The organism is Flavobacterium sp. UBA7682 (genome assembly GCF_002482945.1).
Taxonomy (GTDB): domain Bacteria; phylum Bacteroidota; class Bacteroidia; order Flavobacteriales; family Flavobacteriaceae; genus Flavobacterium.
On the sequence record NZ_DLGY01000046.1, the window covers coordinates 115344 to 173014 of the forward strand.

A 57671-nucleotide genomic window follows, 5' to 3' on the forward strand; every position below is an offset into this window, starting at 1 on the left:
GACGTTACTTGATTGATACTTTTGACAAAATAATAATCTATCCCGAAGAATATTATTCAAATAATACGGAACAATACCATAAAGGAGAATTCAATCCGAGAATGAAGGCGGTGGTTTTTTCATGGAAAGATTTTATTGCAGGATACGAAATCGATAATGACAATTTAAACTTAGGAATCCATGAGTTCTCTCATGTTATTCATCACCATAGTTTGCGAAGCGACGATGGTAGCTCGTTGGCTTTTCGAAAACAGCATAGTCGACTTCATAAAGAAGTAAATCATCCGCCTAACCGACAAAAATTAATAGATTCCGAGTACTTTCGAATTTATGCTTACACCAATCATTTTGAATTCATTTCAGTGATTATTGAGCATTATTTTGAAACACCTAATGAATTTAAGATGCAATTTCCGGAATTATTCCAACATGTCAGTAAAATGCTGAATCATAAACATTAATGGTTACCAAAACTTAGCATATAAAAACACCAAAATCAACATAATGGCAAAAGCACTAATATTAAAAGAAGCACTTGTTTTAAAAGTGTTTTTGTGCAATATGAAACCTTTCGAGTCATCCTCGCCTTTGTTTTGTATCCAACTTATAGCCATAATAATGAGTATAGTAATTAATGTGGTGTAACCCATTTGGTCTAAGAATGGAATGTTGGGAAATACCGATTCTAATGAAGTGCCATTAGCCCAACCTTTTGGCCCGACTTTGAAAAACATTGCCACCGGAATCGATAGTAGAGCACCCCAAATAGCTGCTTGGTTAGTGGTTCTCTTCCAAAATAATCCCAAAAGGAAAATGGCTAAGATGCCCGGACTGACTACTCCGGTATATTCTTGGATGAATTGAAATGCTTGGTTGATTCCGCCTAAAAGTGGCGCTACAATCGCTCCAATCGCCAAAGCTACCGCAGAAGTTATCCGCCCAACTTTAACCGTGTTCTTGTCATCAGAATTTTTGTTGATGTATTGTTTGTAAATATCCATGGTAAAAATAGTGGAAGTGGAATTCAACATAGAAGCAAGTGAAGAAACTATCGCCGCTGTTAAAGCTACAAAAGCCAATCCTTTTAAACCGGCAGGCAAAAATTGAATTAACCAAGGGTAAGCCTTGTCAGCAGCGCCATCACTCGGAATGTTTAACAAACCTTCGGTTCCCAATCGGGCTAACATCTCAGGATCATTAACAATCACAAAGGCGGCAATCCCCGGAATTACTACGATAAATGGGATGATTAACTTTAAGAAGGCGGCTAACACAATTCCTTTTTGTGCTTCTTTTAAAGATTTTGCTGCCAAAGCTCTCTGAATAATATATTGGTTAAAACCCCAATAATAAAGATTGGCAACCCAAAGTCCGCCAACTAAAACTCCAATTCCCGGAAGATTGATATATTGTGGATTTGATTCGTCCAATATCATGGAAAATTTTTGTGGTGCTTTGTCGTAGATGATGCCCAATCCATCTAACATTCCGTTTCCGTTAGAAACAGTATCTAAGGCTAAATAGGTGGTTGCCAATCCGCCAAAAATTAGAAAAATCACTTGTATGGCATCGGTCCAAGCAATGGAGGCCAAACCTCCGTAAATAGAATAAGCTGCCGCAAACAAGGATAATCCTAAAATCGCATAAAACATATCAACACCCATGATGGTATTCATAGCCAAAGCACCTAAATACAATACCGAAGTGATATTTACAAAGACATACAAAGCCACCCAAAATACGGCTAAAATGGTTTTTAAATTAGTGGAAAATCGCTTTTCAACAAACTCCGGAATGGTATACAATCCTTTCTCAATAAAAATAGGTAAAAAGAATTTTCCAACTATGATTAAAGTGATTGCAGCCATCCATTCGTAAGAAGCAATTGCCAAACCAACAGCATAACCAGAACCAGACATACCAATAAATTGTTCAGCCGATATGTTTGCAGCAATCAAAGAAGTTCCGATTGCCCACCATGGAAGAGATTTACTGGCTAAAAAATAATCCTCCGCATTTTTTTGATGTCCTTTTTTATCTCTCGACATCCAAAGACCAACGCCTAGGATTAAAAGTGCATAAGCGATAAATACGATATAGTCAATGGTTTCAAATCCTGTGTTCATATCTGGTTTTTTAGTGGTTTTGTTTGTAGTGAATGTTTGGTAAGTCTCTTAAAATTTTTGCACTTTGTTCCGGTGAAATATCGCGTTGTGCTTCGCCGAGCATTTCGTAGCCCACCATAAATTTCTTTACAGTCGCACTGCGTAATAATGGCGGATAAAAATGCATGTGAAAATGCCATTCGGGATGCGAAACCCTGTCGGTTGGCGCTTGGTGAATACCGGAAGAATAAGGAAAAGACATTTCAAAAAGATTGTCGTATTTCACCGTAATCCCTTTGATGATTTCGGCAAAAGCTCTAGTTTCTTCATTACTCATCGCGATGATATTGCCAAAATGCCTTTTGCTGATAATAATCGTTTCATACGGCCAAGTTGCCCAAAAAGGAATCAAAACTACAAAGTGCTCGTTCTCTAAAACGATGCGTTCCTGTTTTTTTAATTCTTGTTCTAAATAATCTTTAAGTAAACTAGTTCTGTTTTTTTCGTGATAGATACGAAGGTTTTTTTGTGTTTTTTCTACTTGTGTCGGTAAAGAAGATTGCGCCCAAATTTGTCCATGCGGATGCGGATTACTGCAACCCATAACGCTTCCTTTGTTTTCGAAAATTTGAACATAATTGATAAAATCGTGGCTGCCCAACTCGATGTATTGTGCTGCCCAGGTTTGGACTACTTTTTCAATAGCTTCGACTTCCATCTCGGGTAATGTCAGGTTGTGTTTGGGGGAAAAACAAACGACTTTATTAATGCCGCGTTCCGGTTTTAATTGGAACAAAGATTGATTTTTACTTTCAAAAATTACTTCTTCTTTTAACAAAGCTGAAAAGTCATTTTCAAAAACATAACAATCGGCGTAATCTGGATTTTGTACGCCATTGGCACGAACATTTCCGGCGCATAAATAGCAAGCTGCGTCGTGTTCAGGTCGATTGTCTTCATGAACGGTTTCTTTTTGGCCTTGCCAAGGACGCTTGGCGCGATGTGGTGAAACCAATATCCATTCGTCTAGCAAAGGATTGTATCTTCGGTGTGGATGTTCGTTATGGCTGAATTGTGTCATTTTCGGTTTTGTAAAGCGAGGTACCTTTTGATATTTTTACTTTGTAAGCTTTTAATTCGATGCCAAAAGCGTTGCGGTATTCGGCTGAAATTTTTTCGATGAGTTCTTTTTCTGAACCTTTTTCAATTAAATTAATAGAACAACCACCAAATCCGCCGCCCATCATTCTTGATCCTAAGACTGATTTTTTATGCTGAACCGCATCGACTAAAAAGTCAATTTCGTCACAACTTACTTCATAGTCTTTGGACAAACCTTCGTGGGTTTCCGACATTAATTGGCCTAATTTTTTAAAATCTGAATTCGCTAATGAATCTGCTGCATCTAAAACACGTTGGATTTCTTTGACCACAAAATGACAACGTCTGAAAATAACTTCTCCCAAAGTTGCTTTCAGTCTTAAAACCATGTCTTCCGTACAATCTCTGAAGGTGTTTACTTGTGGAAAATGTTGTTTTATAATCGCTAATCCTTGTTCCACTTCTTGTCTTCTGACATTGTAGCCCGAAGTCAAATGGGTGTGTTTTACATTGCTGTCCAATAAAAGTAACGAATATTTCTTGAAATCAGCTTTGTAATATTGATATTCCAAAGTATTGCAATCGAGTTTGATGACGCTGTTTTTTTTGCCAAAAACCGAGGCGAATTGGTCCATAATACCACAATTCACACCGACAAAAGTGTGTTCCGATTTTTGACCGATAAGTGCGATTTCTTCTTTGGTTAAACCCAAATTGAACAGTTTGTTCATTGCGTAACCAATACCACATTCTAAAGCGGCTGAGGAAGAAAGTCCCGCGCCCATTGGGATTGTGCTGCTGAATACGATGTTGAAACCTTTGGTCAAGCCTTTGCCTTTCAATTGGTGCAATACGCCTAAAATGTAGTTGACCCACATTTTGTCAATAGGTTTTAATAGGTCGTTTAAATCAAATTGGTAAGCTTCGTTTAAATCTTTGGCTACCAGTGTACATTCTGAATTGTTATTTTTTGAAATCGCAAAACAGATGTATTTATTGATAGCGGCGGGCATTACAAAACCATCATTGTAATCAACGTGTTCGCCAATGATATTGATTCTTCCCGGTGACAGGAAGATGGTTTCGGGTGTTTTTTGAAAGATCTTTTCAAAATGTTCCGTTGTATGTTGGATTAATTTCTTCTTCATGAATATTGAAACGAATTTTTTATTTAAGTGTGATTGTGACTGAAGCTGATTTTAAGCCGTTGGCTTTTGCTTCTAAAGTTACTTTCCCTGATGTTTTTCCAGCTAAAATGATTACTTGACATTTTCCGTTGAACGTACTTCTTTGCCAAGCGCCATCTCGGCATTTATCCGGTTCGTGAGAACTTGGATCACCATTGCCCACGCCAATGATTTTCGCATCTCCGGTAAGGTAAAATTTTACCATATTATCGGCAATAGGCACTTCGCGTCCTTTGTCATCCGTAATAGAAATGTTGACTACTGTAGCATCTTTTCCATCGGCGGTTAAAATGGTTTTGTCTGGTGTCAACACTACATTGTAGGCAGTTCCGGTGGTTTCTACTTTTGATGTTATTTTTTTACCTTTTTTGTAGCCAATGGCTTCCAGTGTTCCAGGTTCGTAATTGACTTGCCATTTCAAGTGGCTGTTTCTTGGCATTGTTTTTTTGCCTAAAGTTTTTCCGTTAAGAAATAATTCAACTTCCTCTGCATTTGAATTTACCCAAACATCGATTGGTTTACCCATTTTTTCCGGCCAGTTCCAATGAGGAGAAATGTGTAAAACATCTTCTTTTGTCCACCAACTTTTATAGTAGTAATAAATGTTTTTCGGGAAACCACAAACATCCATAATTCCGAAATGCGAACTGATATTTGGCCATTTATAAGGTGTTGGTTCCCCACGATAATCGAATCCTGTCCATACATAACCGCCAAGCCAAAAATCGTTTTCGGCGGCTAATTTCCACCAGGTTTCGGCTTTACTTGCCCACCATGGATGGGTAATGTCTTGATCGGGTACATAAGCTCTAATGCTGTCTTTTTCATAAATGCCACGAGTCGTTACCGTGCTTCCCATTTCGGTTCCGAGTAAAGGTTGGTTGGGATGATCACGATGGTAATCAGCTACAGCATATTCACGATAATTGAAACCGCGAATTGGAATTACTTCGTTTACTCCTTTGTAATCATTGGCCATATCAGCGGCATAAGTACTGGTTCTTGTTGGGTCTAAATCTTGTTGAATGGCTAAAAGGGTTTGTGCAATTTTTTTACCGTAGTCGTTGCCTTGAATGTTTTGTTCTTCATTTCCTATGGACCATAAAAATACGGAGGGATGATTTCTATCGCGTTTGATTAATCGTTTGAATTGGTCTACATATTCCGGACTACTATTTAACAAACGTTGCTCATCTATAACCAACATTCCTAAGCTATCACAAGCGTCCAAAAGTTCGGGAGTTGGTGCATTGTGGCTTGCTCTATAACTGTTTGAACCCATTTCTTTCAATAACTTTATGCGATAATATTGCATGTAATCGGGTAATGCGCTCCCAATTCCGGCGTGGTCTTGGTGGTTGTTGGTGCCTTGAATTTTGAGGTGTTTTCCGTTCAAGAAAAACCCTTTATTGGCATCGAATTTTACGGTTTTGATTCCGAAACGCGTTTTGGTTTGGTGTATAATTTGGTTTCCTGATTTTACCACTGAAATCACTCGGTACAAATAGGGATCTTCTAACGACCAAAGGCGAGCATTATTCAAATTTAATTTTTGTTTAACGGTTGTGTTTTTATGAATGCCCAAAGCAATTTTTTGCTCTGAAGTTTTGGCTAAAACTTTTCCGTTTCTATCAGTAATATAGGCGTAAACCGAACCGTTTAAAGTTTTTAAATTGTTGTTTTGAACGGTAGTTTCAATGTTTACTATTGCATTTTTTCCTTTTACTTCGGAATGTACAAAAATACCGTCTTCCGGGATAAAAACTTTATCGGTTATGTTTAACCAAACATGTCTGTAAATTCCGGCGCCTTCGTAGAACCAGCCTTCATATTGTGTGGCATCAACTCGAACAACCAATACATTATCGCCTTCAAAATTGATATAATCAGTTACATCATAAGAATTGCCAACGTAACCGCTAAAATTGGTGCCGACATAAAATCCGTTAATCCAAATTTCGGCATTTCTGTAAATTCCATCAAATTGAACTTCGAAGCGTTTGTTGCTTTTTGATTTATCTACTGTGAAATGTTTGCGATACCAACCAATACTAGTTTCTGTATAGATTCCGCCAACTGGTTTGTAACCATGACTGTCCATTTCTACTTGAGGAGAATTTACAAAAGGAAGTTCCACAACCCAATCGTGAGGAACGTTTACTGAAGTCCATGTAGTATCAACAAATTTGGGATTGACCACTGTGGTAGCAAAGACATTTGATTTATGCAACAAAGCAGTTTTACTGTAATCAAAATCTTTTTCCGGATTAGCGGAATGACCAAAATGGAACTTCCAATCTTCGTCAAGACTTATTTTTTCTTGTGCTTTTACAGTTGAAAAATTTAATATCAAACAAGAAATCGATAAGAATACTTTTCCTAAAGTAGGGGATAAAATATTTTTCATATTTTTAATTTTCTTTAAAAGCATCCAAAGCTGGTGAAGGTTTGCCATCCGCTTGCCAAGCACTTAAGGCGTAATGACTCCAGCTTCTGGCACCTTGTGGTTCCCAATATAGAACGCCAATTCCTTTGTTGTTTGGTACATTTTTTACGGCTTTAATGGTAGCTGCTAAAAGTTCGTAGGTGTTTTGCACTTTGTCATCTTCGCCACCAACTTCTACAATCATTACTTCTTTTCCGTAGCGTTTGGCCATATCGTTTAGGTTGAATTGTAAATCGGCTATGGTTTCACTATAATCTTTTTTAATCCAATACGGATAGTAAGACAATCCAATTACGTCATATCGCACTTTTTGTTCCGTAGCATTGTCGAAAAATTTTCTGAATTTGGCGTTGTTGTTTCCTTCATCGACATGCACAATTACTTTGATGTTTTTGTCAACGGCTTTGACAGCATCGTAGCCTTTGTTTAATAACTGTCCGAGTTGTTTCCAATTGTCTGTGCTGCCTTCCGGCCACATCATACCGCCGGGAATTTCGTTTCCGACTTGTACCCATTCCGGGGTAACACCGGCGACTTTTAGCGCATTGATAACGTCAAAAGTATGATTGTAAACATCGTTTAATAATTCAGGGAAAGAATGTTTTTCCCAAGCTTTTGGTTTGAATTGTTTCGCCGGATCAGCCCAAGAATCAGAGTAGTGGAAGTTAATCATAATTCGGAAGCCCATTTTTTGGGCGCGTAATGCCATAACTACCGTTTCTGCTGCACTGCAATGACCGCTGGCTTTGTCATCATTTGGATTCACCCAAACACGTAAGCGAATGGAGTTCATCCCACGGTCTTTTAGTAATTGAAGACAATCTTTTTCGCTGCCGTCGGAATCGTAGAATTTATAGCCTGTAGCTTCCATTTGCGGTAACCAACCTACATCGGCGCCTTTAGCAAAATTGTTGTCTTGAGAATTCACAGTCACTGTAAATAGTAATGTTACAGCTATGATTTGAAATATCATTTTCATAATTAATTGGCATTAAACACCTCCATAACCGGAAGTGAATTGTTGTTGAAATCCCATAAGGCTTGGTTTTCCCATGAAGAACCATTGGTTGATGTTGGTCCTCTGAAAGCTATCCATTCGCTTCCCCAATAGCAAAACCCAATGCCGTGAGTACTTTGATTTACTGTATTTTTTATAGTGGAAAGGAATCCTTTTTGGCCAGTTTCTGTTGCCGGAAAAGCAGGTAGAATTTGACTTGGTAATCCGATAATGTTGTTGGTATAATCATTGTATCCGAAAGTAAACGGGTAAGCGGTCTCGGCTATTATTACTTTTTTATCATACAATTGACCCAAAGTATTCATGGTATTTTGTAAAGTAACCAAACTGGTTCCGTGCCAAATAGGATAATAAGAAAGACCAATATAGTCATAATCAATGTTGGCTACTTTACTGAAATACCAATCTGAACCTGAAATTCCGGCGTGGTGTAACATGATTTTTGTGGTTGTAGATTTGCTTCTTATGGCTGAACTTGCGCTTGAAACGAGTTCTAAATATTGACTTTCGTTAGTTGATAATCTGCCTTCCGGCCAAAGCATACCGTCATTGGTTTCGTTTCCGATTTGGATTATGTCGGGATTAATTTCGGTCATCACCAAATTGGTGTAATCCGTAACGGCTGTTTTAAGATTGGTAAATGTCATGCTTTGCCAAGCCACTGGTTTGGTTTGATTTCCCGGATCAGCCCAAGTGTCAGAGTAATGAACGGTTAGCCAAACTTTTAAACCTGCGGCTTTTACTCTTAGAGCAAAGGCTTTTACTTCTGCCATGCCACAATGAGCATCTGACGGGTTTTGCCAAAGGCGCATTCGGATTGCATTACAGCCTGCATTTTTTAAAGTGGTAATTGCATCTTCGTTTACTCCGTTGTGTTTGTAAACGGTGCCTTCGCTTTCGATTAAGGGTAAATAAGACATATCGGCACCACGAATAAATTCGTCTTCCACAACAGGCGGTTCCTGTTCTGAGTTGCTGTCAGAGGAACAAGAAAATAACGAGATGGAGAATAAAATAAAAAGTAACTTTTTCATAATTATAGATTTTGAAATTTGAATGTCGTTTGGTGTAAATATTCTTCGTTCTTTCTCAAGACTGAGTTTGGAAAATGATTATGATTTGGTGCGTCGGGAAAATTTTGTGTTTCAAAACAAATAGCACTGGTTGGATGATAATCGGTGTTTTCTTTTCCTTTTATTTGGCCAAAACAATTGCCGCCAACATAAATGTGAACTCCGGGTTGATTGGTGGAAACTATCATTTTTATGTTAGAGTTTTCGCTGTAAAGTGTAGCCGCTTCTTTGCTTTCTAGAACAAAAGTGTTGTCAATGGATGTTGGACAATTTTTAAGACTTGAGAAGTCGAAAGCGTGATTTTTTAAATTAATATAATTTCCGGTTGGGATTAATTCTTTTGTGGTTTCCAGTATGTTTTTGGCATTGATAAAAAGCTTTTGATTGGCTATGTCCTTTGAATGTCCGTCAAGGTTGAAATAACTGTGTTGGGTTAAGTTGATTATAGTGTCTTCGGTTGATTTGGCCTGAAAAGTCACTTTTAGTTCGTTGTTTTCGGTTAAAGTACAAGTAACTTTTACATTTAATTCTCCCGGAAAATTCTCTTCGTTATCAGCACTTGTATATTCTAATGTGATTGAAGGGTTTAATTCTGTTTTAATTGAGCTTATTTCCCAAAGTTTTTGGCTAAAGCCATTTAATCCACCATGAATTTGATGCGAATTGTGATTCTTGGTTAGCTGTATTTTTTCTCCATTCAATTTAAAAGCAGCATTGTTAATCCTGCCGGCATATCTTCCCACAACGCTTCCCAGATATGGAGCACTAGGTAAATCAAATGAATCGATATATTTTTCCAAGGTGTCAAAGCCCAAAACGACATCGATTTTTTCTCCGTTTAAAGTAGGAATTTTTAATGACGTAATCGTTGCGCCATAATTGATTACCGAACATTCCATGCCTTTTTTGTTGACCAAAGTATAGCAAAGAACCTCTTTATTGTCAGGAGTTAATCCAAACAATTTCGCATTTTTATTATTGTAAATTTGTGAATAACGATTTTTTATCATAATTTTTTTATCAATCCGATAACGAAATTATTGTTTTATCTTTTTCGTCCATACCACTACCTACCAGTTTTTTTGTAACTTACCACCAGTTAATTGTATTTAGATGAAAATCATTAATATAAACAGTCAATCAGCCCAGCCAAAATACAAACAGATAGTTTTGTCTGTTGAAATGGCTATTGCCGAAACACGATTGAAACGCGATGACAAATTGCCTTCTGTGAATAAAGTAAGTTTAGAGTTTTCTATTTCTCGTGACACGGTTTTATTGGCCTATGACGAACTGAAAAAAAGAGGTATTATTTATGCGGTTTTAGGTAAAGGTTATTATGTGAAAAGTGTTGAGTTTACTCTAGAACAAAGGATTTTTTTGCTATTTGATGAGTTAAATGCGTTTAAGGAAGATTTGTATACTTCCTTTATTTATCATGTGAATAAGAACTTTCAGATTGACATTTTCTTTCATCATTTCAATTTGGAGATGTTTAAAAAATTGGTCAATGATAGTAAAGGCAATTATTCGAAATACATCATAATGCCATCCAATCTTGAAATTCCGAATGATGTTATTAAGGCATTGCCTTTGAACGATACATACATTTTAGACCAAACCAATGAGGCTTTGAGTGAATATCCTACAGTTTATCAGGATTTTGTAACGGATATGTATGATGGACTAATGGATGGATTAGAGAAAATAAAAAACTATGACGAGTTGATATTGATCTTTCCCGGAAATAAAGAACCAGTTGGAATGGTTGCCGGTTTTTACAAGTTTTGTTCTGAAAATAAATTCCAAAATTCAGTTGTGTCGACTTTTGAAAATGACGAGATTAAAAAAGGTAGTTTGTTTATTATTCCAAGTGACAGGCATTTGGTGAATGTCATTGAGCAAGCTAAAACTCAGAGTTTGGTTTTAGGGATTGATTACGGAATTATATCCTACAATGATACTTCGTTGAAAAAGGTAGTAGAAAATGGCATTACTACCATTTCAACTGATTTTAATGAAATGGGAAAAATTTTGGCCGAAATGATTAATACTAATTTGAAGTCGCACATAAAGAACAACTCCAAATTAATATTGCGGCATTCTATTTAAGAAATTTTATAACGTTGTGATTTTTTTCAAATCGGCTATGGTTTGAATAGGATGTTCTGCTTTGAAAACAAAGTTTCCAGCGACTAAAACATCGGCTCCGGCTTGCACCAATTGTTTCGCATTTTTATCAGTAACACCACCATCAATTTCAATGATGGTTGACGCATTTTTGCGGATGATAAGTTCTTTCAACTTCTCAATTTTAGAGTAAGTGTTTTCAATAAAAGATTGTCCGCCAAAACCCGGATTTACACTCATGAGGCAAACCATATCAATGTCTTTGATGATATCTTCCAAAAGCGCCACATTCGTATGCGGATTCAAAGCAACACCGGCTTTCATGCCTTCGGCTTTGATGGCTTGTAAAGTTCGGTGTAGATGCGGGCAAGCTTCGTAGTGAACGGTTAAAATATTAGCGCCTATACCAGCGAAAGTTTTGATATATCGGTCAGGATCAACAATCATTAAGTGGACATCTATTGTTTTTTTTGCGTGTTTAGAAATGGCTTCCAAAACAGGCATTCCAAAAGAGATGTTCGGAACAAAAACACCATCCATAATATCGATGTGGAACCAATCGGCTTCACTGGCATTGATCATTTCGATATCACGTTGCAGGTTGGCAAAATCGGCTGCGAGCACTGATGGTGCAATAATTGTGTTTTTACTCATAGTAGTTATTTTTTTATTAGCATTCGTGAATCGCATAAAAGCGATTTCATTTTAAGAATGATGTTGTGTTGTTGATGCAAAATTAGTTTTTTAACCGCAAAGTTCGCAAGGTTTTTTCGCGAATCCCTAAGTTTCGGGACACAAAGAAAGTTTGGGTTGAATTTTAGCAGGGTTTGCGTGAAGGATTGAGCCTTTGTTTGAGCTCTTTTTAGTTATGGAATAACTAAAAAAGCGAGTGGTGAAAGCCTGACCTGAAAGGGCACGCCATAAAAAATAAAACTCCGGAAACCCGAGCGTAGCGAACAGACTGGAGTTTTATTTGCCACGCAAAAAATAAAACTCCGGAAACCCGAGCGTAGCGAACAGACTGGAGTTTTATTTGCCACGCAAAAAATAAAACTCCGGTAATCAGCCGGAGTTTCAATCATCAATCAAAAAACGAACAGTTAATCAGACTGTTGTTGTCGTTATTAGGATTATCCTAAATATGTTTTTAAAATTTTACTTCTTGAAGTATGTTTTAATCTTCTAATGGCTTTTTCTTTAATTTGACGCACACGCTCACGAGTTAAATCGAAAGTTTCTCCAATCTCTTCTAGAGTCATAGGATGTTGATCGCCTAAACCAAAGTACAAACGTACAACGTCTGCTTCTCTTGGCGTTAAGGTTTCTAGAGAACGTTCAATTTCAGTACGCAATGATTCGTGAATTAATTCTCTGTCCGGATTTGGCGATTCGCCTGAACGTAAAACGTCGTAAAGGTTAGAATCTTCTCCTTCTACAAGTGGTGCATCCATAGATAAGTGACGGCCGGAGTTTTTCATAGACTCTTTTACATCATTTACGGTCATGTCTAATTCTTTGGCAATTTCCTCAGCAGAAGGTGCGCGTTCGTTAGATTGCTCTAATAAGGCGTACATTTTGTTGATTTTATTGATAGAACCAATTTTATTCAAAGGCAAACGTACAATACGAGATTGTTCCGCTAAAGCTTGAAGTATAGATTGACGAATCCACCATACGGCATATGAAATGAATTTAAAACCACGCGTTTCATCAAAACGTTGCGCTGCTTTTATCAAGCCTAAGTTACCTTCATTAATCAAATCGGGAAGAGTCAAACCTTGATTTTGGTATTGTTTTGCTACAGAAACCACAAAACGCAAATTAGCTTTGGTCAATTTTTCCAAGGCTCTTTGATCTCCGGCTTTAATTTTCTGTGCTAATTCAACTTCTTCATCGGCAGTAATTAAATCTACTTTTCCAATTTCTTGTAGGTACTTGTCTAAGGAAGCAGTTTCACGATTGGTTACCTGCTTGGTGATTTTGAGTTGTCTCATTTAATGTATCTCCTTTACTTTAAAGTGTTCAAGTGGTTGTACGTGTAAAAAAACAAAAAAGTTACAAAACCATAATGTTTTTTTAATCAAACCGGTCTTTGTACTTCTTGAACAGACTGTTCATTACCAATAATACGACCCCGACACCCAATAAAACCAAGGCTCTAATCAAAAAATCAGTGTTAGATAAATCAAAGAACATTAATCTTACAATACAAAGGCCAACTAAGGATAAAGAAACATAACGGAAATATTTTTCCTTGAGCATGATGCCCAAAATCAACAATCCTAAGGCTTCTAAAATCCAGAAGAAAGTCAGTATGCCTTTGTCGAATGAAAGATATAAGAAACAACCAATACTTAACGTTGCCGGATAGATCATCAGGCTGTTTTTGAGATTGAAATTTTCCATCCATTTGTAAGCTAAATAAATATAAATGCCCAAAAGCACGAATATTAAAAGATAAACCGGCAAGAAGTTAGGTTCGTAAAAATGGAAACTGATGATGCCCAAATGTACATTGGCCAATAAATAATACACAATGCTGATGTTCTTTTGCGGACTGATTTTTCGAAAATGCAAATACAGATTTAAGATAGCAGTTGTTGCCCAAAATACAGGAAGCCATTTGTGCTCCAATTGAGAGAACATGATAATCGACAACCAAACATTCAGTACAATTTGGTAATTGGATTTTAAGGTTTCAATAGCTTCTTTTTTACTTAAAAGAATAACAAACAAGATTCCCATGACAACACTTCCTAATTGAAGCGTCCAATCGATTACTTCAAAATTGTTGAGTTTGTTAATGCTAAAGAATACGGAAGTTATGATTCCTAATAAACCAATTCCGGTAGCGAAATGAAGTTCTGTTTTGATTTTATTAGAAGTGATTAACCAGAAATTCAGTAACGCCAATCCCATAAATAAGACCGGAAGATATTTGAATTCGACTTGGATGAATAATAAAACTATTATCCAAAGGTTTTGCAGGTAAGGCAATAGTTTTGTGAAAAGTTTGCTTTCTTCTTTTTCGGTTTTTAATAATAAATAGTAATAGCCAATTGATATCAAAATACTAGCGGCTTGAGTGATATAAAGAATAGTTTTGTCAGTCGAATCAATATGGTCAATCGCTTGATGAATAGAGAATGCAACACCTACAATCATTAGTATAAAAGCATAGTTGTTATAGCGTTTAAACTCAATGAATTTTTGGAACGAAAGGAAGCTAATTATAGCTAAAACTGATAAAAGCACCGAACTGTATTCGATTTGTAAACAACAAAAACCAAATAACAGCGAATTGAAAAGTAATAATTCTGAATTCAAAAGATTAAAATGGTTCCAATTGGTAAGCGTTTGCTTCGCCTGTTCGCTAACGCTCGAGTCAGCCGATTTGTTTTTGATTCTTTTGGCAAACAAAACATAAACTTCGACAATGGAAATTCCTAAACAGGTTAAACCGATTTCAGTATTGGTGAGTTTCCAAGAATGCCACAGCAATGTAAAGCTTCCTAAAAAGGCCAAGAAATAATAGAAAAGATAGAGTAATGTTTCATTTTCGACTACCAAATACTTCTTTTTGAAATTGAACCACAAAAATTCATGATTGAGTAAAGCAATGCCAAACAAACTAAAAATATGCAGTAGGTAATAATCTGATAAATATTTGAAAGACAACACCACCAAAACCGCATTGGAACCCAAAATACACAAGAACGGAATGAGAAAGACATTGTTGTAAAAGCGTTTTAGCGACCAGTTGAAACCAACAACAGCGAACAAACCTAAAGCAAACACTAAATCTGTGTATGATTGCTCTTGAGTGTTTAGTAAAAGTATTCCCGTGAATAAGCTCAATCCTAAAAAGAAGAGTCGTCCAATGTCAAATGTTTTGGAATCATAGGTTCGTTTCAGCAAACACCAAAGGAATCCCAAACCAATTACAATATAATAGAAGGAATTGCCAAATGCATCATCCATTTTCAGAATGACAAACATCGAAAACACTATTGAAAGCAATCCGTTTAAACTCAAACTCTTTTCGCCAAAAAATGAATCGACCGTTAAATATTCTTTCTTAATTACCGAGAAAATCGGTACAGCAAGTGAAATGATGGTCAGGGCAATTAAACTGGCTAAAGCACTCGTGATTTGGGTTTGTTCCAATGAACTACTGTATAGTAAGGCGGAAAAAATGATTAAAGCAAACGCCATAAAATGATTAATGCCGAGGAATATTTTATACAGCAAAGCTTCTTTTTGTTGGTAAACCGCAAACAAGCAAGCAATCGTAATTAGATATAAAATACAAGCAATAATATCAACACCAACATTCCAATCATTCAGCATGATAATACTTAGCGAAAAAAGGATAAAAGCGACCATTCCGTCTAAGTTATAAAGCCAAAATATCTTTTTCTTACGCGCTTTAATCGCCATAAAGAAACAAATAATCGCTCCGGCAAACAAAATAAAAGTTTTAAAATGACTTCCCGTAGAATGTAGAATTAAGCCAATGGCGAATAAAATCCAATTGGTTAAATGTGTAATAAAAGCAGCTTTGTCAAAATGCGTGTTTTCGTAAACACTTCTATATTGCATAAACATGCAACTAGCCGAGACCATTACGATTCCCAGAATAGCAAAGATGTTTTGTGTTGTGGTTAAAGTTGTTCCTTCGGCATTGAACCAAATATCGAAAATGATGAAAGCAATAATCACAATCAGCAAATGATATTCCCATTTTTCTTTATAAGACAACACAATTCCGATGGTTGATGTAATGGCTGCTAAGATAAAAGTGACCAATAATTTTTCGGGAATGACGCATAAAATCAGTAAGCTCAAAACCACATGAAGTGACAAAAATGTTTGCTGCTTGATGATGTAACCAACGTATAAATTGAGCGCAATTCCGAGTCCGATTAAAGAATAACCAAAGCCATTGTTATCAATAAATGTCAAGGCTTCTATTTGTGAAGCACCAAAACAACCAAACAAAAACAAACTCGCGCCGGCACTTCGCAACCAAAGTCCGGTTTTGTTCCATTTTTCTTTTTTGGCCAAAATGTAATACGAACCAATGAGTAAACCGGCGTACAACCACAAGATTAAAACCCTAAAAATCGGCTCGACTTTTAATGCCGTATAAATACTCAAATAGCCAATGCCAAGCACCATAATGGCGGTTCCGAGAATTCCGGTCCAATTGTCGGCAAATTGCTTTTCCGCTTTTTTTAACAATAGAGAAAAAGTACTTTCTTGATAGATTTTCTCTTCAATAACTTTTTCAGGATAAACTTCTTCAACAATTGCTTTTGGCTTTTCAAATTTTGGTAATGGATGGCTTTCGTAGTTTAGTACCGGTAATTCAGGAATTTTTATTTCCTCAATTATCGGTTGTGGTTTGGGAACGGGAATGTCAATTGGAGTAATGGTTGTTATTACTTCTTCAGTTACAATTTCCGCTATTGGCTGAATAATAGTGTTAGTGGAAAGGGTTTGGCTTTCAATTGGGTTTTTAAGTGCTGAGACTTCTTTTTTTAAATCAGCGAGGTCTACAGAATATTTCTCCAGAATTGATTTTAAAAACTTATGGTCTCTTCTTAAATTATAGAAATTATTGAATAAGAAAAAAATACAGATTACTAAAATGAAAATGATAAACCCCATAATTCACAAAATTTAGGTTAGTTTTTAGAATAACAAATCGATTTGATTGTTTAAGCGTTGCAAATAATAGTCAACTTTTTGATTTGCTTTATTGAAAAAGAGCTTTCGGTCACGCGTTCCGGAAAGATTGAGTGACTTTGAGTTTTTCATTTGGTATTTAAAATATTCGGAAGCATTTTTGGTGGTATCCAAATCCTCCGTAATGAAATAGCCTAACAACGTATAAGGAATGAAAAGCTTACTTTTGACCTCGTTTTTGACCAATACGCTATTGTTTAAAATCAATAAATCATTTTGGTACAAATGGTATTGAATGTCATTTTGACTCGATTTTTCTTCAATATTGAGCAACATTCTTTTAACATCCTGATAGAGTTCGGTCGCGTTGTTAATGCTAAGTAAACCCGATTCAAAAAAGTATAATATTTGTTGAATCGTACTGTTAATCGTGGTTTCATTCCAAATTTCATGAACTGTAGCTTTGGCAAAAACGTTTTGAATTAGAGAGGAATGTTCTTGAAGTTGGCTGGAAATGGTAAAGCTTTCAAAAGAAGGAATGTTCTCTTTTCCGATTAAAAGATTAAGCCATACATACAATTTAAATTTGGAAAGCAAGCTTCCGCCAATAGTGTAAAAAAGCGGAATGTCTTTGGCAGAATAAAAAATGGAGAGATTTTCGGTATTGTTAAACTCACTCAAATGCGCCGCAGAATCTCGGAAGTACTGAACCAAATCGGCTTCCGAATTGACTTCTTTGGTTTTTTCAACGACCATTTTCTTTTCATTGTTGAAAATTGTGTCTAGCGACAAGTTATAATGTTGGCAAAGTAAAATAGTTTCGTCAATAGAAAACTTACTTTTTCCCGAAACCCTTCTGTGTGCCGCATCATAACTAATGTCTAATGCAACAGCAACAGCATCGTTTAAAGAACTCGATGTGGAAATCTGTTTTCGAATCTCGTTAAGAAGTGTTTCTTGGTTGTTCATATTTGCGATAATCACAAATGTAAAAATTATTTTAATTGCTTTTCGTTAAAATTATTGTAAATATCACAATAGTTTTGATTTGAATTTTAAAAATCAAATTATCATGAAAACAAGAATTTTATTGCTTTTGATTTTAACAACTAAAATCATTTATGCTCAAGACACCATTGTTCAACAAAACAGCATTTACCAACAACGATTTACTCCGGTCGAACAACACGCGCAATTTTTTGGCTTTACGCCAATGTCAAAAAAAATAAACAAAGTAAATTTTGCCTTCGGATTTGGCCATGTAGAAAACAGACGAATTGCCAATCAAACAATTAATGGCTTAAATTTAGAAGTAAATCCGGCACCAATTGCCGGTGTTTTTGTGGCTTTTTTGGCAATTTTGCATTTACCGGATGTCATCGGAAATGCGGATTTGTCATCCCGTGGCGGCGGAGAAGGATTAAGAATAAAAAATTGGGAGCATACGCCACATGTAAAAGTCAACGGTTTAAATCTGAGTACAGGTTGCTTTTTTACGACGGCTAGTATGAATGGTTTGAATATTTCATTAGCCAATAAATTTAATGATTTTAATGGTTTATCTGTAACTGTTCTTGGCACAATGATAGACCATCAAAACGGTGTTTCTGTTGGGGTATATAATGCTAACAATTCTTTAAAAGGAGCAACTGTTGGTCTTTTCAATCAATCCTACGAATTAAAAGGTGTTCATGTAGGTTTAATAAATGCAACCAAATACAATCGAGGTTTGCAAGTTGGTGTTTATAACCGTTCGTATTCCAAAGGATTTCAAATTGGTGTTTGGAATAAAAATGCCAAGCGTTCGTTTCCGATATTGAACTGGTAAAAATCAAAAACCCCGATTTCAAATTAGAATCGGGGTTTTATCAAATTAACTAACTACCACAATCATTTATTTAAAATGGTATACCGAATGCCCGTATGAATTCCGAAGAAATAAGGTTTCGGATTGCTGTTGTCAAAGGACATGATTTGATAATTGAACATAGGTTCGGCAAAAATCTTAGCGTTTTTGAAGATTTCATAGTCAAGTCCAAATCCGATGTTGGTTGAAGCAGAAGTGTCCATAATGTTATTCATTTTACCAATCTGTTGGCTGTAACCGTTATTTGTTTTGATGGAAACGGAATTTTTATCAAGTATTAAATAACTGAAACCCGCAATACCATACAGTCCTATTTTTTTGTCCCAAAACTTATATTTCAGTTCCAATGGGATTTCGGTATAACTTATTTCTTGTGTGATATCCATTTTCTCGGCATTATTTGAAGCGATGTAGATGGTTTGATTCGTTAAGGTTGGATGGTATTTTATACCGGAATAATTTTGAGTATTAACCGCAACGTTTTTGGTGGTTGACTCCAAAGCAATTTTGCTGTAACCAATACGAATACTCAGTTTTTCGCCTATTTGATAAGTCAATCCCAAACCATAGCTCATCGTAATTGTAGAACTTTTAGAAATACCATCTAATCGACGGTCTAATGTTGATTTTTTGGCAAAATGACCATAAATAGTTGGCGATACAAAAGCATCTATGTCAAACTTTCGAAATGTTTTTGCACTGTCCGTTTCCTTTTTGTCTTCAGGATACATGTTGATGTTTTTCGTTTTTTCTTTGTCTTTTTTGGATGCAAGTGAATCCGTTTTTTTAAGATTTATTTCCTGAGTTTGATCTACTGAACTTTTGTTTTGTAATAATGTTGGGTCAAAAAGGGCAGTGGAGTTTGGTTCAGTATTGACTTCGTTTGGGTTTAAGGTTTCTTGGGTGGTTTTAGATGCTGCTTTTGTTTTTTTAATAGGTTTTTTACTTTTTACATTTGAAAACTGATTTGACTTTTGTTTAGATAATTTTGAATTTTTTGACACCGAATGGCTATTTTGGCTGTTTTTTACAGAACCTTTTTTGCTTTTGGCACTAGTCGAATTGCTGTTTTTAGGATTGTTTTTATTCCCGACAGTATGAATGTTATTTTCGTCTTCAACGACATTTCGATTGTTTAAATTGGAGTTTAAATTGTCATTATCTGCATTTCTTTCATTAGAATTGTTGGTATTTGTTTCTCTGTTATTGCCATTTACAATGATAGGTTCGTTTGAATCTTCTGGAGATAAAGTATTAAAATCTACATTTTGATTATAGACATATAAAGCCGCAATCGCTCCAACAAGAAGTAATCCGATGGTTTTTGTCCAAAAGAAAAAGAAACCCATTCTTCGCTTTTTTTTCTTTTGAAGTTCGTAACTAATGCCATTCCAAACATTTTCTCTTGGCGTTTTTTCCAGAGAATTCAGTTTATCGCTAATGGCTTTTCCGATATCTTTTCTATTTTCCATATTTCATATTCATATTATGGATTGGGGCAATTGCCTTAATTTGTTCTTTTAAAATCATTTTGGCTCTGTGCAAATTTGATTTTGAAGTACCAACCGTGATGTTTAGCATTTCGGCTATCTCGTTGTGCGAATAGTTATCCAATTCATACAAGTTAAAAACCAGACGATATTGATTAGGTAAGTTTTGAATCATAGAAAGAATTTGGTCTAACGTAAATTCTTCTAACTCATTTTCTGTTACATCAGTATCTTGAAAGTCAGTTTCTTTAATCGGTGATAGTTGATATGATTTTTTGTAACTGTCAATGGCTTTGTTGATGGTGATTCGTTTGACCCAACCTTCAAAAGTGCCTTTGCCTTTATATTGTTTGATGTTGGTGAAAATCTCAATAAATGCATTGTGCAGATTGTCTTCCGCTTCCGCTTCGTTTTGGCAATACTTTAAACATAGTGCAAAAAGAGTGTTCTTATACAAATGGTATAATTCTTCTTGCGCTTTGCTGTTTTGCTTTTGGCAGGCCTTTATTAAATCTTCTAAATTCAAAAGTGTTTTTTTAAAATAACGAATGCATCTTACTTTATACAGTTTTTGGAGTCGAAACTTTTGAACTCACTACATTTTGCCCATTTGAAAAATCAATAGTTTTTATTGGGATGACATCAATCTCGGTTGAATCCCAATATACAACATTTGTAAAGTTGCCAGGGTTTTGTTGGTGTAAATTGGTATAAAGCAAAGCTAGTTCATTTTCGCTGGGCAAAAACCAATCTTTTTTACCGTTTAATTGATAGCCTAGCGCTTCTTTGGCTATTCGTTCAATCAAGCAGAACAACTTATCGTCTTTATGAATTAAATCTTTAGCATTTGGAATGACAATACTGTCATCGAGGTCTTTGTAACTATTGATGATAAGCATTATAAATAGCAAAGTGGCTATTTTTGAGAGTTGTATTATTTTTTTCATAATAATAGGTTTTTATCTAAAGTCATTAAAAAATGAAAAGGTTGCGTTAGCTACTAAAAATAAAAAACCCAACTCATTACTGAGCTGGGTTTTAGTATGAATTAATATATTCTGAATTAACCTTGTGGAGCGTCTTTTTTCTCTTCTCTTGGAGGTCTTGGTAAAAGTGCTTTTTTCGACACTTTTTCTTTTCTGGTTTTTGGGTCAACACCTAAGTATTTCACCATAAACACATCGCCCATTTTTACAACGTCGGCAACGTTTTCTGTTCTTTCCCAAGCCAATTCTGAAACGTGTAATAACACTTCGTTTCCAGGTGCTGCAGTATATTCTACTACGGCTCCAAAGTCGAGCATCTTAATTACTTTCACTTCGTAGGATTCGCCCATGGTTGGTTTGAAAATGATAGAATCAATTTTCGCCAATACTGCTGCAATTCCGTCCGGATCAGTTCCTAAGATTTCAACAACACCTTGTTCGTCTACTTCATTAATAACGATTGTAGTTCCCGTAGCTTTTTGTAATTCTTGAATCACTTTTCCACCAGGTCCAATCAAAGCACCGATGAAAGCACCAGGAATAGTTCTCATGATAATTTTCGGAGCGTGAACTTTAACTTCAGTTCTTGGTTGTGCTAACGTTTCAGTCAATTTTCCTAAGATATGCAAACGACCATCACGAGCTTGTGCCAATGCTTGCTCCATGATTTCGTATTTCAATCCGTCAATTTTGATGTCCATTTGACAAGCCGTAATTCCTTCAGAAGTTCCGGTTACTTTGAAATCCATATCGCCTAAGTGATCTTCGTCACCTAAGATGTCAGATAAAACCGCGAAACGATCACCATCTGTAATCAATCCCATAGCAATTCCTGAAACAGGACGAATCATTTGAACTCCGGCATCCATTAAGGCTAATGTTCCGGCACAAACAGTTGCCATAGAAGACGAACCGTTTGATTCTAATACTTCAGAAACTATTCTGATGGTATATGGATTTTCAGCAGGGATCATGTTTTTCAAAGCTCTTTGAGCCAAGTTTCCGTGACCAACTTCTCTTCTTGAAGTTCCTCTTAACGGACGAGCTTCTCCGGTTGAAAATGGCGGGAAATTATAGTGTAAATAGAATTTTTCTTCTCCTTGTTCTGATGGTGAATCAATTTGGTTGGCTTCTCTGGAAGTTCCTAGAGTAGCTGTTGCCAATGCTTGAGTTTCTCCACGGGTAAATAAAGCCGAACCGTGAACAGATGGTAAATAATCTACTTCACACCAGATTGGTCTGATTTCAGTAGTTTTTCTTCCGTCTAAACGAGTTCCTAAATCTAAAGTTACATTACGAACTGCTTCTTTATTGGTTTTGTAGAAATATTTAGAAACTAAATCTCCATTTTCAGCCAATTCTTCTTCTGTAAATAATGCTTTTACTTCTTCTTTTACCGCGTCAAAAGCTGCTGAACGTTCGTGTTTAGCCGAACCTTTGCTTGCAATAGCGTAAATCTTATCATAAGCCGCTGCTTTTACTTTAGCGTAAATAGCTTCGTCTTCTTTTTCTTGTTCATACGTACGCACTTCTTTTTTTCCAAAAGCTGTAGCCAATCTTTCTTGAGCGGCAATTTGTACTTTAATATGTTCGTGAGCAAATTTGATAGCTTCTACCATTTCGGCTTCTGAAATCTCTTTCATTTCTCCTTCTACCATTGCGATAGAATCAGTAGAAGCACCAATCATCATGTCGATATCAGACAATTCTAATTGGGCACGAGATGGATTGATGATAAATTTACCGTCAATTCTTCCTACTCTGGCTTCAGAAATTAAAGTTTCAAACGGAATGTCAGACAGAGCTAACGCTGCCGAAGCGGCCAAACCTGCTAAAGCATCCGGCATAACATCGTCATCATGAGACATTAACTGAATCATCACTTGAACTTCTGCATGGTAATCACTTGGGAAAAGCGGACGCAAAACACGGTCAACTAATCTCATGGTTAATACTTCGTTGTCGCTTGGACGTGCTTCTCTTTTAAAGAAACCACCAGGAAAACGACCTGCTGCGGCAAATTTTTCACGATAATCTACCGTTAACGGTAAAAAGTCGATACCCGGACTTGCTTTTCTTGCGGATACTACTGTTCCTAAAATAACAGTTTTTCCAATTCTTACTACTACAGAACCGTCAGCTTGTTTGGCCAAACGCCCTGTCTCGATTGTGATGCTTCTGCCATCACCTAAATCGATAGTTTCTACAAATAATTGTGGAATCATAAATTTTCCTTTTTTAATTTTACATTGGTCTCCGCCTGTCGACAGAATTAGTTGTGTTGTTGTAGTTGTTGTGTGTAACCCAATGAAAAACCAAAACTTTCTTCGTTGTTTATAAAACAAAAAGAGGCGCGCAAGCACCTCTTTAGATATGTATTATTTTCTAATACCTAATTCTTTGATAATCTCACGATATCTGTTAATCTCTTTTTTCTTCAAGTAGTCAAGAAGACTTCTTCTTTTACCTACTAAAAGAACTAACGAACGCTCAGTGTTGTAATCGTGACGATTTTTTTTCAAGTGCTCAGTTAAGTGAGAGATTCTGAAAGTGAACAAAGCGATTTGCCCTTCAGCAGATCCAGTGTTTTCAGCTTTTCCTCCGTGTTTAGCGAAGATTTCAGCTTTTGTTTCTTTACTTAAATACATTCCAATATTATTTTAAATGATTATTATGTATGAAATGAGGTTTTCTCAATTCGTGTGCAAAGGTAAAAATAATTATTAATTATGAGTTATGAGTTATGAATTATTTTGAAAATAATTTTGCAACTTCTTCATTTACAGACTCTAAAAATCTTTCGTCTGCTTCGGTAAAAGGATCAATCACATGACTGTCGATGTCGATTTGACCTATGTTTAGGCCATTAACAAAAAGCGGCACAACGATTTCCGATTTCACCGTAAAGCTGCAAGCAATATAATTGTCTTGCGCCGATACATCAGGAACGACAAAGTTTGCATTAGATTCAGCCACTTGTCCGCAAATGCCTTTTCCAAACGGAATTACCGTATGGTCTGTTTCGGCGCCAACGTATGGTCCGAGGTGTAAAGTTTTGTTTTCATGATTGGCAAAATAAAATCCAACCCAATTGTAGTAATCTACATTATCTGATAGGAATTGACAAAGGTTTTTTAATTTCACCTCTCTTTCCGAATTGGCATCCGAGAGAATCGTTATTACCCGAGGTTTCAAATTTTCGAAATTCATTTTCAATTTTTTATGCAAAAGTAACGACTGCGCTTTTTTTATTTTATATAAATTTGTTAAAAATTCCATTTTGAAAAATCTGCTACAGCAATACAAACCGTTTTTACTTTTTTTGGGAAAATTTTTGCTGACGTATTTGGTTTTGACCATCATTTATCAATCATATTTAAATCGATTCGATGTTTCAAAAAATGAAGTGGATTCTTTTACTCAACTTGTGGCTAATCAAACGAAATCAGTCTTGACTTTATTTGATGCAACAGCTTATAATGAACAACATCCAACAGAACCAAGTATAAAAATCATTTACAAAGGACAATACATTTCCCGAATTATTGAAGGTTGTAATGCTTTGAGTGTGATTGTTTTGTTTGTTTCATTTGTGATTGCGTTTACCGGTAAATGGAAACAAACGCTTGTTTTTATTCTCTTGGGAAGTATTTTAATTCACATTCTTAATATCGCTCGAATCGCTTTATTGTGTATGGCTTTGTATAGTTTTCCGCAGTATGAACATGTTTTGCACGGTGTCATTTTTCCGTTAATCATTTACGGAGTGGTGTTTTTATTATGGGTTATTTGGGTCAATAAATTTTCTTTACATGCTACAACTACTGCTAAAAAATAAGTCAAAGGTATTTTGGTCATTGTTTCTAATTGGATTATTAATCTGTATTAGACTTTTTGAAGACCATTTGTTTTATGATCCGTTTTTAAACTATTTTAAAAGCGAATACGCTCATGCGAAATTGCCGCAATTCAATGTGTTTAAACTGTTTTTTAGTTTAGGGATGAGATTTTATATCAACTCAGTGATTTCTTTGTTTTTGCTGTATGTGATTTTCAAAGACACCAAAATTGTTAAGTTTTCGATGTTGTTGTATATGATATTAGGCTCAATTCTAATGATAAGCTTCATTTTTGTGCTGACATTCTTTGGCGAAGAAAACAAGATGACACTTTTTTATATCAGGAGATTTTTAATCCAACCGATTTTTATATTGCTATTTATTCCGGCGTTTTATTACCAAAAACAAGTCAAAAAGTAAGCGATTTTTCGTAACTTTACTATTGTGTTGCAAGCTGAAATTTAATTTCGTTTATCATGAAAATAATAAAGCATTCGGGAAATATTGTCGATTTCAATCGGGACAAACTTAAAAGTTCTCTACTTAAATCAGGCGCCAACAAACATGTTGTAGAAGATATTCTGCAAGAGATTGATAAACAAATTTACGAAGGCATTTCTACCAAGAAAATCTACAAGTTGGCTTTTGGGTTGTTGAAAAAGGTTTCTAATTCCAATGCGGCAAGATACAATCTCAGAACCGCCATTCAAATGCTTGGTCCGGCGGGTTTTTTCTTCGAAAAATATATTGCTCGATTATTTCGTTCCGAAGGTTATTTGGCACAAACTAACTTACTGTTGTCGGGAAAATGCGTTGGACATGAAGTAGATGTTGCGGTTAAGAAAAATGAACAGGTAGAAATGATTGAATGTAAGTTTCACCCCAAAAGCGAGACCAATTCGGATGTGAAAGTGCCTATGTATATACTTTCTCGTTTCAATGATTTGAAGGATCGAAACCATATTATTTTTACCAAAAAAGATAAAATTTCAGGTTGTTGGATAGCGACCAATAACCGATTTACAGGTGATGCTATGGCTTTTGCCCATTGTTCCGGATTGCAATTGCTGAGTTGGGATTATCCTGAAAAATCCAGTTTAAGAAAAAGAATTGATGAAGGACAATTGTATCCAATTACTTGCTTGACTACTTTGACTTTGGCTGAAAAAGACAAATTATTGGTGCAAGATGTTATTTTGGCCAAAGAAATCATCAATAATATGGGTGCACTTGAAGAAATTGGATTAAGCCCAATCCGAATAAAAAATGTGATTAAAGAAGCTTCTGAGCTTTGTAAATATATTTAAAATGAAAATCAAATTCTTAGGCGGCGCAGGAACAGTAACCGGTTCCAAGACATTAATCGAAAGCAACGGAATCCGAATTCTGATTGATTGCGGATTGTTTCAAGGCATTAAACCTTTGCGAGAACTCAATTGGGAACCATTGCCAATTTTGCCCAACACAATTGATTATGTACTATTGACTCATGGTCATTTAGACCATTGTGGTTGGTTACCAAGATTGGTCAATCAAGGTTTTGATGGCAAAATTTATTGTACGAGTCCAACTAAAGATATCACCAAATTGATTTTGTTAGACAGCGCTAAAATTCAAGAAGAAGAAGCTGAGCGCGCCAATAAAGAACATTTTTCCAAACACGAAAAAGCCGAACCTTTATACGATTTAGCCCAAGCCGAAAAGGTATTTCCAATGTTTCGAGTTATCAAACCGAATGAAGATGTGGCTTTGGATGCAGAAATTTCAGCGAAGTTTACTAATGCCGGACATATAATTGGCGCTTGTTCTGTCGAATTAACTTTAGAAAATAAAACGTTAGTATTCTCAGGGGATATTGGTCAAGATGACGATGTGTTGATGTACGCGCCGACGAAACCAAAGAAAGCCGATTATGTGTTTTTAGAAAGTACTTACGGCAATCGAATTCATCCTGAGGAAGATGTGAAACTGTTATTGGAAACCTACATCAACAATACGGTTCAAGCAAACGGAACAGTGATTATTCCGAGTTTTGCGGTGGAACGCGTGCAGACTTTGATGTATTTGTTGTGGCAATTAAAAAATGAAGAAAGAATCCCCGACATTCCTTATGTGATTGACACACCAATGGGTATTAGTGTCTTAGATGTGTTTATGGATAATCGAAATTGGCACAAATTATCCGAACAGGAATGTATCGACATGTGTAAAATGTTTACGATGAATTCGGAATACCAAGAAACCATTGCCACAATTTTTGATCAACAATCCAAAGTAATTATCGCCGCCAGCGGAATGATTACCGGTGGAAGAGTATTGAGTTATTTGGAACGATACATTGGCTTACCGGAAACCACAGTAATCATTGTTGGTTATCAAGCCGAAGGAACAAGAGGCAGAAAACTACTCGAAGGCGCAACAGATATTAAAATCTATGGCAAATATTATCCGGTTTTGGCCAAAATTTTAGAAATCGAAGGATTATCAGCACATGGTGACCAAAATGATTTGCTGAATTGGCTTTCGGAATTAAAAGACAAACCGAAAAAAGTGTTTTTAGTCCACGGCGAAAATGAACCGGCAGATGAATTGCGAATTAAAATTCAAGAAAAATATGGGGTTGATTGCTCAGTTCCTTTGATGGGGCAAGAGTTTGAGTTGTAAGTTTTAAGACCATTTTAAGTTTTTTAGAACTGAATATTATTAACTTTGTAACATGAATTTTAAAAAGCACATTAGTATTTTAACCGCTTTGCTGATATTGGTTTCCAATTCGGGTTTGGCGTTTAGTGTGCACTATTGTGAGGGAAAAATTGCTTCCATTTCTTCTGTTTTTTCTAAAGAAGAAGTTTGTGAGATGCCGGTTGTGGTTGAAAAAACCTGCTGCGCCAAAGTTGAAACCACGCACAAAGACTGTTGTTCCGATAAGAAAGTCGACTTAAAAAACAAGACCGAAAAAATAATCATCAAAACGATTTCACTCGATTTTGAACCGGCTTTTTTCTCCGAATATAAAAATCACTTTTTTGCGGTAGCTGATGCGCCAAAATTTGTGGATGATAAAGTGGCTTTCTATTGCGATTCTAATGCGCCGCCGCTTTATAAACTTTATTGCCAATACACTTTTTACGCCTGATTTAATCTGAATTCCGTTCAGGTTCTCATTATTTCTACTGAGGATCATTTGAAATCGAATTAATTTTAAATCAACAACAATGAAAAATATACCGTTATTCCTGACGTTGTTATTTTCTGCTTTGGGATTTTCACAAGAAACTTTGAAACAAGACACTTTGAAAACCGTAACAGTAGAAGGCAGCCGAAAGGGAATAAAAAAATCAATAAAAGGCGCTGCCAATACTACTTTGGTCACGAGCAAAGAATTACTAAAAGCAGCTTGCTGTAATTTGGCCGAAAGTTTCGAAACCAATCCGTCTATCGACGTTAATTTTTCGGATGCTTTAACCGGAACCAAACAAATCAAAATGCTTGGGCTCACGAGTCCATATATCATGATTACCGAGGAGAATATTCCTTCTGTTCGAGGAGCTTCTCAAGCTTACGGTTTGTCATTTACACCCGGAACTTGGGTAGAAAGTATCCAAATTACCAAAGGCGCCGGAAGTGTTGTTAATGGTTACGAAAGTATTTCGGGCCAAATTAATACCGAACTAATCAAACCATTGGGCGACATTCCGTTCTTTTTGAATACTTATGGCGATACCGGAAGTCGTTTCGAAATCAATACCCATTTCAATAAAAAAATCTCGGATAAATGGTCGACAAGTTTGTTCGTTCATGGCAATGCCCGCGTTTCCAAAAACGATATGAATGACGATGGCTTTATGGACAATCCTTTGGGAAAACAATTAAACATCGCCAATCGTTGGCAGTATTACAATCCGGAATCTGGTTGGGTTTCGTTTTTAAATGTTCGTTATATGAACGATAAAAAACAAACCGGAGAATTAGATTTTGATCCCGACAGAGATCAATTGACCACCAATTATTGGGGTTCTGAAATCAATACCGAACGTTTGGATTTTTCCTCTAAAATCGGTTATGTTTTCAAAGATATGCCTTACCAAAGTATTGGTTTTCAAAATGCCTTTACGACACACAATCAAGAATCATATTTTGGTTTGAACCAATATGATATCAAACAGCAAAGTTATTATTCGAACCTGATCTTCAATTCGATTATCAGCAATACGATGCACAAGTTTGCTACAGGTTTAAACTTTTCATATGACAAGTATGCTGAATTCGTAAACTTGTCTGATGTGAGTCGAATTGACAATTCTGTTGGTGCTTTCTTCGAATATACTTTTGATAATAACGACAAGTTCAGTTATATTTTGGGTGGGCGACTGGATTATCACAATAGGTTAGGAGCATTTTTTACTCCAAGATTACACGTGAAATATAATCCTTGGGATAAATCTGTAATTCGTTTTTCTGCCGGAAGAGGAAAGCGCGCCGCGAATATTTTTGCGGAAAATCAAAATCTTTTTGCGAGTTCCAGAACGTTTTCAGTTTTGGATACCAATGGAAAAATTTATGGTTTAGATCCTGAAATTGCTTGGAATTATGGATTAAGTTTTACGCAAAACTTTATGCTTTTCGGGTTGAAAGCCGATACGACCATTGACTTCTACAGAACTGATTTTCAAAACCAAGCGGTAGTTGACGTAATGAATTCACCGCAACAAGTTTTGTTTTACAATTTGGATGGAAAGTCATACGCCAATAGTTTGCAATTGGATTTCAACTTAGAAATTATTAAGCACTTGAATTTGAGAACGGCTTATAAATATTATGATATTTCTACCGATTATCTTTCGGGCAGTTATCAAAGACCTTTGCAAGCGAAGCATCGTTTCTTTGGCAATCTCGAATTTGAAACCCATATCAAAGAAAAAGGACAGCAATGGAAATTTGATTACACTTGGAATTGGTTAGGCAAGCAACAATTGCCCAACACGTCAAGCAATCCGCATCACGACCAATTGCCGGAGTTTTCTCCTTCGTTCTCGACTATGAATGCCCAAATTACCAGAACATTCTCAAGTACTTTTGAAATATATATTGGTGGCGAAAACATTGGGAATTATACTCAGCATAAAGCAGTTTTGGGAGCTGAAAATCCTTTTGGATCTACTTTTGATACGTCAATTGTTTATGCGCCGGTTTTTGGTGCCATGTATTACGCAGGTTTAAGATTCAAAATAAAATAAATAATTGTCAGCATCGAAAGATGTTGAACTAAATTCAACATAAATGAAAAATATAGTTTTAGGAATGATGTTGCTTTTTGTTGGCTTTACAACACAAGCACAAGACACCCGAGGCGGAGCCGAACTGAGCGGAGCTAAAAAGAGCAAGAATGCCAAATACGATATTGAAGTCAACGGTAATTGCGAAATGTGTAAAAAGCGAATAGAGAAAGCGGCTTTTTCCGTTTCGGGAGTAAAAAGTGCAGAATGGCATATTGATGACCATACTTTACATTTGATTATTAATGAAGAGAAATGTTCTCTTATGGATGTAAAAAAAGCCATTGCAAAAGTTGGTCACGACACTGATGAGGTAAAGGCAACAGAGGAAGATTATCAAAAACTTCACGGTTGTTGTCTGTATGAAAGAAAATAATTTTAAAAACTCCTTAACTTTTTAAGGAGTTTTTAATTTCTATTTTTGCCAAAAAACATTTGCTTTGAAAATAATATTCACTTTTATCTGCCTCACTTTTTTTTCTATTGGATTTTCACAACAAATCAAGCAAGATCAGAGAGTTTGGTTTGCTTACACCGGTCAATATAAAGTTTCCAGCCATTGGGGTTATCATCTTGAAGCGCAATTTCGGATGGATAACCAATTGGAACAAAATCAGCAGAATTTATTCAGATTAGGAGCCATTTATTATCTCTCAGATTCTAAGAGTTTAGCCGGAGGTTATGCCTTGGTTAATACTTTTAGTGCTTCTGCGGATGATTTTTTTAAAGAGAATCGAATTTGGGAACAATACCAAGTCAACAAAAAATGGCACAATAAGAAAAACACTATGACAAATAGGTTCCGTTTAGAACAACGTTGGGTTGAGAAAATTACATTAGTCGATAATAATGTTATTTCGTTGGGTTCTGATTATCAAAATAGATTGCGTTATTTGAATCGTAATTTGTTTCATATAACAGACTTGAAATCTACCAATGACGAACTTTATTTGGTATTGCAAAATGAATTTTTTTTTAATTTGGGAAGCAATAAGGTAAATGATAAAATATTTGACCAAAACCGCTTTTTAATTGGGCTCGGACTCAATTACAACAATAATACCCGATTGGAATTAGGTTATCTAAACCACTATATTACTTCTTCATTTTCTGATGATGTGATGAACCATACCGTGTCGATTTCTTTAATTCAAAATCTAGTGTTGCAAAAACCTTAAAATTGGATGTTATCCCAAAAAAAAGCACTAATTTCACGCTCGAATTTTTTACCCATTTTAATTTTATAATCCATGAGTGATTTTGATTGGATGCAATTATTGAATCCTGAGTTTTACATAACCATGACAGTTGGTGGTGTAAAAATTGGGCTTTGGATTGTATTATTTATTGTATTTGCCGAAACCGGTTTATTCGCAGGTTTCTTTTTACCCGGAGACAGTTTGTTGTTTTTAGCCGGAATTTACAGCCGTGATTTAGTTGAGAATTTCACTATTATTGAAAGTGATTTGATTAATGTAAGCTTATTGGCGTTTTTAGTAGCTGTTGCCGGAATTTTGGGAAATATGATTGGTTATTGGTTTGGTTCCAAAAGTGGTTATTATTTATATAAAAAAGAAGACAGTTTTTTTTGGAAGAAAAAATACTTAATCCAATCGAAAGACTTCTTTGAAAGATATGGTGGTAAAGCTATCATCTTTGCTCGTTTTTTACCTGTAGTAAGAACTTTTGCGCCAATTGTGGCCGGAATCGTTACGATGGATAAGAAGAAATTTATGTTCTACAACGTGTTAAGTTCTTTCCTTTGGTCGTTTATCTTAATTTTTGCCGGACATTATTTATATGGTTTGTTTTTAGAGAAGTTTGATATTGATTTGAAACACCACATTGAGAAAATTATAATCATTATTATATTGGTTTCTACTTTACCGGTAGTACTTAAAATGATAAAAAAACATCCAAAAGAGGAATCGGAAAACTAACCAAACGTAGTTTTAAAATTAATCAATTGCCATTTTGAATTCTTTATGAATTAGTTCACCATCAATGGTAAAGCCTTGAATGATGATTTTGTAATTTTTGATATTGGCGTCTTGAAATTCAAATAGAAAATTTCCTTTTTCGTCAGTTAAGATGGTTTGATACCAGTCTACAATTCCGTAATTTTCAAATCCTTTATTGGCAAAACTTTGATACTCATTATTCATAAAACTCGAATTACTTTCGAAACCTTCTTTAATTAAAAATGGAACCGACTTTATAATTGATTTTGAAGTAAAGTTTTTTCTCCTGTAAATTTTGATAATTCCTTGTTTGTTTCTGGTTGAAGGCACAATGGCATTCGCATTGATGTAAATTTCATCAATCTCGACCATGTCCATCATGTCAAGTTCTGCAAATGAAAACAAGACTCTGTCATCAATAAATACTTCGGGTGTTGGTCTTGCGCCTAAAAGAGAAGATATTTGTCTAGAGGTGATGGAAACTTCTCCAGTAGCTGTTCTGTTTACATTAAAACCATTTTGCTCAATAAAAACCAACAAACTTGTGGTGTCATTTTCATCTATTTTGTATCCACGTAGATAAGAATTTCCAAATTTATTTTCATTTACTAAGGTTTTTTTTGGTTTGGCTTTGACCACCACATCTTTTAAATTGATGATTTCTCCGTTGAATTTCGGTAAATCAAATGAAGTGTCATAATCATAAACTTGAGGTTTCGGACAATCGCTGAATGGCGCCAAAAAAGGTTTTTTAAAGGGCTTATTCCTGTTCAAAACTTGTGTCGCGAAGTGGGTTGAAATAACATTTAAATCAGGAGATTTTAACAGTGATAATTCGACAACTGTGGAATCGGCAACGGCTATATTTTCGAATTGATATTCGTTTTTCTTATTTACATCAGATAGCACTAAAATTAAATCTTTAACAGAATATAATCTTACTTTGTAGTCTTCATTATTTTTCAATTCTTGATTTATAGTTCCTTTTATGGTTAAACCAATGTCAAAAGTGTAGCTAGATTTAGGCGGATTGGAAACAATATTTCCCCAATCATATTTAGGTTTACTTTGATTTAGTAAAACCAAATCTAATTCATAATTTTTTTTTCTTGAAGGTTCTGTGAAGTAGTAATTAGCATTGGTAAAACTTTCACTAATATAAGGGCTGATGGTTGAAGAATAAATTAGATTATCTTCAATGTCTAGTGCTTTCGTTTCTTCGGGCAAAATGGAGATGCTTAAGTTTGCATTGGCATATTCTGAATAGCCGGCCATTTTTATTTTACCGTCTTTCTTGAAGTTGGACATTATACTCAAAGGTTTATTTTCCTTTTGATGAACATAAGTGATTCTTTCGCACCATTGTTTTAAATCGTTGTCAATTATTCTGATGGTATTGATGCCTTCAAAGAGGTATTTGTTTGTAATTGACATAGTTTGTTCATAATTGTCTTTATTCAATTGCAACGGTATAATGGATTTTTTATCATCTTGATGAACAACAATGTAAAGTTGCTTGTTTTTTATAAAAGGTTTGGTTTCCGAATTAGTTTTTATTTTAAGAATAGCTTGATCCGAATGTGAGAAATTGTTGACTTCAAGTGCGATGCCAATATTTGAGGCGATGGGTAATTGGGTTTCAATTTTTTTATTGTTTGAATGAAACACCACTTTTATTGGATTATTTGAAGGCATAATTTCAAATTTTCCGTAACCAAACTGATTCAATTTTATGATTTGTAAAATAATACCATTGTTGTCTTGAATTTCAATCTCTGCATTTTCAGAAGTTCTTCCTTGACAATCGGCTAATTTTACACCTACTACATTATTGACGCCCTTAATTAAAGTACCGCCTTCTGGGTTTAGTGTTATGGTAAGAGATTCGTCGGGATTTTTATTTTCTAAAATCGCGCCTTCTGTTGGATTGATGATTTTTATTTTTTGAATTGTTGATTCGTTTTCAAAAAAATTATTCATCCAATTGGTATAGACTTGAATATAATAATCACCGGAATGAAGGTTTTTATCCAGTTCGAACTTTCCTGTAAAAGTTCCGTTATTGGCAAAAAGTAATTTTTCAAACAATTTGTTGCCTTTGTCATCATACAGCAGAGCAAAAACATTGGTGGTGCTAAAAAAGGGTTGCTGTGTTTTTCTATTGACTATGTATCCTTTTAGCCAAATTTTTTCATTGGATAAAAAAGTAGTTTTGTTGAGATGAAGATTGATGTTTTCTCTTTCTAAAAAGAAATATTGTTCAAGAGCTGTTGCGATTTTAGAAACGTTTTCGTCATGGGTTTCTTGACTTTGAATAATGTTTGAAATAAAGAGGACAATTATTAAAAGCAAATTTTTACACATCTCTAAGGGATTAGAATATTCACTCTCAAAAATATAAAATTTTATTTACAAAAGAAATAAAAAAAACGCCCCGAAATATCGAGACGTTTTTGGTGTTTATATTATAAAATATTGGAATTTAAATCCAAAGAAAATTTTACATCATTCCCGGCATTCCACCGCCCATTGGCATTCCGCCACCAGCGTTTTCTTCTTTGATATCTACTAAAGCACATTCGGTTGTTAAAATCATGCCGGCAACAGAAGCAGCGTTTTCCAAAGCTACACGAGTTACTTTTTTAGGATCGATGATTCCGGCTTTTAACATGTCAACGTATTCATCAGTTTTGGCGTTGTAACCAAAATTGGCTTTGCCTTCTGAAACTTTAGCCACGACAACAGAACCTTCCAAACCTGCGTTTTCAACAATAGTTCTCAAAGGAGATTCTACTGCGCGAGATACAATTTGGATTCCGGTTGCTTCGTCAGCATTGTCAGATTTTAAATCGGCTAAAACACTTTTAGCTCTTAAAAGGGCAACACCGCCACCGGCAACAATTCCTTCTTCAACAGCGGCACGAGTGGCGTGTAATGCATCGTCAACACGATCTTTTTTCTCTTTCATTTCTACTTCTGAAGCAGCACCAACGTAAAGTACAGCAACGCCACCGGCCAATTTAGCCAAACGCTCTTGCAATTTTTCTTTGTCGTAGTCAGAAGTTGTAGTTTCCATCTGGGCTTTGATTTGGTTGACACGATTTTTAATCATGTCCGCGTCACCGGCACCGTTTACAATGGTTGTATTGTCTTTGTCGATGGTTACTTTTTCTGCAGTTCCCAACATTTCTAAAGTTGTATTTTCTAAAGTATAACCGCTTTCTTCCGCGATTACTGTTCCACCCGTTAAGATGGCAATGTCTTCCAACATTGCTTTTCTTCTGTCACCAAAACCAGGTGCTTTTACCGCTGCAATTTTCAAGGCACCGCGTAATTTGTTTACCACTAAAGTCGATAAAGCTTCCCCATCAACATCTTCAGCAATGATCAATAATGGTTTTCCAGATTGTGCTACCGGTTCTAAAATCGGTAATAATTCTTTTAATGAAGATACTTTTTTGTCGTATAAAAGAATATAAGGTCTTTCTAATTCAACTTCCATTTTTTCTGGATTGGTAACGAAATATGGAGATAAATAACCTCTGTCGAATTGCATTCCTTCTACTACGTCAACGTAAGTGTCAGTGCCTTTAGCTTCTTCTACGGTGATTACGCCTTCTTTTCCAACTTTCCCAAAAGCAGTAGCGATTAATTCGCCAATCACTTCATCATTATTAGCCGAAATAGAGGCAATTTGTTTGATTTTTTCAGAATCGCTTCCAACGACTTGTGCTTGTTTGCCTAGGTCAGCTACGATAGCTTCAACCGCTTTATCGATTCCGCGTTTTAAGTCCATCGGATTAGCGCCGGCCGCTACATTTTTCAAGCCTTCTTTTACGATAGCTTGCGCTAAAACTGTTGCAGTTGTTGTTCCGTCACCGGCCAAATCATTGGTTTTAGAAGCTACTTCTTTCACCATTTGAGCACCCATATTTTCTAATGGATCCTTCAATTCGATTTCTTTGGCTACGGTAACACCGTCTTTGGTAACGTTTGGTCCACCAAATGATTTTCCAATGATTACGTTTCTTCCTTTAGGTCCTAAAGTCACTTTTACTGCATTCGCTAAGGCATCAACACCACGTTTTAAACCATCGCGAGCTTCAATGTCGAATTTTATATCTTTTGCCATAATATTTTATTTGATAATTTGTTAATTTATTCCACTGCGTTCCATACAATTCGGCTGCGCCTAGGGTCGGTTATTTGAATTAGATAATTGCTAGGATGTCATCTTCGCGCATGATTAAATAATCTTTGCCATCGAACTTTAAATCGGTTCCGGCATATTTTCCGTATAAAACTGTATCGCCAACTTTAACCGTTAAAGGTTCGTCTTTTTTACCGTTTCCTACTGCTACAACTTTACCTTTTTGTGGTTTTTCTTTAGCAGTATCTGGAATAATAATTCCGGAAGCTGTTTGTGTTTCGGCCTCAGCCGGTTCCACAATCACTCTGTCTGAAAGAGGTTTAATATTTAATGCCATAATGCTATGTTATTTGTGTTATTATGATTTTGTTTTTCGTCATTTCAGAAATTGTGCCAAGCCTTAAAAACTGTCATTTTTTCCTAAAAAAAATGCCAGCATGTCAGCGCTGGCATTAGGATAAAGATATGTCTTTATTATTTTTTCTCTTCCGCCGGTTTAGCCGGAGTAGTAGTTGCTGGTGTTGATGGAGTAGCTGTTTTTGGAGCAATTTCAGTTTGGTCAATCACTTTTGAATCTGATTGTCCAACCATGCTTGGGAAACTAATGCTTGACAATAAAATCAAAACAATTAATGCTGTAGCTAAAAACCAAGTACTTTTATCTAAAAAGTCAGTAGTTTTTTGAACACCACCCAACATTTGAGTTCCACCTAGTGAAGAAGATAAACCACCACCTTTAGGATTTTGTACCATCACAGCGATGATTAATAAGAAACAAACTAAAGTTATTGCTGCTAAAAAAATAGTAAACATGATATATTGTAATTAATTGTTATTCTGTTGTAAAATTTTAATATCCGAAATTCGGTCTGCAAAGAAACTACTTTTTTCCGGATATTTCAAAATTAATATTTCATAAGCTTGTATTGCTTTCGAATATTTTTTTTGCTCCAAATAAACTCTGGCCAAAGTTTCGGTCATCAAATAAGAAGTGTCTTCTGCAATTGGCGCTATTACTGGTACTGTAGCGTCTTTGGCGATAGGTGTAATCTTCGGGTTGTTCTCGATGAATTTGTCTATTAAATCGATTTTTTTCTTTTTATCTTCTTCTGCAATCGATATGTTTTTTGAAGATTCTTCTCTAACGATTGGCTTAAATCTCGATAATTGTAACCATTCCTGAAAAGAGTGCTTTTCGTCTTTAGAAAATTCTAAGGGTTTGCCAATTGCTAATTTTACTTCGGCTTTTTGTTCTTGAGAAGGTAATGATTCTTTAATTGACGTAAGAATTGATTGTTCCAATGGGTCAATTTGTATTGGTTTATATTCGACAATTACTTCTTCGATACCAACAACATTCATATTCATTAACTCTTCGAGTTTTTTTTCATACAAACCTTTTTGGACTGAAACAAAAGAATCTGAAGTGATGAAATCAAACAAAATACTTCTATCCGTTGTGTAGGCTGCCGAAATTTTCAGTGCGTAATTATAATTGAAACTATCCTGATTGTACAAATGTTTTAACTTCAACACACGGGCACTTTGGAAATAAGGGAAAGCGCTTAGTACATTGTCTAAGGTTTCCGCATGCCTATCATTGATGGCTTCAGGTTTGTTGAGTAAATATGTGTAATCGGTTAAATTCAAATTTGTTCAGTGTTCAATGTTCAGTGTTCAGTGTTCAGTGTTCAGTTGGATTCTAAATTACAAGAGCTGCCAACTGCGACTGAATACTGACAACTATTTCTACCATTTGGCTAATGTTTCGTTGAAAATATCTTGAGTGATTCGTTCAAAAATGACATCAAGTGCTTCTGTTAGTTGCGAGCCAACTAGTTGGTTTTGACCGCTGTAATCATAGAAGAAAGAAAATCTTTTTTCGAAGTTATCCGCTTCTTTTTTTTTATTGGTAAAACGAACCATAACCGCAATCGTCAATCTGCTTTGTGCTGCTTTTTGATCCGCTGTTGCTGTCATAGGAGTAATTCTGTAATCGGTAATTTCACCCTCATACAACAAATCACCATTGGAATTCGTCAGATTTAAATTGGTTTGATTCTGAATTAAATCCTGCAAACGCAAAGTGAATGTTCTTTCAATTCCGGGTTCTACTAAATCGGAAGCATTTTGGAAATAATTCACCTGAAAGGTTTTGGCGTTTATGTTTCCGCTAGTTCCGGTAAAATTGTATACCGAACAACTGTTAATGCTAAAAGCGATTAGTAAAAGTAAAATGTAATGTATATTTTTCATAGAAGCTTCAAAGATATATTTTTCAATTGTTAATTATCAATTTTCAATTATCAATTGAGTTACAAATCAAACTGCTTAATCTTTCTGTACAAAGTTCTCTCTGAAATCCCTAGTTCATCAGCAGCGGCTTTTCGTTTGCCTTTGTGGCGTTCCAATGATTTTTTGATGAGTTCGATTTCTTTTTGTTCCAATTTCAATACTTCTTCCTCTTCAACGGTTTCGGCATCCAAATAATTTTGATCCTCTTCATCCTCAAATTCTTCTTGTTGTGCTTGATTTTGAGTCGGAATTACATTAACTCTTGGGGATTCTTCGAACGAAATTTCGCTTTCCGGTTCTTTAGCTCCGTAGACTTTTTGAATCAAACTCGGATTGATATCCTGCACTTTTGCGCCGTTTTTCATGAGCTCCAAAGTCAGTTTTTTCAAGTCATTCAAATCGCTTTTCATGTCGAAAAGGACTTTGTATAAAATATCTCTTTCGGTGGCAAAATCACTATCGGATTTCTTTCCGCTAATCACTGAAGGTAAATTGCTTCCTTCAACAGGAAGATAAGATTGTAAAGTCGACAGAGAAATATCACGATTGGTTTCTAAAACTGAAATCTGTTCGGCTACATTTCGCAACTGACGAATGTTACCACTCCAACGGTATTTTTGTAAAAACTGAACCGCATCATCACTCAATCTGATTGGTGGCATTTTGTATTTGTGCGCAAAATCGGCGGCAAATTTTCTGAATAACAAATGAATATCGTCTTTTCTATCGCGTAATGGCGGTAAAGGAATATCTACGGTGCTCAATCGATAATACAAATCCTCACGGAATTTTCCTTTTTCTATCGCGTCAAACATATTGACATTTGTCGCGGCTACAATTCTAACATTGGTTTTTTGCACTTGTGAGGAACCTACTTTAATAAATTCACCATTTTCCAAAACACGCAACAAACGCACTTGTGTCGTCAGTGGCAATTCGCCTACTTCATCCAAGAAAATTGTTCCACCATCGGCTACTTCAAAATAACCATCGCGAGCGTTATTGGCCCCGGTAAAAGCGCCTTTTTCGTGACCAAAAAGTTCACTGTCAATTGTTCCTTCCGGAATCGCGCCACAGTTTACAGCGATGTATTTGCCATGTTTTCTATGCGAAAGCGAATGGATAATTCTCGGAATACTTTCTTTACCAACACCACTTTCACCTACAACCAATACCGAAATATCCGTTGGAGCAACCTGAATGGCTTTCTCCACGGCACGATTGAGTTTTGGGTCGTTCNNTACCGAAATATCCGTTGGAGCCACTTGTATCGCTTTCTCAATGGCACGATTGAGCTTCGGGTCATTCCCGATAATCTCAAAGCGTTGTTTTATGTTTTGAACTGATTCCATTTTTTAATTGATAATTGATAATTAGCAATGGATAATTGATTTTGGTTTAAACCTAATTATCAATTATCCATTATCAATTGTTAATTCATTTCGCTGTATCCAACCGCTTCTCCAATCAATGTAGCCGTGGTACAATCACTTATTTTAACCATTACGAAATCACCTACTTTGTAATCGCCTTTCGGGAAAACAGTCACCATATTTTCAGAGTTTCTGCCGCTCCAGTGCTTGTCTGATTTTTTAGATTCTTTTTCAATCAAAATTTCCACCGTTTGACCCAAGAAACGCTTGGTTCTTTTTTCGCTTAATATTTGTTGTAAGTCTACAATGTCTTGTAAACGTCTTTTCTTAACTTCTTCCGGAACATCATCTTCCATTTTTCTAGCGGCCAAAGTTCCGGGTCTTTCTGAATACGCAAACATATAACCGAAATCATATTCTACATATTCCATCAAAGTCAAGGTGTCTTGGTGATCTTCTTCAGTCTCCGTTGGGAAACCTGAAATCATGTCCTGAGAAATCGAACAGTTCGGAATTATTCTTTTGATTTTATCCACCAGCTCAATGTATTCCTCACGAGTATGCTGACGGTTCATTTCTTTCAAAATTCTGGTACTTCCGCTTTGAACCGGCAAGTGAATATAGTTGCAAACGTTGTCATATTTGGCAATCACATGCAATACCTCTTCATGCATATCTTGAGGGTTTGAAGTCGAAAAACGGAAACGCATTTTTGGAAACGCAATCGCGCATTGTTCTAACAACTGAGCAAAATCAGTCGCTGTGGCTTTCTGTATTTCGGTGGCTTTGTCGAAATCTTTTTTTAAACCGCCGCCATACCAAAGGTAACTATCGACATTTTGGCCTAAAAGACAAACTTCTTTGAAACCTCTGTTCCACAAGTCTTGGATTTCTTCTAAAATACTTTGCGGTTCACGACTTCTTTCTCTTCCACGGGTAAAAGGCACCACACAAAACGTACACATATTGTCGCAACCACGTGTAATCGAAACAAAAGCATTCACACCGTTGCTGTTCAAACGAACCGGTGAAATATCGCCGTAAGTCTCATCTTTAGAAAGGATAACATTAATCGCGTCGCGACCTTCTTCTACTTCTTTCAATAGATTCGGTAAATCCTTGTAAGCATCAGGGCCAACAACCATATCAACGATTTTTTCTTGTACCAAAAATTGGTCTTTCAAGCGTTCCGCCATACAGCCCAAAACACCCACTTTCATTCCCGGATTGATACTGCGTTTTACCGCATTGTATTTCTCCAAACGCTTTCTAACGGTTTGTTCAGCTTTGTCTCGGATAGAACAAGTGTTGACCAAAACCAAGTCGGCTTCCTCTAAATTCTGAGTCGTATTATAACCTTGCTCGGTCAAAATAGACGCTACAATTTCACTGTCCGAAAAATTCATCGCACAGCCATAGCTTTCTATAAATAGTTTTTTAGTGTTGCCTTCTTTATATTCCAGCACCATACTGGTACCTTGTTTTTTCTCGTCAATTTCCTTTTCCATAAAAATAATCTTCGCTTAATCGTCCCGACGATTCGGGAGGCAAATATAATACTAAATTATAAAATATGACAAGATGGCAGAGGTGGTTTAACAAAATGTTATATTTGATCTATCTCGTAATAAAACATACTTATACCATCTCGTTGTTTTCTTCTAATTTTTTTTATCGAATGATTTTCAAAAAAATCTTTGTCAAAGGAATTATTCTCTTTAAATTTTTTGAGGAAATTCGGTGTTATAGCTTTTACTTTATTGAATTTGTAATTCACAAAACTATTATCTTTAAAAGTTGTGTCATTGAATATTACACATTCACTAAATGTTACCTCAATAAATTTATTATTATCAAATTTGGTGTTGCTAAAAAGACCGACAAATGTGGAATTTTTAAAAACATTATCACTAATGTCCATACTCTGAAAAAGGTTTTTAGAAAATGAAATATTTGTAAACTCATTATCGGAAATGAATTTTACAAAGTAAAAATCATCATTGAATTCTATATTTTTGAATCGGGAACTTCCGTAAAATGAAAATGAATAGTTAAAAAGATAATTATTTAATTTACTGTCAGTAATAATTTTAGAGTTTAAGTTAAAGTTAGATAGGTGAAGAAATGTCCAAAATGTATTGAAAATATTTATTGACTTTTCCATTGAAGATAGTTCGCTATTTTGATAATCATATTTTAGCAAGAAGTCATTTTTCAATAAGTCGTAAAATATATGTTCCGATTGTTTAAAAATAAGCTCTTTTTGTTCATCAGCTTCATTTAGAATGATTGTTTCAAGATTGTTCTTAATTATATCTTCTACTGGTTTATTACCAACTAACTTGTTCAAGTGATAAAAGTAATCTTCAGAGGATTTGTGTATTAAATCTCCATCATTGTCTGTTGTTAAAAGGAATTTTTTGTTTTCTTCCCAAAAATATTCCGCAGTAAGATATTCCCACAATGAATTGTGAAAAAATTCTATTGCCGTTTCATTAGATTTTGTGTTGGATTCCTGAAAATAGAAGCTAACAAGAAGGTATTTGCTAATCTCTTTTAATTTTTCAGGATTGGTTGAGAATTGACTATCGAAACATTCACGTATAAATTTTTTAGTCGCTTCCAATCCTTGAAGCTTGTCCAATGTAATGTATAAATTTTTTGATTGATGAATCTCGAACGCAATTAATCGTATGTATTCTCTGAGGAGTTTTTCATATCTTTTGTAATCTGTCTGTAAACTTTTATTAATATAATTTAATTGACCATTTTTATCCCAGCTCCTTTTTGCTAAAGATGAAAAAATCTTGTTATATAACTTTGCTTTGGAGTCATTTTCGTCAATATCAATGTCAGAAATTGCAATAAAATAGATTATCACTGCTTGTTGTAATAATTCCAAAACATGAATATATTTATCAGTAGATATTATTTTCTCTATTTGGTTAACAAATTTGTTGTCAGGATAAAAGGACTTAAATTTTTTTGAATAATTTTCAATTTGTTTGTTAGAGAGTGTTTTGATTTGAATTATTAGAGATCCATCAATACAAGAATCAGTTAATTTTAAGTAATTTAGTCTTGATGTTAAAATTATTTTTAAAGATTTATTTTGTTGAGAGGTTTTGTTTAGACGATCATAAAGGTTTCTCAAATCAGAATCATTAAGGCCGCCACTCATGTAAGACTCGTCGAGGCCGTCTAAAATCAAAATGCAACTCTCTGTCCTAAAGTTTATTTCTTGATTTAGATACTCATTTATAGTCTGAAAAGGGTTGTCGATAAAATTTCGCGCAATAAGATCTCTTATCTTTATAAAGAATAGGGGTGTTTTAGGAAGTCCTGACTGACTGTTCAAGTAGTCAAATACAACGCGATAACACAATGAGGTTTTGCCTTGTCCAGGCTGACCTAAAATAAATAACATATTATATATTTCATTGCAATCATCATACTTATTTCCCTTTAAAAAGAAATTGTTTATGAAGTCATGTATGTTTATTTCCTTGTCTTTTGTTTCAATAAAACTATATTCATTTAAATGATCATAACCATTGCTCTTGTGAATGTTAAAGTTTGGTTCAATATATAAATCTTTTAGCGTCTCTTTACATTCAGTAACGCTAATTTGTAATGGATTGGTGTATAGTTCTTTAATATTGATGTAATGATCGAGTATTTTATTAAATTTAGTATTGGATTTTATGATTGGGTTTTCAAAAAAATGATTAATTTCTTGATATTTTTCTTTATATTCATGAAACTCTTTTTCTAGATTAGCTCTGAAATAATAAAAATATTGATAATTAAGGTTAGTCGTGACTTCAATGTCTAGTATGCTACAGTACTCTTCAAATATCTCATAGGTTTTATTTAAATACTCTGGATTTGAATAGGTATTAGAATTAAAAAAATCACTTTCAATAATTATTTCCTCTTCGAGTAAACGTTTTAATCTTATTTCTAAGATGGCTTTATCTGTAATTAGACTTTCCTTTTTGTCTATTGCTTTTTGATTGATTTGTTTCGATAATTCTAAAAATGTTCTCTTTGTTGTATTAAAAAGAAGTAGAAATGATTTCATTTCAATTGAAGTTTCAACTTTCAACAATTCTGTTAGTGAAGTTCCAATGTTAAAATCGAAAAGGTTTTTCACTATTTCTTTATAGTTTGGTTTTATAAGGTATTGTGAGCATTTTAGTTTTATTTCCATTGTTGATTTTTTTTTTAAACTGTACAATTTCAAATATAAGAAAATTTAAGTGTTGAATAAATCTAATCTTTTTAAGTCAATCATCGTTAAAAAACTACACTAAATCGGTATTTTAAAAAAAACGTTTACTTTTGTCCGCAGAAACAAACCGAATATGGCAAAGAATTTAGTTATCGTGGAGTCGCCGGCAAAGGCAAAAACAATCGAAAAATTTCTGGGAAGTGATTATCAGGTAGAGTCGAGTTATGGGCACATTGCCGACTTGCCATCAAAAGAAATTGGAGTAGATGTTTTGAATGGTTTTAAACCCAAATATGAAGTCTCCGCAGATAAAAAAGCCTTGGTCACCAAATTAAAAGGATTAGCCAAAAACGCCGAAATGGTGTGGTTGGCTTCCGATGAGGACCGCGAAGGAGAAGCCATTTCTTGGCACTTGGCTGAAGAATTAAAATTAGAAAAAAACAAAACCAAGAGAATTGTTTTCCACGAAATTACCAAAACCGCGATTCAAAAAGCGATTGAAAATCCACGTGGCATCGATTACAATTTAGTCAATGCCCAACAAGCTCGTAGAGTTTTAGACCGATTAGTTGGTTACGAACTTTCTCCCGTGCTTTGGAAAAAAGTAAAAGGCGGTTTGTCTGCCGGACGTGTACAATCGGTATCGGTTAGATTAATTGTAGAACGCGAAAGAGAAATACAAGAGTTCAAAGCAGTCGCTTCTTATTCGGTTACAGCAGAATTTACCAACGAAGCCGGAAAAGTGGTGAAAGCCAAATTGCCAAAAAACTTCGCCACCAAAAAAGAAGCAGAAGATTTTTTGCAAAAAAATATCGGTTCCACTTATAAAGTAGCCGATTTAGAAACCAAACCTACTAAGAAAACACCGGCTGCACCGTTTACAACTTCCACTTTGCAACAGGAAGCGGCTCGTAAATTATATTTACCCGTTGGAATCACCATGCAAATCGCGCAACGTTTATATGAAGCCGGATTGATTACCTATATGAGAACGGATAGTGTGAACTTGTCTCAAGAAGCGCAAGCCGCAGCACAAGCCGAAATTACCAGTTACTATGGTGCTGAATTCAGTAAGCCAAGAAACTTCAACACCAAATCAAAAGGTGCACAGGAAGCTCACGAGGCGATTCGCCCAACCGATATGTCACGTCACACAGTGAATGTAGAAAGAGACCAAGCCCGTTTATACGAATTGATTTGGAAAAGAACTTTAGCCTCGCAAATGAGCGATGCCGAATTGGAAAGAACCAACGTTAAGATTGAAGCTAATAATCATTCTGAAGTTTTTCAGGCCACAGGAGAAGTAATCAAGTTTGAAGGTTTCTTGAAAGTATACTTAGAAGGAAGTGACGACGATGAAGAAGAGCACGAAGGGATGTTGCCTGCGTTGAAAGTTAATGAGAAGTTGACCAACAATAATATCACTGCAACAGAAAGATACACGCGTGCAGCCTCTAGATATACAGAAGCTTCATTAGTAAAGAAATTGGAAGAATTGGGAATCGGTCGTCCATCGACTTATGCACCAACGATTTCTACTATTATCAATAGAAACTATGTCGAAAAAGGAAACTTAGAAGGCGTAGAAAGAAAATATGTTCAGCTTACTTTGAAAGACAGTAAAGTGGACGAAAAGATTTTAAAAGAAAATACCGGTTCCGATAAAGGGAAATTGGTACCCACAGATATCGGAACCATCGTTAATGATTTCTTGGTTAAAAACTTTGCTGCGATTTTGGATTATAATTTTACTGCGAAAGTAGAACAAGATTTTGACGAAATTGCGGAAGGAAATATCGATTGGGCGACAATGATGCAGGATTTTTACAATAAATTCCATCCGAATGTTGTTGAAGTCGAGAAAAACGCAGATCGTGAAAGCGGTGAAAGAATATTAGGAATCGACCCAAAATCAGGCAAACCGGTTTCGGTTCGTTTAGGAAAATTTGGTCCTATGGCTCAAATTGGCGATGCCGAAGATGAAGAAAAACAGTTTGCAAGTTTGCGTCAGGAGCAGAATATCGGAAACATTACTTTAGAAGAAGCGTTGAATTTATTTTTGTTGCCAAAAAATCTTGGTGAATACAAAGGTGAAGAAGTGGAAGTGAGCAATGGTCGTTTCGGACCGTATGTTCGTTTCGGAAAACAATTCATTTCCTTGCCAAGAGGCGAAGATCCATTGGATGTAACGATGGTTCGTGCACAGGAATTGATTGATGAGAAAGCAAAAGCCGATGCGCCAATTGCGGTTTATAAAGATATGGATGTTCAAAAAGGCGTTGGTCGTTTTGGGCCATTCTTAAAATGGAACGGAATGTTCATTAATGTCAATAAAAAATACAACTTCGATAATTTATCACAATCTGATGTAGCAGAATTGATTGAAGAGAAACTGCAAAAAGACATCGACAAAGTAATCCACAATTGGACAGCGGAAGGCATTTTGGTTGAGAAAGCCCGTTGGGGAAAATCAGTCATTACCAAAGGCAAAATCAAAATCGAATTGAATAAAGATGTTGATGCTACGAAGTTGACTTTGGAACAAGTCCAAGAAATGATTGCCAAGAAAACGCCTGAAAAGAAAACTGCTGCTAAAAAACCGGCTACCAAAAAAGCCACTGCTAAAAAAACACCTGCTAAAAAGAAATAAATTATGGAATTCGATTTTCTGTCGCCGATCAATCAAGAGATGCTACAATTTATAAACGGATTGTCTTCTCAACACTTGGGAAGTAAAGTCGCATTTCATACTGAGAAAGATTTTCCGGATACTGATAAAGTAAAGATTGCTGTTATTGGTGTTTTAGAAAACCGCGGTGATTTAAAAGCTTTTGAAGAGGTTAAGCTGAATGCTATTCGGAAAGAATTGTACAGCTTGTTTCCGGGTAATTGGCAGAGTTCTATAGCTGATTTAGGGGATATACTTCCCGGAAATTCATTGGAAGACACTTTTTTTGCTTTACAGAAAGTTTGTGCCAAATTAATCCGAAAAGGTGTAATTCCCATTATTATTGGTGGAACTCAAGACCTGACTTATCCATTGTACAGAGCTTACGACAGTTTAGAGCAGATGGTCAATTTGGTTTCTATAGACAGTAAGTTTGATATAGGTAAACAGGAAGAAGGAATCACTTCCAATTCTTATTTGTCAAAGATAATATTGGATGAGCCAAATAACCTTTTTAACTTCAGTAATATTGGCTATCAAACCTATTACAATTCACAAGAAGAAATTGATTTGATTGAAAAATTATATTTCGATGCATACAGATTAGGAGAAATTTCAAATAACATAGCTTTATCTGAACCGGTTTTTAGAGATGCCGATATTGTTTGTGTAGATTTAAATTCTGTAAAGTCCTCAGATTCAGGAAATTTAATTAACTTTACTCCAAATGGATTTGACGGAAAAGAAATTTGTAGTCTGTCAAGATATGCCGGTATAAGCGATAAGGTTAGTTCTTTCGGACTGTTTAACCACAATAATAGTAAAGAGGAATCTGTGCTGATTGCTCAGATGATTTGGTATTTTATAGAAGGTGTCAATTATCGCTCTAATGAATATCCTTTTGGAACCAAAGAAAATTATCTGAAGTACATCGTTCCTTTGGAGAACGAAGAATTGGTTTTTTATAAAAGCAATAAAACAGATCGTTGGTGGATTGAAATAAACTTTTTTGCAGGGCAACACAATAAACTGAAAAAAAACTCGTTATTACCTTGTTCGCATGATGAGTATTTAGCTGCTTGCAATCATGAAATACCTGAAAGATGGTGGAAAGCACAAAGAAAAAACAGTATTTAGTAGAAAAATAAAATAGATTACAAATAAAAAGCGTATAAAAATATAGTTTATAACTTACAAAAAAATATAAAAAAGGTATTTTGACAGATAAAAAGTGCTTTTTATCGATAAAAAGTTTTTTTAATAACTTTTAAAATTCTATTTTTGAAAAGTCAAATTATACATAAGAGGCAAGCATAATAAAATTTAGTATTATTTAATTGCTTTTTTGAAAAATAATAAATAGGTTTACGCCCTTAAAAATAAAACATTCAAATAACCCCAATTTATATGAAGAAGGTCATTGTATTCGCATCAGTTTTAGCTTTATTAACGAGCTGTGGACGATCAAGCGACAAAGGTGAGTTAGTAGGAGTTAAAGGAAAGAAATGGCATCCTGAGAAGCCGTTTGGTATGACTTTGATTCCGGGTGGAGCATACATTATGGGTAAATCCGATGACGATTTAGCCAATGTACAAGACGCCCCAACTAAAACGGTAACTGTTAGAGCATTTTATATGGACGAAACAGAAATCACAAATAGCGAATACCGTCAGTTTGTGGAATGGGTAAAAGACTCTACAATTAGGGTTCGTTTGGCTATACTCGCAGATGAGGTAGGGCAAACTTCGGGATCAGGTGGAAAAGGAAAAGGTAAAACTGCCGGAAGTATTGGAGATTTTGCTTTCAATGACGCTGATCCTGCGAAAATGACGCCTTACGACAAGTATATGTATGAGAATTATTACAGTGTTGGGACTGACGATGATCCTTATGCGGGAAGAAGATTAAACAGAAAAGTTAAATTGATAAAAGATACTAGTAAATATCCTGATGAGTATTACTCAGAGGTTATGGATACTATGTATTTGCCAGTAGCAGAGTCTTTCAACGGTTTAAGGACTGTTGATGTTAAAAAATTAAAGTTCAGATATTCTTGGATGGATATTCAAGCTGCAGCAAAAGCTAAAGTAGGGAAAAGAAGTTCGTTTATTAGAACAGAACAACAAGAAGTTTATCCTGATACAACGGTTTGGATTAAAGATTTTGAGTATTCTTATAATGAGCCAATGCACAATGATTATTTCTGGCACCAAGCCTACGGAGAATATCCTGTAGTTGGTGTGTCTTGGAAACAAGCAAAAGCATTTTGTGCTTGGAGAACACTAAACAAAAACTCTTATATCAAATCTAAAAAGAAAAAGAATAGAACAGATTTGATCAATTCTTTCAGATTGCCTACTGAAGCAGAATGGGAATATGCAGCTAGAGGTGGTTTAGAATCTGCTACTTTTCCTTGGGGTGGTCCTTATGCTAAAAATGACAGAGGTTGTTTCTTGGCTAACTTTAAACCAAACAGAGGAGATTATGCAGCTGACCAAGCGTTATATACAGTAGAAGCAAAATCATACGAGCCAAACGGTTACAATTTATATAACATGGCAGGAAACGTTGCAGAATGGACAGACTCATCTTATGATGCAGCAGCCTATGAGTATGTTTCTTCCATGAATCCAACAGTACAAGATAACAAAAACATGCGAAAAGTGGTTCGCGGTGGATCTTGGAAAGATGTTGATTACTTCCTTGAGAATGGAACCAGGGATTTCGAATATGCTGACACAGCCAGAAGTTATATTGGCTTCAGAACAGTACAAGATTATATGGGAACTCAAGTGACCAAAAACGGAAAAGCACCTAGAAAGTAATTTCAAAACCAACTTAATTATATTTAACTTAACTAACTAAAATTTTTATTATTATGGCATTATTAAGCAAAAAAGCAATGAATTTCGCTTACGGGATGGGAGCGGCGGTTGTAATCATCGGAGCACTATTCAAAATACAACACTGGACCGGAGCAAGTGAAATGCTTATTATTGGACTTTCAGTTGAGGCATTAATCTTCGGTTTATCGGCTTTTGATCCGGTAGATAATGAATTAGATTGGTCATTGGTATATCCTGAATTAGCAGGAGGAGAAGCAAAAGAAAGAGGGAAAAAAGAAGATCCAAAGGATGCTCAAGGTTTATTGTCTCAAAAATTGGATAACATGTTGAAAGAAGCAAAAATTGATGGTCAATTAATGGAAAGCTTAGGAAACAGTATCAAAAATTTCGAAGGAGCTGCAAAAGCAATTTCTCCAACTGTTGACTCTGTTGCTTCAACTAAAAAATATGCTGAAGAAATGACTAAAGCAGCGACTCAATTAGAAACTTTGAATGGTTTGTACTTAGTACAATTACAAAGTGCTGAAAGAAATGCAAAAATCAACGACGAAGTTGCTGAAAACAACCTTAAATTAAAAGATCAAATGCAATCGTTAACATCTAACTTGTCTACATTAAACAATGTATACGGTGGTATGTTATCTGCTATGAGTAACAAAGGATAATTAGTTTTTGAACTATATTTATTAACAAAACAATAACTAATTAGAAAAAATGGCAGGAGGAAAATTAACCCCTAGACAGAAGATGATTAACCTAATGTATTTGGTTTTCATCGCGATGTTGGCATTAAACATGTCCAAAGAAGTATTGACTGCTTTTGGATTAATGAACGAAAAATTTGAAGGAGTAAATAAATTCTCTGAAGAATATAATACCAGTTTGTTAGGAACTTTAGAACAAAAAGCGGAAGATGATCCAACTCGTTTTAAAGCACCATTAGACAAAGCAAACCAAGTTAAGGCTATTTCGAAAGAACTTTATGATTATTTAGGAACAATCAAAAATGATGTTTCTAAAGAATTTGAAAGAGAAAAAGATGGTAAATTACCATACGAAGCAATGGACAAAGGTGGTTACATCGATGAAAGTTGGTTTGAAGGTGACAGATATTCAAAAAAAGGTAACGAAATCATCGCCAAAATTGAAAAATACAAAAAAGATGTAACCGCAGTTTTCGGTAATGATGTAAAATACCAAATCATCGTTAATAAAATTAATGAGAAATTTAATTTAGGTGATGTAAAAGATAGTGAAGGTGTTACTAAGAAATATTTATCTTATCACTTTGAAGGTTTCCCGGCAATAGCGTCTATTGCAAAGTTAACAAGTATGCAAAATGACGTTCAGGCTACTGAGCAAGATATCTTCAATGCTTTAATTGGTAACACAATTGCTCAAGCTGCATCTTTGAAAAACTTCCAAGCTATGGTTGTTTTAGAAAAAAATGTATTCTTTGAAGGTGAAACAGTAAAAGGTAAAGTAGTATTAGGTAAATATGATGCTAATACTGTTCCAACTAGTTTCTCAGGACCGGGTAAAATCGAAAACGGACAAGCAATCATCTCGATGACAGCTGGTGGTGTTGGAGAAAAAACCATCAACGGTACATTCTCATTCATGGAAGACGGTAAACCGGTGCCATTAAAGTTTGAAGGAAAGTATGTGGTTGTACCTCGCCCAAAAACCGCTAATATTTCTGCTGATAAAATGAACGTAGTATATAGAGGTTTGGATAACCCAATGACTATTTCATTTGCAGGGATTGGAGATAATTATGTTAATGCTTCTGCTACCGGTTTGTCAAAAGCCGGAGGAAATGGAAAATATAACTTAAAGCCTGGTTCTGGTACAGAAGTTGTTGTTTCTGTTACTGCAAAAATGCCTGATGGAACCACTGCTTCGGATAAAAAAGTATTCAGAATTAAAAACATTCCAGCACCTGCCGGTGCAATCGGTGGTGTTACTGGTGTTCAAAAAGGAGCTAAATCACGTTTAGAAGTTTCTACCGTTAGTGCTGAACTTCAAGATTTTGTGTATGATTTGAAATATGAGGTAACTCGTTTCAGCTTTAAAGTTCCCGGTCAAGCAGCTATCATCGTTAGTGGAAGTAAAGTGAATGCTCAATGTAAAGCTGCATTGGCAAGAGCTAGCAAAGGTGATCAGGTATCTATCTTTGATATTAAAACAAGAATTATTGGAGCATCAGGAATTGTTCCTAAAGATGCAGCACCGGTAATTTACGAAATACAATAATTTAAGTTGATAGAAACCTACTTAAATAACTTATATTATAAACATTATGAAAGTTAAAAATCTTTTATCAGTAGTTTTTGCAGTTGCAATAAGTGCTTCAACTTTTGCTCAGTCAAATTTGTTGAATTCCAAAACTCCGGATGAGATTGGAAAGAAAACGCCTGCCCAGTTAATTTCTGACAATGACAAACCATTGCCTTATGGTTATGTTCACGACAGAGACGTATTGATGGGTAAAACCATTTGGGAGTTTGTGGATGTGGATGAAAGAATTAATTTTCCTTTGTATTATCCTATCGATACTGCGTTTGTGGGTAAAGAGAGAAGGTCTTTATTTGATGTGCTTGTTAAAAACATCAAGAACGGAAAGATAACTGAGGTTTATGTAGATGATTATTTCAATGCTAAAAAGACTTTCAAAGATATGGAGACTTCATTTACTTACATTGATACTACTGATGCAGGGAAAGATGAAATTAATAATTATTACGATGATTACATGTCAGGTAAAAGAGTACTTGATCCTCAATTTATCAATAAAAAAGAATTGGATGCCAGTTATATTTCTGGCTACAAGATAAAAGGATATTGGTATTTTGACAAACGTCAAGGTGAATTGAAATATAGATTGTTGGCACTTTGTCCGGTAACTCCGGAGGCAAGAGATGCCGGAAATGACAATGCAGATGTTATTGATTTATTCTGGGTTTATTTCCCTGCTGTAAGAGACATATTGCATGATGCTAAAGCTTTCAATGATAAGAATTCAGCCATGCCTATTACCTTTGACCACTTATTGAATTCCCGCAGATTTAATGGGGTGATTTATAAAGAAGAAAATGTATACGGTGACAGAGAAATTCAACAATACATGAAAGAGAATTCTCAAATGCAGCTTCTGGAATCAGAACGTATCAAAGAAAAGATTCGTAGTTTCGAGTCTGATATGTGGAATTACTAAGAAAAATTTCTAATTACAATATAAAAACTCTCATCTTTACGGTGAGAGTTTTTTTTAGTTTAACATTATGCTTGATTATATAATAGTTGGTTCAGGTTTGGCCGGAATTGCTTTTGCAGAAACACTTATGCAAAACAATAAATCTTTCGTGGTTTTTGACAACCATTCTCAAAACTCTTCTAAAATAGCCGGCGGCTTATACAATCCGGTTATTCTTAAAAGATTCAGTCAGGTTTGGAACGCTAATGAACAACTGAATTTAGCCGAAGTGTTTTATAAAAAAATAGAAACTAAACTAAATACACAAGTCGATTTTAAAATACCCATTTACAGAAAATTCTTTTCTGTTGAAGAGCAAAATAATTGGTTCGCCGCTTCGGATAAATCTAATTTGGCGCCATTTCTCTCAACGGAAATTGTCTTTAAAAAATATTCCGCTATTGATTCTCCTTTTGGTTACGGCGAAGTCTTACATACCGGTTATATAGATACAGAAGTGTTGTTGAATCAGTATCACGCTTATTTGAATAGTTTTAATTTATTTAGGAAAGAAGCTTTTGAATATAAAGACTTGGAAGTTCTTGAAGAATATATTCAGTACCAAAATCTAAAAGCCAAACACATTGTATTTGCTGAAGGCTTTGGAATGCATGCTAACCCATTTTTTAAACATTTGCCACTCGATGGAACGAAAGGTGAATTATTTATCATTAAAGCGCCTGATTTGGATTTGGATGTCATTGTCAATACCAGTGTCTTTATTTTGCCTTTGGGTAATAATCTTTTTAAAGTTGGCGCCACTTATAACTGGGAAGACAAAACCGATTTGCCAACAGCTGAAGGTAAACAAGAACTCATCGATAGAATCAAAGAAATCCTGACTTGTAACTTCGAAATTATCGATCATTTTGCGGGAGTTCGACCAACCGTAAAAGACAGAAGGCCGCTTTTAGGTTCTCATCATGTTTACAAAAACATTCACATTCTAAATGGATTAGGAACACGAGGTGTAATGTTGGCGCCGGCGATGGCTTTGGATTTATATGATTATATCGAAAACGGAAAGCCTTTGGATAAGACTACTGATATTAAAAGATATGGTTTAGCAAAGTAGTGTTTTGAATGATTGATTTCACACAAGACAAAACCTAATTAGCCCCGATGGCAGTGGCACGAAGTATAACGAACAGCGGGAATAGGGTTGCTCAAAAAATGCCCAAACCATTCGCTCCTACTTCTTAACCGCATTCTTATCAAAATGCACAAAAATATTGATGTAAATATTTCGAGCCAGCCTTGCTGTTATAGGCATCAATGCAATTAAAGCTACTATAATAGCAATAAATGAAGCAATTAAATCTAAACCAATAAATACTTTTGCAATGATGAAAGCGGCAACGCCGATGGCAACCGTTAGCGCATAACTCACATACATCGCACCATAAAAAAAGGAAGGTTCAATTTGATAGTGTAATCCGCAATGGCTACAATTTTCATGCATATTGTAAATATTTTTCAGATTATACGGATTTGGGTCAACATACATGCTTTCTTCTTGACATTTCGGACAACTTCCTGTTAAAATGCTATTTAATTTGGATCCTTTTTTTAACATTTGCAAAAATTTTAATTTTATTAGTATAAACACTTTAGCTTCGGGTTTACAAAGGTACTTTTTAGAAATCTTTTTACCTGTAACTTTTGTAACAATTCATTATGTTAAACATACACAATTTATCGGTTTCGTTTGGTGGTACGTATCTTTTTGAAGAGGTAACTTTTCGATTAGGTTCAGGTGATAGAGTAGGATTAGTGGGAAAAAACGGTGCCGGAAAATCGACCATGCTCAAAATTTTAGCCGGTGATTTCAAACCTGATAGCGGCCAAATTGCTACCGAGAAAGAAGTAAAGATGGGTTTTCTTCGTCAGGATATCGATTTTGAACAAGGAAGAACTGTATTAGAAGAAGCTTATGAAGCGTTTGTGGACATAAAAGTGGTGGAGAAAAAGTTAGAGAAGATCAACCATCTTTTGGTGACCAGAACCGATTATGAAAGTGAGGAATACGCTCAAATCATTGAAGATTTATCCGATTACACGCATCGTTTTGAATTGCTTGGCGGTTATAATTATGTAGGCGATACTGAAAAAATCCTTTTAGGCTTAGGTTTTAAAAGAGAAGATTTCGAAAATCAAACTGATACTTTTTCGGGCGGATGGCGCATGCGTATCGAATTGGCCAAATTGTTATTGCAATCTAACGACATTCTTCTACTAGATGAGCCGACGAATCACTTGGATATCGAAAGTATCATTTGGTTAGAAGGTTTTTTAAGAAATTTTCCGGGCGTAGTCGTAATCGTTTCGCACGATAAAATGTTTTTAGATAATGTAACTAACAGAACTATCGAGATTTCCCTTGGGAAAGCTTACGATTTCAACAAACCGTATTCTCAATATTTAGTATTGCGTGAAGAAATTAGGGAAAAGCAATTGGCTACCCAAAAAAATCAAGCCAAGAAAATTGAAGAAACCGAAAAACTAATCGAAAAATTCCGTGCCAAAGCTTCTAAAGCTTCGATGGCGCAATCGTTGATTAAAAAATTAGATAAAGTAGAACGTATTGAAGTCGATGAAGATGACAATTCAGTAATGAATATTTCGTTTCCGGTTTCCATGACACCGGGAAGAGTTGTGATTGAAGCCGAACATGTAACCAAAGCCTATGGCGATAAAGTGATTTTAAAAGACATTTCGCTTTTGGTGGAAAGAGGTAGTAAAATTGCTTTCGTTGGACAAAATGGTCAAGGAAAATCGACTTTCATCAAAGCCATTGTAAACGAATTCAAGTACCAAGGTTCGATAAAAATGGGACATAATGTGCAAGTTGGTTATTTTGCCCAAAATCAAGCCGAATATTTAGACGGGGAAATTACGTTGTTAGAAACCATGACCAATGCCGCAACGGATACCAATCGTTCGAAAGTGCGTGATATGTTGGGTTCATTTTTATTCCGTGGAGATGATGTTGAAAAGAAAGTTAAAGTGCTTTCCGGAGGCGAAAGAAACCGTTTGGCGTTGTGTAAACTATTATTGCAACCCATCAACGTGTTGCTGATGGATGAGCCAACGAACCACTTAGACATCAAATCGAAGAATGTTTTGAAAGCCGCATTGCAGAAATATGAGGGCACATTGCTGTTAGTTTCGCACGACAGGGATTTTCTTCAAGGCATGTCGAATTTGGTTTACGAATTCAAAGACCAAAAAATCAAAGAATATTTAGGTGATATCAACTATTTCTTAGAACAGCGTAACGCAGCCAACATGCGTGAAATTGAGAAAAAAGACGTAGTGGTGAATAACAATTCGAATAAAGAAAACAAAAGCTTGTCTTATGATGACCAAAAGAAAAGCAAATCGTTGCAAAATCGTCTAAGCAAAATAGAAAGTCAAATCAAACAACTCGAAATCGACATTCAAAATGATGACAAAGAATTGGCTTCCAATTATGACAAACACATCGAAAACGCAAATTTCTTCACGGCTTACAACAAAAAGAAAGCAGAATTAGACAAGCTACTCGAAGATTGGGAAATTGTGCAAGGCGAAATTGATTCGTTGTAAATTACAAATTAAGAGATTAAACCAATGCTTTTAGAATGCGCAATGGCCTCTGAACTTTTCTTGAAATAACACACTTTTACATTTAGACTTTCTAAGTTTTTCAAGGCCAAAACTGCTTTCTTTTTTTTGGAACTTCCGGTTTGTCTGATGTAAACCGCTTTGACATTTACCGGGAAAATTTTGCAGATATTTTCATACAAATAGGGGTCGTGTTGCGAGTCATCACCCAAAAGCGTGTATTGCAAATTGGGATAAAATTCTAAAATGTGTTTGATTTTTTCAAACTTATGGTTGTGATCGCCGCGTCCGGTTATGAATAAATCAGTTAAACTGGTTTTAATGTCTTTTAGTAACAATACCGCTTTGGGTAATTGATTGATTTCGGCAAATTGGGTAATAAATCGATACAAATTCCATTCACTACTCGAGACATAAAAAAAGGCATTTTTTTCGGTCTTGTCTTTTTTTCCTGCATTACTTAAGGCATGATAATGTTCAGCGACATCTTCAAAAACTTTTCGGTCATAAACATTTTTAAACAACAAAATGTATAATTTTTTTAACGGATTTCTGGTATGCGACACCAAAAAAGTATCGTCAATGTCTGATATAAATCCGTAATCTCCTTTATGAGGTTTTATAAAACTGGCGGTTTCTTGGATTTCTTCGTTATTATAAAAAATACTTACACTATAATTTATCCAACCAAAATCTGATTTTTCGGTAAGCGGAATGCAAAATTTAAAATAACCATCGTCCAATGTTTTGGTATGGATTTTTTCTCCGTTATGCTCGAGATAAACATCTGCATTGGCTTGTGTTTTAATCCGAAACATTTTGATTACTGAAGTGGCATTTTTAAAATTCTTCTTTTGAAAATCGTAATCTTCTTTAGAAGTAGGTTTAAAAACATGACCCATGACAATTAATTCTTGGTCATTGGCATATCCGCGATATAATTTCAGAATGGGCTTCATTAATTGTCTACATTTGAGTTTCGATTGACAAATTACAAATTATTTAGAGAATACCCTTTAGGGCCATGAAGAAGAAGTATATTTTAGTGATAAATCCAATTTCTGGAGATGTA

The 57671-nt window shown here is 35.3% G+C and carries 49 protein-coding genes (2 of these 49 cut by a window edge); 21 read left to right on the top strand and 28 right to left on the bottom strand.

The genetic code is table 11. The features are described 5' to 3' along the window. A protein-coding gene (locus B3C16_RS14300) for a zinc-dependent peptidase (protein WP_121311801.1) crosses the window boundary here: on the top strand, positions 1 to 461 show its 3' portion. It extends 343 nt beyond the left edge of the window; only the last 461 of its 804 coding nucleotides appear in the window; its start codon lies beyond the left edge, outside the window; its stop codon occupies positions 459 to 461. A gap of 3 nt (positions 462 to 464) precedes the next feature. Here B3C16_RS14300 and B3C16_RS14305 read toward each other — a convergent pair whose 3' ends face one another. Genes B3C16_RS14305 through B3C16_RS14335 form a run of 7 tightly spaced genes read right to left on the bottom strand, consistent with a single transcriptional unit; the run spans position 465 to position 9940 of the window. After that, positions 465 to 2126, bottom strand: a complete 1662-nt coding sequence (locus B3C16_RS14305; RefSeq protein WP_121311800.1) for a sodium/sugar symporter — start codon at positions 2124 to 2126, stop codon at positions 465 to 467. Positions 2127 to 2136: 10 nt separating this feature from the next. Beyond that, positions 2137 to 3186: a UDP-glucose--hexose-1-phosphate uridylyltransferase gene (locus B3C16_RS14310; protein WP_291132816.1), complete on the bottom strand. Its 1050-nt coding sequence runs from the start codon at positions 3184 to 3186 to the stop codon at positions 2137 to 2139. After that, positions 3167 to 4354, bottom strand: a complete 1188-nt coding sequence (gene galK, locus B3C16_RS14315; protein ID WP_291132818.1) for a galactokinase — start codon at positions 4352 to 4354, stop codon at positions 3167 to 3169. The genes B3C16_RS14310 and galK overlap by 20 nt, the downstream gene beginning before the upstream one ends. Positions 4355 to 4373: 19 nt before the next feature. Then, a complete protein-coding gene (gene galA, locus B3C16_RS14320) occupies positions 4374 to 6800 on the bottom strand; it encodes a beta-galactosidase GalA (protein ID WP_121311797.1) in 2427 nt (808 codons plus the stop codon). Positions 6801 to 6804: 4 nt separating this feature from the next. Continuing rightward, positions 6805 to 7818 carry a glycoside hydrolase family 53 protein gene (locus B3C16_RS14325; RefSeq protein WP_291132821.1) on the bottom strand — a complete coding sequence of 338 codons (1014 nt, stop codon included), beginning with the start codon at positions 7816 to 7818 and terminating at the stop codon, positions 6805 to 6807. A 2-nt stretch (positions 7819 to 7820) separates the two neighbouring features. Next, complete coding sequence (locus tag B3C16_RS14330; protein ID WP_291132823.1) at positions 7821 to 8891, bottom strand: glycoside hydrolase family 53 protein; 1071 nt, start codon at positions 8889 to 8891, stop codon at positions 7821 to 7823. A 2-nt stretch (positions 8892 to 8893) separates the two neighbouring features. Next, complete coding sequence (locus B3C16_RS14335; RefSeq protein ID WP_121311795.1) at positions 8894 to 9940, bottom strand: aldose epimerase family protein; 1047 nt, start codon at positions 9938 to 9940, stop codon at positions 8894 to 8896. Positions 9941 to 10043: 103 nt separating this feature from the next. Between B3C16_RS14335 and B3C16_RS14340 the strand changes: the two genes are divergently transcribed. Continuing rightward, positions 10044 to 11042 (top strand): GntR family transcriptional regulator, encoded by a 999-nt coding sequence (locus B3C16_RS14340; protein ID WP_121311794.1) that lies wholly within the window; start codon positions 10044 to 10046, stop codon positions 11040 to 11042. A 6-nt stretch (positions 11043 to 11048) separates the two neighbouring features. Here the strand turns inward: B3C16_RS14340 and rpe are convergent, their stop codons facing one another. The 4 genes from rpe to B3C16_RS14360 form a co-directional block, all read right to left on the bottom strand. Then, positions 11049 to 11714: a ribulose-phosphate 3-epimerase gene (gene rpe, locus B3C16_RS14345; protein WP_121311793.1), complete on the bottom strand. Its 666-nt coding sequence runs from the start codon at positions 11712 to 11714 to the stop codon at positions 11049 to 11051. Between the two features lie 476 nt (positions 11715 to 12190). Next, entirely contained in the window at positions 12191 to 13054 is an 864-nt protein-coding gene (locus tag B3C16_RS14350; RefSeq protein WP_121311792.1) for a sigma-70 family RNA polymerase sigma factor, read from the bottom strand. A gap of 82 nt (positions 13055 to 13136) precedes the next feature. Continuing rightward, positions 13137 to 16733 (bottom strand): DUF2339 domain-containing protein, encoded by a 3597-nt coding sequence (locus B3C16_RS14355; protein ID WP_291132826.1) that lies wholly within the window; start codon positions 16731 to 16733, stop codon positions 13137 to 13139. 24 nt (positions 16734 to 16757) lie between these two features. Beyond that, complete coding sequence (locus B3C16_RS14360; RefSeq protein WP_121311790.1) at positions 16758 to 17720, bottom strand: hypothetical protein; 963 nt, start codon at positions 17718 to 17720, stop codon at positions 16758 to 16760. 103 nt (positions 17721 to 17823) lie between these two features. Between B3C16_RS14360 and B3C16_RS14365 the strand changes: the two genes are divergently transcribed. Continuing rightward, the gene (locus B3C16_RS14365) at positions 17824 to 18579 is read left to right on the top strand and encodes a hypothetical protein (RefSeq protein WP_291132827.1); all 756 of its coding nucleotides are present in this window, start codon (positions 17824 to 17826) and stop codon (positions 18577 to 18579) included. 62 nt (positions 18580 to 18641) lie between these two features. On the opposite strand, the gene B3C16_RS14370 is transcribed toward B3C16_RS14365, so the two are convergent. From B3C16_RS14370 to B3C16_RS14395, 6 genes are all read right to left on the bottom strand, one after another. After that, positions 18642 to 20090, bottom strand: a complete 1449-nt coding sequence (locus B3C16_RS14370) for a hypothetical protein (protein ID WP_291132829.1) — start codon at positions 20088 to 20090, stop codon at positions 18642 to 18644. Continuing rightward, positions 20080 to 20634, bottom strand: a complete 555-nt coding sequence (locus B3C16_RS14375; RefSeq protein WP_291132831.1) for an RNA polymerase sigma factor — start codon at positions 20632 to 20634, stop codon at positions 20080 to 20082. Before B3C16_RS14375 ends, B3C16_RS14370 begins: the two co-directional genes overlap by 11 nt. 34 nt (positions 20635 to 20668) lie before the next feature. Further along, complete coding sequence (locus B3C16_RS14380) at positions 20669 to 21055, bottom strand: DUF1566 domain-containing protein (RefSeq protein ID WP_147406799.1); 387 nt, start codon at positions 21053 to 21055, stop codon at positions 20669 to 20671. 116 nt (positions 21056 to 21171) lie between these two features. Next, positions 21172 to 23319 (bottom strand): polyribonucleotide nucleotidyltransferase, encoded by a 2148-nt coding sequence (locus tag B3C16_RS14385; RefSeq protein ID WP_291132834.1) that lies wholly within the window; start codon positions 23317 to 23319, stop codon positions 21172 to 21174. Positions 23320 to 23472: 153 nt separating this feature from the next. After that, the gene (gene rpsO / locus B3C16_RS14390; protein ID WP_121311785.1) at positions 23473 to 23742 is read right to left on the bottom strand and encodes a 30S ribosomal protein S15; all 270 of its coding nucleotides are present in this window, start codon (positions 23740 to 23742) and stop codon (positions 23473 to 23475) included. A gap of 100 nt (positions 23743 to 23842) precedes the next feature. Beyond that, a complete protein-coding gene (locus B3C16_RS14395) occupies positions 23843 to 24304 on the bottom strand; it encodes a GAF domain-containing protein (protein ID WP_291132836.1) in 462 nt (153 codons plus the stop codon). A 70-nt stretch (positions 24305 to 24374) separates the two neighbouring features. Between B3C16_RS14395 and xrtF the strand changes: the two genes are divergently transcribed. The 9 genes from xrtF (at position 24375) to B3C16_RS14440 (ending at position 32149) form a co-directional block, all read left to right on the top strand. Then, positions 24375 to 24932: an exosortase family protein XrtF gene (xrtF, locus tag B3C16_RS14400; RefSeq protein ID WP_291132838.1), complete on the top strand. Its 558-nt coding sequence runs from the start codon at positions 24375 to 24377 to the stop codon at positions 24930 to 24932. Then, a complete protein-coding gene (locus B3C16_RS14405) occupies positions 24907 to 25353 on the top strand; it encodes an exosortase F system-associated membrane protein (protein WP_291132840.1) in 447 nt (148 codons plus the stop codon). Before xrtF ends, B3C16_RS14405 begins: the two co-directional genes overlap by 26 nt. A gap of 56 nt (positions 25354 to 25409) precedes the next feature. Continuing rightward, positions 25410 to 26240, top strand: coding sequence for an ATP cone domain-containing protein (locus B3C16_RS14410; protein WP_291132842.1), 831 nt, complete (start codon positions 25410 to 25412; stop codon positions 26238 to 26240). 1 nt (position 26241) lies between these two features. Next, a complete protein-coding gene (locus B3C16_RS14415; protein ID WP_291132844.1) occupies positions 26242 to 27597 on the top strand; it encodes an MBL fold metallo-hydrolase in 1356 nt (451 codons plus the stop codon). A gap of 52 nt (positions 27598 to 27649) precedes the next feature. Continuing rightward, complete coding sequence (locus tag B3C16_RS14420) at positions 27650 to 28069, top strand: HYC_CC_PP family protein (protein WP_291132846.1); 420 nt, start codon at positions 27650 to 27652, stop codon at positions 28067 to 28069. A 79-nt stretch (positions 28070 to 28148) separates the two neighbouring features. Then, the gene (locus B3C16_RS14425) at positions 28149 to 30170 is read left to right on the top strand and encodes a TonB-dependent receptor plug domain-containing protein (protein ID WP_291132848.1); all 2022 of its coding nucleotides are present in this window, start codon (positions 28149 to 28151) and stop codon (positions 30168 to 30170) included. Positions 30171 to 30213: 43 nt separating this feature from the next. Next, positions 30214 to 30585 carry a heavy-metal-associated domain-containing protein gene (locus tag B3C16_RS14430; protein ID WP_291132850.1) on the top strand — a complete coding sequence of 124 codons (372 nt, stop codon included), beginning with the start codon at positions 30214 to 30216 and terminating at the stop codon, positions 30583 to 30585. A gap of 64 nt (positions 30586 to 30649) precedes the next feature. Further along, positions 30650 to 31387, top strand: coding sequence for a DUF2490 domain-containing protein (locus B3C16_RS14435; RefSeq protein WP_291132852.1), 738 nt, complete (start codon positions 30650 to 30652; stop codon positions 31385 to 31387). 72 nt (positions 31388 to 31459) lie between these two features. Further along, positions 31460 to 32149 carry a DedA family protein gene (locus tag B3C16_RS14440; RefSeq protein ID WP_291132853.1) on the top strand — a complete coding sequence of 230 codons (690 nt, stop codon included), beginning with the start codon at positions 31460 to 31462 and terminating at the stop codon, positions 32147 to 32149. A gap of 18 nt (positions 32150 to 32167) precedes the next feature. On the opposite strand, the gene B3C16_RS14445 is transcribed toward B3C16_RS14440, so the two are convergent. The 9 genes from B3C16_RS14445 to B3C16_RS14485 all read right to left on the bottom strand — a co-directional run bounded on the left by B3C16_RS14445 (position 32168) and on the right by B3C16_RS14485 (position 44201). Next, the gene (locus B3C16_RS14445) at positions 32168 to 34522 is read right to left on the bottom strand and encodes a hypothetical protein (RefSeq protein WP_291132855.1); all 2355 of its coding nucleotides are present in this window, start codon (positions 34520 to 34522) and stop codon (positions 32168 to 32170) included. 148 nt (positions 34523 to 34670) lie between these two features. Next, positions 34671 to 36302, bottom strand: a complete 1632-nt coding sequence (gene groL / locus B3C16_RS14450) for a chaperonin GroEL (RefSeq protein WP_291132857.1) — start codon at positions 36300 to 36302, stop codon at positions 34671 to 34673. 79 nt (positions 36303 to 36381) lie between these two features. Then, positions 36382 to 36657: a co-chaperone GroES gene (groES, locus tag B3C16_RS14455; protein WP_291132859.1), complete on the bottom strand. Its 276-nt coding sequence runs from the start codon at positions 36655 to 36657 to the stop codon at positions 36382 to 36384. A 137-nt stretch (positions 36658 to 36794) separates the two neighbouring features. Further along, positions 36795 to 37133 carry a preprotein translocase subunit SecG gene (gene secG, locus B3C16_RS14460; RefSeq protein ID WP_291132861.1) on the bottom strand — a complete coding sequence of 113 codons (339 nt, stop codon included), beginning with the start codon at positions 37131 to 37133 and terminating at the stop codon, positions 36795 to 36797. Positions 37134 to 37145: 12 nt separating this feature from the next. Beyond that, entirely contained in the window at positions 37146 to 37970 is an 825-nt protein-coding gene (locus B3C16_RS14465) for a tetratricopeptide repeat protein (RefSeq protein ID WP_291132863.1), read from the bottom strand. 99 nt (positions 37971 to 38069) lie between these two features. Beyond that, complete coding sequence (locus B3C16_RS14470; RefSeq protein ID WP_291132865.1) at positions 38070 to 38576, bottom strand: LptE family protein; 507 nt, start codon at positions 38574 to 38576, stop codon at positions 38070 to 38072. Between the two features lie 59 nt (positions 38577 to 38635). Next, a complete protein-coding gene (locus B3C16_RS14475; protein WP_291132867.1) occupies positions 38636 to 39967 on the bottom strand; it encodes a sigma-54 interaction domain-containing protein in 1332 nt (443 codons plus the stop codon). A gap of 80 nt (positions 39968 to 40047) precedes the next feature. Next, positions 40048 to 41496 carry a tRNA (N6-isopentenyl adenosine(37)-C2)-methylthiotransferase MiaB gene (miaB, locus tag B3C16_RS14480; RefSeq protein ID WP_291132869.1) on the bottom strand — a complete coding sequence of 483 codons (1449 nt, stop codon included), beginning with the start codon at positions 41494 to 41496 and terminating at the stop codon, positions 40048 to 40050. A 98-nt stretch (positions 41497 to 41594) separates the two neighbouring features. Next, positions 41595 to 44201 (bottom strand): NACHT domain-containing protein, encoded by a 2607-nt coding sequence (locus tag B3C16_RS14485; protein WP_291132871.1) that lies wholly within the window; start codon positions 44199 to 44201, stop codon positions 41595 to 41597. A 154-nt stretch (positions 44202 to 44355) separates the two neighbouring features. Between B3C16_RS14485 and topA the strand changes: the two genes are divergently transcribed. From topA to B3C16_RS14520, 7 genes are all read left to right on the top strand, one after another. Then, a complete protein-coding gene (gene topA / locus B3C16_RS14490; protein ID WP_291132873.1) occupies positions 44356 to 46872 on the top strand; it encodes a type I DNA topoisomerase in 2517 nt (838 codons plus the stop codon). A 3-nt stretch (positions 46873 to 46875) separates the two neighbouring features. Beyond that, positions 46876 to 48027, top strand: a complete 1152-nt coding sequence (locus tag B3C16_RS14495) for a formimidoylglutamase (RefSeq protein ID WP_121311765.1) — start codon at positions 46876 to 46878, stop codon at positions 48025 to 48027. A 270-nt stretch (positions 48028 to 48297) separates the two neighbouring features. Beyond that, complete coding sequence (gldK, locus tag B3C16_RS14500; RefSeq protein ID WP_121311764.1) at positions 48298 to 49716, top strand: gliding motility lipoprotein GldK; 1419 nt, start codon at positions 48298 to 48300, stop codon at positions 49714 to 49716. A 53-nt stretch (positions 49717 to 49769) separates the two neighbouring features. Continuing rightward, positions 49770 to 50402 (top strand): gliding motility protein GldL, encoded by a 633-nt coding sequence (gldL, locus tag B3C16_RS14505; protein WP_121311763.1) that lies wholly within the window; start codon positions 49770 to 49772, stop codon positions 50400 to 50402. A 49-nt stretch (positions 50403 to 50451) separates the two neighbouring features. Beyond that, positions 50452 to 51993, top strand: a complete 1542-nt coding sequence (gene gldM / locus B3C16_RS14510; protein ID WP_291132876.1) for a gliding motility protein GldM — start codon at positions 50452 to 50454, stop codon at positions 51991 to 51993. A 46-nt stretch (positions 51994 to 52039) separates the two neighbouring features. Continuing rightward, entirely contained in the window at positions 52040 to 52954 is a 915-nt protein-coding gene (gene gldN, locus B3C16_RS14515) for a gliding motility protein GldN (RefSeq protein WP_291132878.1), read from the top strand. A 67-nt stretch (positions 52955 to 53021) separates the two neighbouring features. Next, on the top strand, positions 53022 to 54068 hold the full coding sequence (locus tag B3C16_RS14520; RefSeq protein ID WP_291132880.1) for an NAD(P)/FAD-dependent oxidoreductase: 1047 nt from the start codon (positions 53022 to 53024) through the stop codon (positions 54066 to 54068). A 117-nt stretch (positions 54069 to 54185) separates the two neighbouring features. Here the strand turns inward: B3C16_RS14520 and B3C16_RS14525 are convergent, their stop codons facing one another. Beyond that, a complete protein-coding gene (locus tag B3C16_RS14525) occupies positions 54186 to 54569 on the bottom strand; it encodes a DUF983 domain-containing protein (RefSeq protein WP_121311759.1) in 384 nt (127 codons plus the stop codon). 101 nt (positions 54570 to 54670) lie between these two features. On the opposite strand from B3C16_RS14525, the gene B3C16_RS14530 reads away from it, so the two are divergent. Next, on the top strand, positions 54671 to 56581 hold the full coding sequence (locus B3C16_RS14530; RefSeq protein WP_121311758.1) for an ABC-F family ATP-binding cassette domain-containing protein: 1911 nt from the start codon (positions 54671 to 54673) through the stop codon (positions 56579 to 56581). Positions 56582 to 56589: 8 nt separating this feature from the next. On the opposite strand, the gene B3C16_RS14535 is transcribed toward B3C16_RS14530, so the two are convergent. After that, complete coding sequence (locus tag B3C16_RS14535; RefSeq protein ID WP_291132883.1) at positions 56590 to 57558, bottom strand: App1 family protein; 969 nt, start codon at positions 57556 to 57558, stop codon at positions 56590 to 56592. 65 nt (positions 57559 to 57623) lie between these two features. Between B3C16_RS14535 and B3C16_RS14540 the strand changes: the two genes are divergently transcribed. Beyond that, positions 57624 to 57671, top strand: partial view of a diacylglycerol/lipid kinase family protein gene (locus tag B3C16_RS14540; protein ID WP_291132885.1) — the beginning only. It continues 822 nt past the right edge of the window; only the first 48 of its 870 coding nucleotides appear in the window; it begins with the start codon at positions 57624 to 57626; the stop codon falls past the right edge of the window.

Coding starts and splice junctions, on each gene's coding strand:
- B3C16_RS14305 (WP_121311800.1), bottom strand. CDS start 2,126: ATGAACACAGGATTTGAAACCATTGACTATATCGTATTTATCGCTTAT.
- B3C16_RS14310 (WP_291132816.1), bottom strand. CDS start 3,186: ATGACACAATTCAGCCATAACGAACATCCACACCGAAGATACAATCCT.
- galK (WP_291132818.1), bottom strand. CDS start 4,354: ATGAAGAAGAAATTAATCCAACATACAACGGAACATTTTGAAAAGATC.
- galA (WP_121311797.1), bottom strand. CDS start 6,800: ATGAAAAATATTTTATCCCCTACTTTAGGAAAAGTATTCTTATCGATT.
- B3C16_RS14325 (WP_291132821.1), bottom strand. CDS start 7,818: ATGAAAATGATATTTCAAATCATAGCTGTAACATTACTATTTACAGTG.
- B3C16_RS14330 (WP_291132823.1), bottom strand. CDS start 8,891: ATGAAAAAGTTACTTTTTATTTTATTCTCCATCTCGTTATTTTCTTGT.
- B3C16_RS14335 (WP_121311795.1), bottom strand. CDS start 9,940: ATGATAAAAAATCGTTATTCACAAATTTACAATAATAAAAATGCGAAA.
- B3C16_RS14340 (WP_121311794.1), top strand. CDS start 10,044: ATGAAAATCATTAATATAAACAGTCAATCAGCCCAGCCAAAATACAAA.
- rpe (WP_121311793.1), bottom strand. CDS start 11,714: ATGAGTAAAAACACAATTATTGCACCATCAGTGCTCGCAGCCGATTTT.
- B3C16_RS14350 (WP_121311792.1), bottom strand. CDS start 13,054: ATGAGACAACTCAAAATCACCAAGCAGGTAACCAATCGTGAAACTGCT.
- B3C16_RS14355 (WP_291132826.1), bottom strand. CDS start 16,733: ATGGGGTTTATCATTTTCATTTTAGTAATCTGTATTTTTTTCTTATTC.
- B3C16_RS14360 (WP_121311790.1), bottom strand. CDS start 17,720: ATGAACAACCAAGAAACACTTCTTAACGAGATTCGAAAACAGATTTCC.
- B3C16_RS14365 (WP_291132827.1), top strand. CDS start 17,824: ATGAAAACAAGAATTTTATTGCTTTTGATTTTAACAACTAAAATCATT.
- B3C16_RS14370 (WP_291132829.1), bottom strand. CDS start 20,090: ATGGAAAATAGAAAAGATATCGGAAAAGCCATTAGCGATAAACTGAAT.
- B3C16_RS14380 (WP_147406799.1), bottom strand. CDS start 21,055: ATGAAAAAAATAATACAACTCTCAAAAATAGCCACTTTGCTATTTATA.
- B3C16_RS14385 (WP_291132834.1), bottom strand. CDS start 23,319: ATGATTCCACAATTATTTGTAGAAACTATCGATTTAGGTGATGGCAGA.
- rpsO (WP_121311785.1), bottom strand. CDS start 23,742: ATGTATTTAAGTAAAGAAACAAAAGCTGAAATCTTCGCTAAACACGGA.
- B3C16_RS14395 (WP_291132836.1), bottom strand. CDS start 24,304: ATGAATTTCGAAAATTTGAAACCTCGGGTAATAACGATTCTCTCGGAT.
- B3C16_RS14405 (WP_291132840.1), top strand. CDS start 24,907: ATGCTACAACTACTGCTAAAAAATAAGTCAAAGGTATTTTGGTCATTG.
- B3C16_RS14410 (WP_291132842.1), top strand. CDS start 25,410: ATGAAAATAATAAAGCATTCGGGAAATATTGTCGATTTCAATCGGGAC.
- B3C16_RS14415 (WP_291132844.1), top strand. CDS start 26,242: ATGAAAATCAAATTCTTAGGCGGCGCAGGAACAGTAACCGGTTCCAAG.
- B3C16_RS14420 (WP_291132846.1), top strand. CDS start 27,650: ATGAATTTTAAAAAGCACATTAGTATTTTAACCGCTTTGCTGATATTG.
- B3C16_RS14425 (WP_291132848.1), top strand. CDS start 28,149: ATGAAAAATATACCGTTATTCCTGACGTTGTTATTTTCTGCTTTGGGA.
- B3C16_RS14430 (WP_291132850.1), top strand. CDS start 30,214: ATGAAAAATATAGTTTTAGGAATGATGTTGCTTTTTGTTGGCTTTACA.
- B3C16_RS14440 (WP_291132853.1), top strand. CDS start 31,460: ATGAGTGATTTTGATTGGATGCAATTATTGAATCCTGAGTTTTACATA.
- groL (WP_291132857.1), bottom strand. CDS start 36,302: ATGGCAAAAGATATAAAATTCGACATTGAAGCTCGCGATGGTTTAAAA.
- groES (WP_291132859.1), bottom strand. CDS start 36,657: ATGGCATTAAATATTAAACCTCTTTCAGACAGAGTGATTGTGGAACCG.
- secG (WP_291132861.1), bottom strand. CDS start 37,133: ATGTTTACTATTTTTTTAGCAGCAATAACTTTAGTTTGTTTCTTATTA.
- B3C16_RS14470 (WP_291132865.1), bottom strand. CDS start 38,576: ATGAAAAATATACATTACATTTTACTTTTACTAATCGCTTTTAGCATT.
- miaB (WP_291132869.1), bottom strand. CDS start 41,496: ATGGAAAAGGAAATTGACGAGAAAAAACAAGGTACCAGTATGGTGCTG.
- B3C16_RS14485 (WP_291132871.1), bottom strand. CDS start 44,201: ATGGAAATAAAACTAAAATGCTCACAATACCTTATAAAACCAAACTAT.
- topA (WP_291132873.1), top strand. CDS start 44,356: ATGGCAAAGAATTTAGTTATCGTGGAGTCGCCGGCAAAGGCAAAAACA.
- B3C16_RS14495 (WP_121311765.1), top strand. CDS start 46,876: ATGGAATTCGATTTTCTGTCGCCGATCAATCAAGAGATGCTACAATTT.
- gldK (WP_121311764.1), top strand. CDS start 48,298: ATGAAGAAGGTCATTGTATTCGCATCAGTTTTAGCTTTATTAACGAGC.
- gldL (WP_121311763.1), top strand. CDS start 49,770: ATGGCATTATTAAGCAAAAAAGCAATGAATTTCGCTTACGGGATGGGA.
- gldM (WP_291132876.1), top strand. CDS start 50,452: ATGGCAGGAGGAAAATTAACCCCTAGACAGAAGATGATTAACCTAATG.
- gldN (WP_291132878.1), top strand. CDS start 52,040: ATGAAAGTTAAAAATCTTTTATCAGTAGTTTTTGCAGTTGCAATAAGT.
- B3C16_RS14520 (WP_291132880.1), top strand. CDS start 53,022: ATGCTTGATTATATAATAGTTGGTTCAGGTTTGGCCGGAATTGCTTTT.
- B3C16_RS14525 (WP_121311759.1), bottom strand. CDS start 54,569: ATGTTAAAAAAAGGATCCAAATTAAATAGCATTTTAACAGGAAGTTGT.
- B3C16_RS14530 (WP_121311758.1), top strand. CDS start 54,671: ATGTTAAACATACACAATTTATCGGTTTCGTTTGGTGGTACGTATCTT.
- B3C16_RS14535 (WP_291132883.1), bottom strand. CDS start 57,558: ATGAAGCCCATTCTGAAATTATATCGCGGATATGCCAATGACCAAGAA.